We start from the raw sequence: 57,671 nt of genomic DNA on the forward strand, positions 1-57,671 counted from the left end.
GTGGCAGCGCGTTATCGACATTAACCTCACTGGCGTGTGGAATTCCTGTAAAGCCGAAGCCGAGCTGATGCTGGAATCCGGTGGTGGCTCGATTATTAACATCGCATCCATGTCCGGGATTATTGTTAACCGAGGCCTTGAACAAGCCCATTACAATAGCGCTAAAGCGGGGGTGATTCATCTGTCGAAAAGCCTGGCGATGGAGTGGATTGGAAAAGGAATACGCGTGAACTCCATCAGCCCGGGATATACCGCCACGCCGATGAATACTCGACCGGAAATGGTTCATCAGACGCGGGAGTTTGAAAGCCAGACGCCAATTCAGCGCATGGCAAAAGTGGAAGAGATGGCGGGCCCGGCACTCTTTCTGGCCAGCGATGCCGCTTCATTTTGCACCGGTGTAGACCTGGTTGTAGATGGCGGATTTATCTGTTGGTAAACAGCAATACGCCCGCAGCCATTGTTAGCTGCGGGCGTTAATTTATTCGCGGCTACAGGCAGCCAGCGTTTTTCGTTGCCGCCCGTGTTCATCAAAGTTCTCTGCGGCCAACCAGCGCTGTAACACGGCGTCACACTGGGGCCATTCGCTATCAATCATTGATAACCAGTCGCTGTCGCGATTACGCCCCTTGCGCACAATCTTCTGGCGAAAGCGACCTTCGAAGATAAACCCAAGGCGTTCCGCTGCCCGTCGAGAAGCGGTGTTCAGAGAATCGCATTTCCACTCCACGCGACGATAGCCCAACGCAAATGCCTGGCGCAGCAGCAGCCAGATGCTTTCGGTGCCAAGAACCGTATTTTTCATACGCGGTGACCAGGTCACATGACCAATTTCGACCGAACCGTGCTCTCGTTCAATCGCCATAAAACACACCAGTCCGACAGCTCGTCCTGAACGCTGTTCAATGACGGCATAGGGAACCAGAGATGCATCAGTAACTTTCCCCTGCACCCAGCAAGCTGCGGCCTCAACGCTTGTGGGGCGAGAGCTTGCAAGCCAGGTCCAGTCGCGATCGTCCAGCGCCTGCGCGTAGGCATCAAACAGATCGGCAGCATGGCTGTCGGCATCCAGGGGAACCAGTCGACAATATTGCCCTATCAGCGTTTCCCGTGGCAGTACGGCAGCGCCATTCCAGTCCGGCACGACATCGCCGACGGTCTGCCCATAAAGATTTATTTCCGGCACGATTCAACCCCAGTAGCGAAGTAAAAAATAGTTATAACACCGGCCATTACACCTTCAAAGCGTCGCAAGGGTGATTTTGACGACGAAGAGAAAATCAGCAGTCCTTCTATACTGATTAAAAATCAACGCGGAAGAGAGCCTTATGCCACTACCCGATTTTCATGTTTCCGACCCTTTTACGTTAGGCATTGAACTGGAAATGCAGGTGGTCAATCCGCCAGGTTACGACCTGAGTCAGGACTCCTCCCGGCTGATTGATGCCGTCACACCGCAGCTCTCCGCCGGAGAAGTGAAGCACGATATCACCGAAAGTATGCTGGAGATGGCGACCGGAGTTTGCCGAAATATCGACCATGCTGATGCTGAATTGTCCGCTATGCAGCAGATAATTATGCGAGTTGCTGCAGAGCATCACCTCGCCATTTGTGGCGGTGGCACACATCCATTTCAAAAATGGCAACGTCAGGAAGTCTGCGATGACGAACGCTATCGGCGCAACCTGGAAAATTTTGGCTATCTTATCCAGCATGCGACGGTATTCGGCCAACATGTGCATATCGGCTGCGCAAACGGCGATGATTCCATTTACCTGCTACACGGCCTGTCGCGATTTGTCCCCCATTTTATTGCGCTCTCGGCCGCCTCACCTTATATGCAGACGTCCGACACACGGTTTGCCTGCGCGCGCCTGAATATTTTCTCCGGATTTCCCGATAATGGCCCGATGCCATGGGTGAATAACTGGCAGGAATTCGAGGGGCTATTCCGTCGACTGGCTTACACCAGCATGATTAATAGCATTAAAGATTTACACTGGGATATCCGCCCCAGCCCGCACTTTGGCACGGTAGAGGTTCGGGTAATGGATACGCCGCTGACCCTTGATCATGCGGTCAATATGGCAGGACTTATTCAGGCTACCGCCCACTGGTTACTCACCAAACGCCCGTTCAAACACCATGAGCGTGATTACCTGTTGTATAAATTCAATCGTTTTCAGGCCTGTCGCTTTGGTATGGCGGGAATCGTCACCGACGTCAATACCGGCGACGGCTGCCGCCTGTCAGAAGACACATTGCGATTACTGGAGAATATCGCTACCTCTGCGGGTAAAGTGGGCGCAACCAGCGCGATTGAAGCTATACATCTGCAGGTTAAAAATGGTCATGATGAAGCACAAAACATGCGTGACTTTGTCGCCGAAGGCGGGTCACTGAGTGGCCTGGTGAAAAAGCATTGTGAGATTTGGGCGGGGTTGTAAGCGTGGGTATTTGCGTTGCCCGCTGAGATCCCGGACAATAGCTTTTTAACTCAAGTTTAACAATGTCATGAAACACCCGCTTGAATCACTGATGACTGTCGCAGGGATCCTGCTACTGGCTTTTTTGTCTTGCCTGCTGCTGCCCGCCCCCTCGCTTGGCCTGGTGCTGGCGCAAAAACTCGTCGCCATTTTTCATCTGATGGATCTCAATCAGTTTTATACTTTGCTGTTTTGCCTGTGGTTTTTACTGCTAGGCGTGATTGAATATTTGGTGCTGCGCTTCATCTGGCGGCGCTGGTTCTCGCTGGCGGATTAGGCCCGCGAGAACCCCTCTGCTGTTAATGCGTTCGGCTATGATTTTCTTTGCGATAAGCTCCCGGCGGCTGGCTGAACGTACGGGTGAAAATACGCGTAAAGGTCTGCTGCGAATCGAATCCGTATTTCAAACAGATGTCGTACACTTTCTGGTCGGTATCGCGTAGATCGCGCGCCGCCAGCAGCAGCTTGCGCTCGCGGATGTAACGCCCAAGACTTTCGCCTTTGTACTGCATAAAAAGACGCTGCAGGTGCCATTTGGAATATCCCGCATGGCGTGCAATATCATCAATGCGCAATGGCTGATTCAAATTATCATCAATCCATTCAACAATCGTATCAATTACCTGAGCAGAAATCGTCATCATGCTCTCCCCTGTATTCATTGAGTCACCTGTTGCCACCAGGCCGTAAACGGTTGGTCCGGTTCGGACAGTATTACCGGTTCACCCAGCATTGGCGTCAGCAGTCGGTAATCCTGATGACGGCTGGCAAGCGCCAGTCGTTTGTATGGATCATCCCAGGTATGTTTCGCCAGAACGAAACGGCCGGCATGCCCTGGCAACACAGCCTTCGCATGTAGATCTGCCGCAGCCTGCGCCGTCTCTTCCGGCATCATGTGAATAAACTTCCAATCCTGGTCATACTGACCGTTCTCCATAATCGCCAAATCGACAGAGCCAAACTGCTCGCCGATGGCTTTAAAATGCGGTCCATAGCCGGAATCGCCGCTGTAATAAACGTTCTGCTCCGGCGTTTCGAACATGAAGCTCGCCCATAGCGTTTGGTTGCGTTTGATACCGCGTCCCGAGAAATGACGAGCAGGCAGCACATGAACGATCAGCGAATCCGTCACTCTGACGGACTGATTCCAGTCCCGTTCTTCGATTATCTCGCTGCGCATCCCCCAATAACGCAGATGCGATCCCACGCCAAGCGGCGTAATCACCCGCTTAATTTTCGGCATTAACGCCTTAAGGGTGGCAAGATCCAGATGGTCATAGTGATCGTGCGAGATAATGAGCAGGTCTATCTCCGGCATCGTCTGTGCGGTCCACGGATAATCACCGGCAAAGGCCTTGTTCAGGAACGAGAACGGTGCGGCATAATTGCTGAACACCGGATCAATCAGGATTCGTTGACCTGCCAGCTGTAAATACCACGAAGAATGGCCCAGCCAGACCAGGGTATCCTGCTGCGGCGAAAGCCCGGCGAGATCGGTCGCGACCATAGGTAACGGTTGTGCTGGTCGTGCATTTTCACGCTTAGCGACCAGAAACTCCCACCAGGCCGCCAGCATGCCTTTGTTGCCGGTATAGCCCGGTGTCGGCACCTGGTTATGAAACTGTCCATCACGATAGTGCGGTGACTGTTCAACCTGACTCAGTTGTGCCCCTTGCGGTGCCTGACCAAACCCGGCATTGAGTACAAACGGTAAACTTGCAGCTGCGGCAATAAGCATAATAACAACCACACAAACTGTGAGACGCTTCATATCCTGACCTTAAACGCGCCCCCTTTCCGCTGGTTTGCGCGACTTACTCTTGATTATGAGTGAGTAAGCACTCATTATAGAAATCGAAAGTTCTCCGTCAAGATGATTTTCAATCTTTGACATTCGCCGTTGCGGCGCAGCAAACGCCGTGATTCAATCATGTTTTTTACAGAATTAAGGGTAAAGTGTAGTGGCTCGTCCGAAGAGTGAAGACAAAAAACTGGCATTACTGGAAGCTGCAACCACAGCATTTGCACAATCAGGTGTTGCGGCTTCGACCGCCGTGATAGCCCGTAATGCAGGGGTTGCGGAGGGAACGTTGTTTCGCTATTTCGCGACCAAAGATGATTTGATCAACGAGCTTTACCTCTTTTTGAAGCAAGACCTTTGTCAGTCGATGATGGCAAATCTCGATCGCTCAGTGACCGATGCCAAAACCATGACTCACTACATCTGGAACAGCTACATTAGCTGGGGCCTGAACCACACCTGCGGGCATCGCACGATTCGTCAGTTGGCGGTCAGCGAGAAAATAAGTAAAGAAACCGAACAACAGGCTGACGATATGTTCCCGGAACTGCGCGATCTTTGTCATCGTTCCGTACGACCCGAGTTTATGTCTGACGAATATCGCGCCTTTGGCGACGCGCTGTTTCTTTCTCTGGCAGAAACCACCATGGAGTTCGCCGCCCGCGACGCTGCCCGCGCAAATGACTATATTTCGATGGGATTTGAAGCCATGTGGCGCGCACTGACCCGCGAGGAACAATAATGGACGGCCAGACCCTACCTGCCTGTGCGAAACGCCTTGCGCTTGAACTGCCTTTTACCGAACACTGCTGGCCGTTTGGCCCGGAATACGATGTCTTCAAGGTTGGCGGTAAAATTTTTATGCTGGTCACGGAGCTTCGCGGACGGCCGCTTATTAACCTGAAATCCGATCCGCAAAAATCACTGTTAAACCAGCAGATCTACCCCAGCATTAAGCCCGGCTATCACATGAATAAAAAGCACTGGATCTCGGTCTATCCTGGTGACGATATTACCGAGTCATTACTGGCAGAGCTGGTGAATGATTCCTGGCACCGCGTCGTCGACGGCTTGCCGAAGCGGGATCAAAAACGCCTGCGTCCAGGTTGATTTATCGCTAACCCCGATAAGTGTTTTTGCATTTTCCTGTCTTATCTTTTCCCTGCTAACCCTGTACCCTGCTGAAACAAAACGCACCCGCAGGGTATGGAAAATCACCAGGAGTAGTTATGGATATTGTTTCTGTCGCCTTAAAACGTTACTCCACTAAGGCATTCGATCCGAATAAAAAACTGACCGCTGAGCAGGCCGAAAAATTAAAAACGCTGCTGCAGTTTAGCCCGTCCAGCACCAACTCTCAGCCATGGCACTTTATTGTCGCCAGCACTGACGAAGGTAAGGCGCGTGTGGCTAAATCCGCAGCCGGCGGCTTTGTATTCAACGAACGTAAAATGCTGGATGCTTCCCACGTCGTGGTGTTCTGCGCCAAAACGGCGATGGACGATGCGTGGCTGGAACGCGTGGTGGATCAAGAAGAAAGCGATGGTCGTTTCGCCACACCTGAAGCGAAAGCCGCAAACCACAAAGGCCGCACTTTCTTTGCCGACATGCATCGCAAAGAACTGAAAGATGACAACCACTGGATGGCAAAACAGGTGTACCTGAACGTCGGTAACTTCCTGCTGGGCGTTGCGGCGATGGGTCTGGATGCTGTGCCGATCGAAGGCTTTGATTCAGCAGTCATGGATGCAGAATTTGGCCTGAAAGAAAAAGGTTTCACCAGCGTAGTGGTGGTTCCTGTGGGTCATCACAGCGTAGAAGATTTCAACGCCGCGCTGCCGAAATCTCGTCTGCCGCTGGAAACGACGCTGACGGAAGTCTAATCCTCCGCATTTGCATAAGCTCTGCACAGCGGTCATCATAGACCGCTGTTTATTAAGGAGACATTATGCAGGAATTGATATCTCAGGTAGAAGAACTCGGCATTGAAATAAATCACACCACCTCGCTGGTGATGATTTTTGGCATTATTTTTATCACCGCCATTATTGTTCACGTTATTTTACACTGGGTGGTACTACGCGCATTTGAAAAGCGCGCCAACGCCAGCTCCCGCCTGTGGCTACAAATCATCACGCAGAACAAGTTATTTCACCGGCTGGCATTCACCCTGCAGGGTATCATTGTCAATATACAGGCCGCACTCTGGCTACAGAAAGGCAGCGAAGCCGCAGAAATATTAGTAACCTGCGCACAGCTGTGGATCATGATGTACGCCCTGCTGTCACTGTTTTCTCTGCTGGACGTTATTCTCAATCTGTCACAAAAACTCCCTGCTGCGTCGCAACTGCCGCTAAAAGGCATATTCCAGGGCATCAAGCTAATCAGCGCAATCCTCGTCGGAATATTGATGATTTCCCTGCTGATTGGCCAGTCACCGGCAATACTGATAAGCGGTTTGGGTGCAATGGCCGCCGTGTTAATGCTGGTATTTAAAGATCCAATTCTCGGACTGGTGGCCGGAATACAGCTCTCCGCCAACGATATGTTAAAGCTTGGCGACTGGCTGGAAATGCCGAAATACGGCGCAGACGGTGCTGTTATCGATATTGGCTTAACCACCGTTAAAGTGCGCAACTGGGATAACACCATCACCACGATCCCAACCTGGTCACTGGTATCAGACTCTTTTAAAAACTGGAGCGGAATGTCGGCTTCGGGTGGTCGGCGAATTAAACGCAGCATCAGCATTGATGCCACCAGTATCCATTTTCTTGATGAGGATGAGCGTCAGCGGTTGCATAAAGCCCACCTGCTGAAACCGTATTTAACCACACGTCACCAGGAAATCAGCGAGTGGAATCAGCAATTAGATGCGCCTGAATCGGTATTGAATCACCGCCGGATGACCAATATTGGCACCTTTCGCGCTTATCTGAACGAGTATTTGCGTCATCATCCGCGTATTCGCAAAGATATGACATTAATGGTGCGCCAGCTTGCGCCAGACGATCATGGTTTACCGATTGAAATTTATGCCTTTACCAATACGGTGGTCTGGCTGGAATATGAAAGTATTCAGGCTGATATCTTCGACCATATATTTGCCGTAGTCGAAGAGTTTGGCTTGCGCATTCATCAGTCGCCTACCGGAAACGATATTCGTGCGCTGTCTGGCGCGTTTCAGCGATAAAGCTCAGGTACTGGCGCGTGAAATATAGCGCCAGTCCATCATCACCCTTTCCGTCTGCGCGTCAGGATTTTCTATTTTATTCAGCAACAATCCTACCGCTTTGCGGCCTATATCCCGTGAGGGCTGCTCAATGGTCGAAAGCTGTGGAGAAACCATTTCTGCCAGTTCCGTACCGTCGAAACCAACAACGGCGATATCCTGCGGGATCTGTAATCCGGCATCGAAAATAGCGCGCATCGCACCAGCGGCTAGCGTGTCCGATACGGCAAACACCGCGTCGGGTTTCACCTCTGCGGCAAGTAGTGTTTTCATCGCCGCAATTCCTGCACTGGAACTTAATTCACTGGCATATTCCACAGCCTGATATTCAAGCGACAATGCATGCAGCGCCGCTTTATAGCCGCGTTCGCGCAAACGAGCATATTTATAACTCAGGTCATGATTGATTAAGGCAATTCGTCGGTAGCCCTTATCCACCAGGTGAGATATCACCGACTGTGCGGCGTCAACATCGTTAATCCCCACGCAGGAAACCGCGCCTTTGTCAGCATATTCCGCGCACTGAACCCAGGGCGCATCGCCAATCAGCGTAGTCAGTTCCGGTAATTTTGAGAATGCATCCATGGTGATAATGCCATCGACGATTTTCCCCGACAGGAGCTTCAACGCCGATTTTGAGCGGGCTGTATCCGAGCCGGAGTTACACAGCAAAATGCGATAGCCATTCTTCTCCGCCTCCTCTTCAATGCCTTTAACAACCTCTGCACAAAAAGGGTTGGCAATGTTGGAAACCATCACCAAAATCATCGAACTACGTGCCGTACGCAGCTGACGCGCCAGCAGGTTGGGCTGATAATTGCTTTCTTTAATAGCCTGTAGCACGCGCTCGCGATTTTTGGCTTTGACGGTATCACTGTGATTCAGCACACGCGATACCGTCGCCACCGACACACCGGCAAGCTGGGCGATTTTTTGAATAGACATAACGACGACACATCCTGCGGTTTACGCTTTGCGTTGAGGCTACCATAAAATCGCCGACTGGCGAACCGGATGCGTGTTTAGCGCTGTACTGATATCCAACGCTGCTGCTGATGGCTTTTTATAATTGCATCAATGATATACATCACATCCGCACCATCAGAAAAAGACGCAAATCGACGCTCTGCCGTCGCGGGCATTTTGCCTGCCAACACAGCCTGATAAAACTGCTGCATCATATTCTTGAACGCATCCGGCCAGCCCTCAATATGCCCGCCCGGAAAGTGCGCACTGGCAGCTACATCAGCATTCATCAATCCAGGGTCGTCCGTCAGGATCTGGTTCGCCTGCTGACGGTGCCCGACCCAAAGCTGTTGCGGCGTTTCCTGATCCCATTGCAGTGAACAGTGGCTACCGTTAATGTCAAAGCTCAGGTGATTCTTGCGCCCTGCACTCACCTGCGAAACGCTAAAGCAGCCTTTGCTGCCATCATCAAAACGTACTAGCACCGATCCACGATCTTCCGTCGTAACCGCTTTATCCTCAAATTGCACATCAGCCGTTTGCTGGCCAAACGTATCGTTACTGGCAATGCTGGCTTTACGTACCGGCCAGACGATAGCCAAATCGGCCATCACCTCGACAATACGTTTTCCAGTCACGAATTGCACCGTATCACACCAGTGCGAACCGATATCCGCTACCGCCCGCGAATCCCCACCCTGTGCGGCATCGACCCGCCAGTTGTAGTCAGTCTCCAGCAGCATCCAGTCCTGCAAATAGCTCCCCTGAACGGCAAACAGACGGCCCACGCTGCCGCTTCTGACCATACTGGCCGCCTGCTGCACCATTGCAAACTGGCGATAGACAAAGCTCACGCCGTGCACCACTCCCGCCTGCTGTGCCAGCGTTTCCAGTTCACGAGCCTCATCCGGCGTCATACACAGCGGCTTTTCTGAAAACACGTGCAGGCCCGCGCGTAAAATCTGCCGATTGATGTCGGCATGCAGATGATTCGGCGTACAGTTATGCACTACCCGCAGTCCGGGATGCGCCAGCAGCGCCTCAACGCTGCCGTACGCATGAGGAATATGAAGAGCATCTGCGCGTTCCTGGGCAACCGCCAGCGAGCTATCACAGAGCGCCACCACGTTCACACCGCCGAGTCGACGCAATGCCTCAATATGTGCAGGCCCAATAAATCCGCTGCCAATAATGCCAACCTGTATCATTTGCGTACCTCATCGCCAGCGGCGAAATCATCAAATGCGCGTGCAGAAACCGGAATAATATGGCGGCGTATAAAATCGCTCCCTTCACTCGCCCCGGTTTGCGCGTCTTTCAGGCAACACTCCCATTCCAGCACCGCCCAGCCAGGGAAATCATATTGTGTGAGCTTGCTGAAGATCGTTTTAAAATCAACCTGCCCGTCCCCAAGGGAACGGAAACGCCCGGCGCGATCGAGCCACGGCTGATAACCGCCATAGACACCGCTGCGGCTACTGGCGTGGTACTCAGCGTCCTTGACGTGGAAAGCTTTAATACGCGAGTGGTAGACATCGATAAACCCAAGGTAATCCATCTGCTGCAATAACAGATGGCTCGGGTCATAGAGAATGTTGCAGCGAGGATGATTATCAACCAGTGCCAGAAAACGCTCGAACGTCACGCCATCGTGCAGATCTTCGCCGGGATGGATCTCGAAGCAAACATCCACTCCATGATGATCAAAGCGATCGAGAATCGGTCTCCAGCGACGCGCCAGCTCCAGAAAAGCCTCTTCAAAGCGCTGACGATTATGCGGTGGCCACGGGTAAAAGAAAGGCCATGCGAGCGAACCTGAAAACGTGGCATGTGCCGTCAGCCCCAGTCTTTGTGAAGCCGCAGCGGCCTGGTGTAAGGTTTCGATGGCCCACGCCTGTCTGGCCTGCGGATTAGCGCGTACAGACGGCGGAGCAAATCCGTCAAAAGCGTCATCATAAGCCGGATGGACGGCAACCAGTTGACCTTCAAGATGGGTAGATAATTCGCTAATCACTAACCCATGCCCGGCCAGCATTCCGCGAATATCATCACAATAGGCCTGACTTACAGCAGCTTGTTCGACATCAAACAGCGACTTGTGATTACACGGGATTTGTAATGCCTTATAGCCCAGCTCCGCCGCCCATTTTGCCACGCCCTCCAGGGTGTTAAATGGCGAGCGATCCCCGATAAATTGCGCCAGAAAAATGCCAGGTCCCTTGATGGTTTTCATAACCCCTCCTGAAAATTACGCCTGCTCTTTGTCGTCATACTTGAAAGAGAAAAGGAAAATCACGGCAATCACTGCGGCAGCGACTGCCGGGATCCACCAAAATGTGGTCCACGCCTGAGGCACGGTTTGCCCCGCCACCAGCCGGTTGTACAGTGCGCCTGAAATTTGCGAACCCAGCAACATACCGATCCCATAGGTAAACATAACGATCATGCTTTGCGCCTGACCTTTTACTTTTTCCCCGGCGATACGATCGGTGTAAATAAAGCCGACTACGAAGAAGAAGTCGTAGCACACGCCGTGCAGCAGAATGCCGAGATACAGCAGGAATCGGCCCTCTTCGCTGATGCCGAGGGCAAAGAAGGCATAACGCACGAACCAGGCGCACATCCCGATTAACAGCATGTATTTCACGCCCAAACGTCTGAACAGGAACGGGATCACCAGCATGAAGAATATTTCAGACATCTGACCAAACGACATCGCCGTACTGACGTCGCCGACGCCCGCATCAGCAAGAAACGACGCGGTATACGCGTAATAGGTTCCCAACGGTACAGAGATAAGCGTCGCGCAGAGCGAGAAGACAAAAAAGTGACGGACCTTGAGTAAGGCAAAAGCATCCGCACAAAACAGATCACGAACTTTCACCGGCAGTCCTTTCGCCGGTGCAGGCGTGTTGGGCAGCGTCAGGCTGTAGAGCGCCAGAATCACAGAGATAATCGCCGCCAGCGTAAAGATGCCGGTGGTGTCCGAAATTCCGGTTACACCGATAAAGATCCCCGCGACAATCCAGCCAATGGTGCCAAACACCCGTACCACAGGGAAGGTTTTGTCCTTATCCGACAGGCTATGAAAAGCAATATTGTTGGTAAGCGCCAGCGTTGGCATGTAGCACAACGAGTAGCCAAACAGCAGACCAATCAACAGTGCACCGTTTTGCGCCATCAATGCCTGCGGAACAAACCACAGGATTGCCGCGCCAGCAAGGTGCATCACCGCCATCACCTTTTGCGAGGCAAAAAAGCGGTCTACCAGCATCCCTAAGACGAATGGCGACAGAATAGAGGCAATGGGCCCGGCTGAAAACGCATCGCCAATCAACAGCGACATGTTGTGCTGGCTCATCACCAGCCCCAGCGTGACGGACCAACTTCCCCAGATAAAGAACTGTAAGAACATCATTAGCGACAGCCGGGGCACCAGCAGCCGGTACTGTACGCTCTGTTTTCCACTACTTTCGGTTGTTGACACCATTTTTTGCCCCACCCTTAAAAAGTAATCGATTACAAAATAGATTCAATAGAAAAGTAATCGATTACAAAATAAAGATCCTGTCAGCAGCAACAAAATTGCGAGAACGGTCACGATAAACGTTGAGTGAGGATCCGATCCCATCCTGACGATGGGATCGGTAATAACAAGATCGGTAGAAACTTAGCGGGACTTACGACGCAGCAGTTTGAAGGCAACAAACAGGAACAGGATCCACACTGGCAGCAGGATAGCTGACAGGCGCATCTCATCCATCGTACACATCAGCACCAGAATCATGCCAAGGAAAGCAATACACAGGTAGTTCCCTGCCGGATATAGCAGCGCTTTAAACTGCGTGTCACGTCCCTTACGACGCATCGCCGCGCGGAAACGCAGATGTGCCAGGCAGATCATAATCCAGTTCAGCAGCAGCGTCGCCACCACCAGCGCCATCAGTAGGCTAAAGGCCTTTTGCGGCAGCACATAGTTGATGAGTACCACCAGCGACGTAATCGCACCGGAAAGGATCAGTGAGTTCACCGGTACGCCGCGACGGCTGACGCGGGTTAAGAACTTCGGCGCGTTCCCCTGAACCGAGAGACCAAATAGCATACGGCTGTTAGAGTAGACGCCGCTGTTATACACCGACAGCGAAGCCACCAGGATGACAAAGTTCAGCGCAGAAGCCACCACGTTGCTGTCAAGATTATGGAAAATCATCACGAACGGGCTGCTATTGGATTTCACTTCCACCCACGGGTACAGCGCCAACAGCACCACCAGAGAACCGATGTAAAACAGCAGAATACGGTACACCACCTGGTTTACCGCTTTCGGAATGCTTTTTTGCGGATCCTGCGCTTCTGCGGCAGTAATTCCGATAAGCTCCAGCCCGCCAAAGGAGAACATAATCACCGCCAGCGACAGAATTAATCCGTTCCAGCCGGTAGCAAAAAAGCCGTTGTAACGCCACAGGTTATCGATGCTTGCATGTTCCCCGCCGTTACCGGAAAACAGCATCCACACACCAAAACCAATCATGCCGATAATAGCCAGCACTTTAATCAGCGCGAACCAGAATTCCGTTTCGCCATACAGGCGTACGTTGACCAGATTGACGGCGTTGATGATCACGAAGAATGCCGCGGCCCAAATCCAGGTCGGGACATCGGGCAGCCAGTACTGCATATAGATCCCGGCCGCTGTCAGTTCCGCCATGCCGACCAGCACAAACATCACCCAGTAGTTCCAGCCGGAGAGAAAACCCGCGAACGGTCCCCAGTATTTATAGGCAAAATGGGCAAAGGATCCGGAAACGGGTTCTTCCACTACCATTTCGCCCAGTTGACGCATAATCAAAAAAGCGATGATCCCGGCAACACCGTAACCCAGTAACACCGCAGGTCCCGCCATCTGAATCGCCGGGCCAATGCCCAAAAACAGGCCGGTACCAATTGCACCGCCCAGTGCAATTAACTGAATATGGCGGTTTTGCAACCCCCGCTGAAGCGTCGGCTCATTCGTTGACGCGGCATCAGACACGCTGGTGTCAGATGCAGTTGACGCGTTTTTCACGCCCTTCCCCTGTGTCGTTTTTATTGAAGGGGCTTCTTTTAACATTTCAACCTGGTTGTCGCAAGGCGCAATAATCGATTGGATGCGCCGGGCTTCCTTGCCCAACGCACCGAGGCTCGGGAGAAAAATCAGAAGTCGTAACTGACGGAAACCTTCAGCGTGCGCGGCTCACCCTGGAACAGATAAGTCCCGGTATCATCAATACCTGACCAATAATTCTCGTTGGTGACGTTATCAACCCCTGCACGCAAAATCATCTGATTCTGGTTTTGATTGAGTGACATACGGTAACGCACACCTAAATCCAGTGTGGTAAAACTGTCGAGTTTCTTGGTATTTGCCGCGTTGGCATATTGAGCACCAGAATGGTTCAGCCGCGCCGTCGCGGTGAGTCCTTCAACAGGTTTAATATCATATTCAGCACCCAGCACCGCATAGAAGTCCGGTACGCCGATTGCCGTCTTACCGTCGTTGACACCGTTTTGATTTTTACTGAGCGTCGCATCCAGCCACGTTGCACTGGCATTCAGCCGCAGTCCTAACATCGGCTCACCAAAAACATTCAGCTCCACACCACGGTTACGCTGCTCGCCGTTGATTGCGTAATACCGGGTCTGGCTATCCAACTGTGCGACCGGCATTTTGATTTCAAACAGCGCCAGTGAACCGCCTACACGTCCAAAGTCTGTTTTGACCCCAACCTCATTCTGTTTTGCATGGATTATTCCGGTGCTTTGACCGTAGTTCACTGCACTGCTTGGCGCGGTGCTGCCTGGCTGTAACGATTCGGTATGGTTCGCGTATAGGGAGAGTTCCTGCCACGGCTTGTATACAACACCGTACGTCGGCATCCAGCGGCTGTCGTCAAAACTGTTCTTAACGTTTTCAGCGCCAGTTTCTTTGTTGTAATCACGCACCACGACCTTTTGGTGGCGCGCGCCGACGGTAAACAGAAGCTGATCATCAAGCACACCCAACGTATCGCTGAGTAACCGCCCCTGACTACGCGTACGTCCACTGGTTAGTGGATCGCTATAGTTGCCTCCCGTCGCCGTCACCGCCGGTTTTGGTACATTCTGTGTATCGTAGATATTGACGTCCGGGCGCGCGGCACGTGACCCCATGCGCCAGGCGATTTTGTCTTCTTTAGTGACGGCGGAATAACCTACATTAACCTTATGCGACACAAAACCCGTATCAAAATTCCCGCGCAGTCCTGCCATCCCGCTGAACGCATCAATAATACGATTGGTATCAAGGCGTCCGGCTTTCGCATCACCGGCCTGGTTGTATATTTCCGGAGCACTGTACAAGCCAATCTCATGCGCGTGCTGCGCACCTAAACCGGCATAAGCGGTCCAGTTCTCGGTCAGATCATATTCCGTGCGCGCCATCCCGAACTCATTCTCAATATCGCTATAACCCCATCTCTGGCTATAGTTGTGCGTATTTTTCGGCAGATCGGGGACAAATGGCACATAGTAAATATTGATCCCCATGTTGCCACCGTGAAACGTCTTTTTCTGATACCCAACGTCTAATGAACTGCGGAAACGGTCGCCACGGTAATCCAGTCCCAGTGATGCCAGCGTGGTACGACGTTTATCGTCGTCAACCGCCCCCTCCCCTTCACGATGCAACAGATTCACACGAGCACCGAACTGGTTATTGTCACCAAAACGGCGTCCGGCATCGAGCGACGTTCCCACCTGTGAGTCACTGGTGTAATCCATACCGAGGCGTGTGATCGGCGTATCGTCTGCATGCTTGGGTTCAAGATTAATCATTCCGCCAACGCCGCTACCGGCAGCGCCATTGAGTAATCCATTCGCGCCTTTAAAGATTTCAACACGATCGATCATCTGCGTATCCACCACCTGACGCGGCAGCACACCAGATAATCCACCAAAGGTCATATCATCGCCGTCAAGTTTCAGACCGCGAATACGGTATGTCTCTGCATAGTTACCGTAGCCTTGTACCGCCTGCACGCTCGCGTCATTGGCGACAACATCGGCAACGGTCTTAGCTTGCTGATCTTCGACCAGTTTTGAGGTGTAGCTTATAACGTTAAATGGTACATCCATGGCATTTTGCTGACCAAGCATCCCCAGCCTGCCGCCATTAGCAACCTGACCGTCGAGAAAAGCGGGCAGTAACGTATCTCCACCGGGTTTAAAATCACTTCTCTCTGCGGCCTGCACCACAATGGTCTCTTCCGCTTCCGTGGGGGTCTCAGCAGCATTCACCGTGCCGGAAAGCGCGCCAATAGTTGCGGCCAGCACAGTTTTTCTCATTAAGAGTGCGTATGTTTTAGTGTTGTCCATAGCCATGCCATTAAAAGTCTGACGACGTTGCCGGAGAGCCCCCGGCAACATGTTGTTATTATTTATTCAGATCGATACGCACCACGTTATCTGGCGCAGAGGTGGAGTGGTCTTTATTAAATTTCTGTTTCACGGTGACAAACAGGGTTTGCCCATCCGCCGAGAGCAGCAGGCTGTTAGGGTTAGGCGGTAAGTCCCAGCTTTTCTTCACGCTGTAATCGGTCGCATTCAGGCTGAGTAATTTCCCTGAATCACGCTGGGTAATATAGATTTCGTTGCGTTTTGCGTTGAATTTCACCGCCAGCGAATCACCCACATCCAATTTTTTCAGCAGCTTACCGGTATGGATATCCAGCACCAGGGTGGTCTTCGCTTTCGAGTTGTCGGTGACAAACAGGCGGCCAGTTTGTGCGTCCTCTGCCATATTCAGCAACAGCGCAGGTTGTTCCCCCAGCGGTTGCCAGCGTTTTTCTACGCGCTGATTACGCGGGTTGATAACAAGAATTTCACCGCCGCCGTTAGCTGCATAAATTCGCTGCGTCACCTCGGAATAATGCAGTCCGGTCATCCATTTGCCTGTATTTTTAATGCGGGTTTTTAGCTTCAGGGTTTCAGCGTCAACCACCCAAATCACCGCCGGATCCGCCACGGCACCAATATAGAGCAAACCGTTATGCAGCAGTACCTGGCGCGCACCATACGGGAAACCTTCTGGGTTACGTTCCGGGAACAGTACGCGATTTTTCACTTTGCCGTCAGCGGTATTCAGCGCGCTCAGGCCACCATCCAGTGAGTTGGTGACATACACTGTTTTACCGTCAGGCGAGATAGCCATACCAAAGTTTTTCATATCGGTATGACTCAAGCCGAGCGTTTTAAGCATTTTTGGATCCAGCTTGTAAACCACGCCGCCCTGCACATCTTTAAATCCTTCGGCGCTGGCAACGTACAACGCATCCCCTGCCGGGCTAAGCGCCATTTCATATAACCCATCCGCCAGCGCGCGTTGTTGCACATCACTGACGGCAGGTTGCGCTGTTTTTTCCGTAACGCTGGCGTTGCTGGCTGGCGTGGTATGCGCCGCACAACCGCTTAACGCCGCAGCAATCAGCAATGCCAGCGCGGATGTTGTTTTTTTCATTGTCGGGATCCTTACCAGAAGTAATACAGGGAGTTAATAACAAAAGAGAATGAGAACTATACGCATTATCTTTACTGAATCAAGAATTATTACCCGAGAGTAAAAAACATGAAACAGAGGTTTGAATATGCAGACAGGTGCGCGCGACTTCCGGTTTTTCATAATTACAGTGAATTATTCTGGACGAAAAGGCATCGCAGGCCACAGAATGCGCTTTACTGTTTTTCTAACATTTTCAAACGGGTGAACCTGTTGTACTTCAGCCACTCGTTTTTTAGCCAGGCCAGGCAATGACTGTCATGAATAAGATCATCAAACGACTGGAAATCGTCAAAAGCGCTATTGAACTGGAAGATGAGGAGATTATTTTCCAGCAGGTGGCGCATCTTAAAAATGAGCCTTTGTCAGTCGTACCTGGCACCATTGTGCAGGCGATCGAAGAACGACGCTTTAGTGATGCCCTGCGTGAAATATCGGCCTGGCTGCAATCTCAACGAGCAGTCTCTACGTGGCAGGATCCAGCCATTGCCGCCAGTAAGCTGGAACTCAAAGCGCTCGAAACACAGCTGCGTGACCTGATCGATAAGCGCAACACGCGCATTCAAATCCTCGATGATTTCAACGATCTGTATCACCTTCGTCTTGGACCGCTGATGAGCCGCATTCTCGAACTGCGTAAACAGCTCGCCGCCAGCGCCCAGCGCAAACAGGAAGCGGAGCGAAAACGCCGGGAAAAAGACTATCAATCCTGTCAGCACTATATTTCCCAGGCTGTTGATCAACTGGCAAGGCTCAAGCAGCACTGGATACACCAAAATTCAGATTCGCGCGAATCGGTGGAAACACGCCAACGTATTCAGCAGCAAACTGAACTGATTACCGCCCTTCTGGCGGAGATTCGTGAGCTGGAAAACGACTTTTCCCGCCAGGACGACAGCGCAACCCGTCGGGCACAGGAAGAGGCCAGCCATGAATATGATGAATATCAGGAGCAGCAGCAGGATGCACAGCATCGTTTTAGCCGTGACCAGCGGCTTTCCTCTGATGAACGTAATGAGTTAAAACGCCTGTGGCGTCAGGCCAGCCGTCTTTGCCACCCGGACGTGGTAGCTGATGATCTGAAAGAGAAGGCGCATCAGATGATGGTGCAGCTTAACCTGGCGCGCCAAAATGCCGATCTTGCCACCGTCCGGGCGCTACTGACTCAATTGCAAAGCGGCCTCGAACCGATGATGGCGAGTGACCGATTGAACGATTTGCAGCATTTACGCAGCAAAATACAGCAGCTCAGAGAACAAATTAACGCGCTGCTCAAAGAGATTACCGAACTGGAAGCCGAGAACGCCTGGCGGCTTGCCACCTCCGTGACAGATAAAGAAGCCTACTTCTCCGATCAACAACGGGCGCTTACGGAAATCCGCAATACGCTGGAACAGCAGGTGCATCAGGTAGAACAGGAACTGTTGGCGGGCTAAGCCCTATCAGCAATAGCAATCAGAAAAAATAACCTCTTCAAGTGAGCTTTTAAAATTAAGCACAAAAAGACAAAAATAGGATAATTCCCTAAAAAAATCACAACACTAAGAATTATCAACCTGAATACTCGAATTTCAGGTCGATAACTGCAAATTTAGCGATACTTCTCTCTTCCTCTCGACGTCCCTTCTCTTTGTCCTGGTCTTGATTAAGAATTCTCCTACTCACCAGTCATCCCATTAAGAAAAACGGGTATCCATCTGAAATATAATGTTTTTCATGTAAATCCCCACCCCAATGGATAGGAATACCCTGCCTTTATAGAAATCACTCAATCATTATTCACGCGATTCATAAGCGAAATCTATCAATCATTTACGCAGAGCTGAAATAAACGATTTATCTTAAATTTTAACAAAGTGTAATATCTACTTTAAGAATAGTTAATGATTCTAATAAATACAGAAAATATCTGTTTTATCTGAAATTAATAAGGATACGTTCACAGCACAGAACGTTATACGAGATTTAATTAACATTTCACGCGTCGCAAGAAACTCTTTTTTAACCTACAAAAAGAGGCGGCTGCTTGCACCAAAATTTCAAGGAGATCGTTATGTCAAAGGCTATTTTTTTGGGTGAGTCATTTACCCTTGGCTAGGCATGCGAGAAATCCTACGTGGCTCATCATTATATATTGATATCGCGTATTACTCCTCCCAGACGCTCTCTGCTGTCAAAATGCTTCCTTATGAAACGGATTGCATCATCATTAATCCTGACAAATCAAATTTTTTAAAATATGCCAGGATTATCCGCAACATGGCTTTACGACCTGTCACCAAAATTATTGTTTTGGCAGATGAAGCTACTTTTACTCTTTTTCAAACCGTTTGTGGGAAGAACATGCTGTTTCTTGATCAAGATGCCAGTCTTGATCGGCTACACCATACCGTTACACGTATCACAAAGAACAATAACCAACACAATATCAAAGCATTACAAAATAAGATCACAGCAAACGAATTCAACGTAATGATGATGCTTGCCCGAGGATGGTCACTGACACAAATCGCCGGGGCATCACAAAAAAGTGAAAAAACCATCGGGGCGTACAAAAGCAATATTGCCAGAAAACTCGGCAAAAATAACACCCGGCTCAAGTACACCATTTCCCACTATAGCCAGCCGTAACTGACTTATTTAAGGACAATTATCACGGTTATTATTTAAAAAGGTTTTCTTTCGACTCGCTTTTTAATTCCGCATCGCACGGAAGGAAACCCTATTCCCAAAAATCTATTACCGGGTAGCACATCCGCGTGCCAACCATAGCCAACAACTCAATGTATTAACACATGCATAACAGGAATGTAGACGAGGGTTATATATGAACAAAGTTTACAGCATTATTTGGAACGCGGCGCTCGGTATCTGGGTAGTCGTTTCTGAATTAACAAAAGGAAAGAAAAAAAGCAGCTCGCGTAAAACGGTTGCAGTATTGGCAGCAACGGCATTACTCAGCACCTCTCCGCTTGTTATGGCGGATGAAACTGGCGATCATGATATTTCCGTTGATTATAACAATATTGTTATTCAACCGGGCACGAACGACGACATCCACAATGATGGCTTCCTCTACAAGAACGCCACTAACGGTGCAGTGTTAAACGTCACTGGCGCATTGCCGAAAATTGAACAAGGCCAAACCGGGCTGGTCGAATCAGCCACTATTGAGCAGTTGCTAGAGCAAAAGAAGATTACGCTCACGGCGAACATTGGGGGCGTTAGCACCCCGATTACCGAAGTTGAAGAACTGAAAAAGTATTACTTCAACCAGCCATCAACGACACCTTCGCAAGATAAAGAAATTCCTATCATCGATCCTGCATTAGAAACCCCTGCGGCTATGCAGGTCTACAACACCGATGAACTGGTTCGCTATCTGACCGAAACTCCGTTAGATGGCATAACGTTAAATACCTATGACTCAACCCTTTCTAAAATCTACAACAACTTTGGCATTGCGCAGGCCAGCGACGGTTCGACGGCCAATCTGAACATTGGTAACGATCAGAAAAATGCCCGCGATGCAGAAAACACCATCAAACTCCTTGCCAAAAATAGCGCCTTGCTTGAAGCCAGCGGTACAGGCAGCAAGGTTAACTGGATTTCCGATAACTACATCTCTTTTGGCGCCGCCCCCGTCGTCCCGAACGAAACCTTTAACGGTTCTCAGACAATGGACCAGTTCGGCAAAGTATTGACTATCGATACCTACGGATTCGATAGCAACGGTGATGCAGTGAAAACCGGCACTCAGGAGTTTGATATCACCAATACTCAGGAACTGGGCGATCTTAACGACTGGCTGCTGGGCGAAAGTGATGCAACGGTTTTAAATTCGCAGGGGCAAAAGGTCAGTCAACTTCAGCTGATGCTGGATGCCAATCGCGGCACGATGTCGCTCAAAGACGTTGAAGATTGGTATGCGGATCTGATTAGCAGCGTTTTGCAATCCGATACCGTAACCGGCTCGGTTGATTGGCAATACCAGGTCTGGAAGGATGGTAAAAGCCATACCAATAACGCCACGATCGGTAATACCGAGCTGCACGCCGTTTACGCGCATGGCGCGGGTGCGACCGGCACTGTGACCAAAGATTCTGTGCTGGCGGTAGATGGCAGCATTAATGGCGTGATGAAAGGCGCAGATGGCGCTGTCATTACGAACCAGGGTTCCCTCAACGCACTGCGTACTTCCACAGGCCACAGTCTGGCGATTGGTATGCTGGCGGAAAACGCTACGGCAACCAACACCGGCACCATCAACTCCGGTTTGTTCATCGATAAAGATGGACGACAGTCTGTAAATAGCTACGGCGCTATCGGTATGCAGGGCAAAGGGACCAGTACTGTCACCAACGATGGCATCATAAACCAGGCTGTCACAACAGGTAACTATGGTACCGCCTCTGCGGCCAACCCCTGGGATACCAATACCACGGTAACAACGCCAATTACGCTGGCCATTGGGATGCTGTTGTCAGGAGACTCAACCGGGGTTAACAACAAAACGATCAATGTGGTGGACGGTAACGCCAACGGCGCCTCCTTCGGGAAAGGTACCGCTTATGGCGTTGAAGTGGCTGAAAATGCCAATTTCACTAACAGTACTGACGCCACGATTTATCTCGGTCGTGATGGTTCTAACACCGCACAGGATGTCGAATTGACTGGCGGCGCTAACCTCAGCGCAGGTATCCATGTGCGCGGCGCAGGGACTGTGACTAACGAAGGGAAAATTACCCTCGGAACCGGCGTACGTAACGCAGCCGGCTTACTGGTCGCTGGTGCGAGCGGGAATGTTATCAACTCCGGCGAAATCTCAGTTAATGGTGCGACATCCGGACTGTCAAACTACGGGATGTCGGTGCATAACAGCGGCGCAAATGCTGGTCAAACTATTCGTAATGACGGCCAGATTAATGTTAACGGCAAAAGTAATATTGGCATTCATGTTCGTGCAGACAGCTCGGATGCCAAAGTCACCACCAGCCAGGCCGGTCAAATTACAGTGAACGGTGAAGGTAGTACCAACGAGCGTAACTACGCTATTTGGGTTGAAGGCTCCGCTGGAAAGCAGGCGATTGCGGATATCTCTTCCGGTATTACGCTGAAGGGCACCGGGGACATCGGGGTGCACGTTCGTGGCAGTGCGACGGCGAATATCAATAACGACAGTAGCCCTGTATTTAACAGCACCGACCAGATAGGCTACTTTTTATACGGCTCCAATGCTGTCGCTAACATTGGCAAGACGGAGATGAATGATAATGGTCAGGTTAATACCACTATCTTCCGTGTTGCTGAGGGTGCCAAATTTGCCGGTAACAGTAAGGACCCCGTGAGCGGAGCTTACTCCGATCTAAAACTATCACTCAGCGGTAACAACTCTGTTGGTGTACTGGGTACAGGGAAAGGTACTGACGTTGTCACCGGTGAAGCGACATTCAACATTGGGGGGATGGGCGCAACTGCCATTGTGATTGAAGGCGGTGCAAGCGGTAATATTAGCGATAAAACCATCATCAATTTGACCGGTGTAGGAACCACTGCCGGGATTGTTGACGGCAAGGGGCATAATTTAAACGGCTCCGAACAGGGTAAAACGGTGGAGACAACCCTCACCTCTGATGCCAGCATTACCTCTGAAACCAGCGGCAACAAGGTTATCGCCTATGTGGCGAGGAATCTGGGTAACCTGATCCTCAACACCAAATCGGTTATCGATCTGGACAGCGTAAACAGCATCGGCGTTGATGTGCAAGAAGGCGGGAGCTTAACTAACAACTCTTCCAGAGCCCTGCATGTCAGCAACGGTATTGGCGTACTGGCTTCAGGTGCCAGCGCCCAGATAAAAAGACTGGGCCAGGTAGCCGTTGATGATGGAACCGCAGGGGTTCTGCTGACCAATGGTGCAAGCCTGAGTATTACCGGTACTACCGGCGATGCCATCACGACCAATGGTACGGCCGATGGTATTCGTCTCGATACGGGAGCCGGTAAGCTGTCTGCAAAAGGTGTGACTATCAGCGCGAAAGGGACTGGTGCTGGCATTCAAAACGATGCCAACAACACCGATATCACGCTCAACGACGTGACCATCAATGCCAACGATGGCCCAGGGATCCGCACCAGCGTGGCGCTGAATATGAAAGATGGGCTGAACAATATCCTCAACGTCAACGGGAAAGGTACCGGATTCGCTTTTGAGCAACGCGATGGCGGTTCGGTGACGGGCGATCTGACCATCGGCAAAGGCTATACCATTGAGGTACTAAACAGCGAAGGCAGCGGTATCCGCGCAAATACCAGCGGTCGTATCACCACCAATGCCGACATCAACGTGCATAGCAGCGCAGGCGGTTCGGCGATCATCGCGAAGAACGTCAGCGCGGTCACCAACACCGGCAAGATTATCTCTGCCAGCACCACCTCGCCGGTGATTGACGCCAGCGGCGACCGCAGTAAAACCGTTACCAACAGGGGAACCCTGCAGGCTACCAACGACACGGCCGTGGCCATTCAGTCCGGTAAAGGCAATGACACCATTGATATTAGCGGCGGTGTGACCAGCGGCGTAATCAATACCGGCGAAGGCCGGGACACCTTTATCTGGAGTAGCGGCACCTATGCTGGCGAAGTGAATTTCGCCGGTACTGGCGGTAACAATAAAGCTAACATCGGCAATGTGACGCTGGATAAAACACGCCATATCACTACTGAAGCTGGTAGCGGCAACGCCCTCACCTTCACAGATACGAAAGGTGCGAAGATTGGTACGCTGGTGAGCGACAATCTGACCACTGGTACAAACATCGGCACCGGTTGGGATTCGCTGACCATCAGCGGCTCAAACGCAGATGTCCGCGTCGTAGAAAACCTGACGCTGGCAAGCAAAACCATTGCCGTAAACAATGGCGCAACCCTGAGCACCGGCGACCACGTCGAGCCGACCAGTACTGCCGCAAGCATTGGCGATTACAATGTTACGACCCAGGGCGCAGACAGCAAGGTTATCTTCGATACCCAGGGTGATGCTTCAGCGGCGCAAATTTATCGCGGTATCATCAGCGGTGACGGGAAGTTCGAACGTGCGGCGGGCGGTACCACGATCTTCACCGCTAACAATACCTACACCGGCTCTACCACTATCGCTCAAACCGGTACGCTGCAGTTGGGCGACGGCGGAAATACAGGCGAAGTCAGCGCCGTGTCAGACATTATCGACAACGGTATATTGGCGATTAATCGCGCCAACACCGTGCTGCTCAACGGCGTGATCTCCGGTATCGGCGCGCTACAGCAAATCGGCGGCGGCATTACCCGTCTGAACGGTAACAACATCTACACCGGCGACACCACCGTTACCAACGGCACGCTGCTGGTGAATGGCGATCAAAGCGCGGCGCGCGGTGCCACCACCGTTAGCGGCACGTCCACACTTGGCGGTAATGGCACTATCGGCGGCAACGTGCTGATGAACGATGCCACGACCCTCAGCGCCGGTGACAGTGGTGCGGGTACGTTATCCATTAACGGTAATCTGCAGCTTGGTAGCAAAACGACTTCCGCTTTCGAACTGGGTCAGGCCTATATGCCAGGCGGCGCGCTAAACGATCTGATTAACGTCGCAGGCGATCTGCAACTGGACGGGACTCTGGATGTCACCACTTCACAGGGCGGTAACTTCGGACCGGGTGTGTACCGTATCTATAACTACGGCGGCACGCTGGATAACCAGACGCTGGAATTAGGCGCAATACCGGACAGCCAGGATAAGAGCAATATTTTTGTCCAGACCTCTATCGACAAACAGGTCAACCTGGTGAACGCCAACGGCGTTACCCTGCAGTTCTGGGACGGCGCAACCGTCAATCAGAGCCACGGCGCGTCGGGCATTGAAGGCGACAACAAAATTGACGGTGGCGATGGCAAATGGATGGCAATCGGCAGCCAGGGTGATAACAACTGGACCTCCGCAACCGGTGAAGGTAACGCCCCTTGGGCACAGAAGTCCTTCGCCGTCTTCACCACCAAAGGCGGTACAGTTACCGTGGACAACGCCGCGGGAGAAGTTAACTTCTCCGGGGCACAGTTTGATGCCGATGGCTATGTCGTTAAAGGCGATGCGCTTAACGCGTATGCCACCACGGAAAACGCGAGCCACGCAGGCCAGACGCCGGGAACTGGCGAACTGCTGCTGCGCGTTGGCGCCGGTGGCGCGGGGCAAAACTATACCGCGACCATTGAGTCTGTTATCCGCGAAGCCAGTACTGCTGACAAGCTGACGCTGGTGAAAACCGACCTTGGCCGTCTGATCCTCAGCGGCGATAACGAGTATCGCGGCGGCACACGCATTGATGGCGGCACGTTGCAGATCTCCTCCGACAGCAATCTCGGCCAGAGCGGAACTGACCTGGCAATCAATAACGGTTCAACGCTGCAACTGGGCGCGGACCTGACCAGCAATCGCACCATCGAGCTGGGAGCGAATGAGAACGCAGCGGTGTTCGATCTCAATTCGCACCACTTCACGCCAACAGGTGAGATTACTGGCGACGGTAAACTGAAAGTCACCAGCAGCTCTAGCGATGCGGGCAGCACCTTGTCGCTCGACCGCGCAAACAGCTACAAAGGCGACACAGAAATTGCCGGTACCGGAAACGCCAACAATGTGACGGTCAACGTCAGCAAAACCGGAGCCTTTGGCAGTAACGAAAGCAGCACCGTGAACGTCAATAAGGGCGCGACGCTCAATGTCAGCGGGACAGATACCAGCCTGAAATCCCTGACTATGAACATCGCCGACAGCCTGTTAACGCTGGCAGATAACGTCACCGCAGCGAGCGCAATGCTGAACCTGACGGGTACGGCGAAAGCGGTGTTAACCAACAACACCACCGCGGGCAACGCGACGGTTAACGTGTCAAAAGACAGTACTCTGGCGCTGGAAGAAGACGCCAGCGGCGGCAATGCCACCGTGAACAACAGCGGACTGATGACCTTCGCTGACCAGGCGATGGCAGAAAATACCGTCGTTAAAAACCTGGCGGGCGGTAAGGTCGATATCAGCGCAGTCGACAGCGCAACATCGATCGGCTCGTTGTCCGGCGCAGGTAATGTCGAACTGGGCAATAAAGAGCTGTCGCTGGGTAATCTGCATCTTGATGACACCATCAGCGGCATTATCAGCGGCAACGACGGTAGCCTGGTGAAAATCGGTGACGGTACGTTAACGCTGACCGGCGACAATACTTACACCGGCACCACGGACGTCAATGAAGGCGTGCTGCTGGTCAACGGTAATCAGTCTGCGGCTACCGGCCAGGTGACAGTGAAATCCGGGGCAACGCTCGGCGGTAACGGGATTATTGGCGGCGCGGTTGATGTGCTGGACGACGCGCATATTACTGCGGGTGCGGCCATCAACAGCGTGGGTAAACTGACTACCGGTTCGCTGACGCTCAATGATAACGCACAGCTGGATTATCAGTTTGGTCAGGCTTACACCCCGGGCGGTGCCTTCAACGACTTGATTGACGTAAACGGCGATCTGACGCTTGACGGTAAGCTCAACATTGAAACCTCACCAGGCGGCAGCTTTGATGTCGGCGTCTATCGCGTCATCAACTACACCGGCACATTGATCAACAATGTGATGGATATTGCTAACGCGCCGGAAGCGGCTGACAGCCTGTACGTGCAGACATCGGTGAAAAATCAGGTCAACCTGGTCAACCACGCAGGACTAACGCTGCGCTTCTGGGACGGCACCGGTGGTGAAAATGGCGAGCTGAAAAACAACGGCGTCATCAACGGCGGCGACGGTATCTGGCAATCCAGCAAGGGTAACGACAACTGGACTACCGATGAATCAACGCCGGAAGGCGCGCTGAACGCACCGTTTACCGATGCCGCGTTTGCCGTCTTCCAGGGTGAAGCAGGCAACGTGACCGTCGATAACAGCAAAGGCGACGTCATCATCAGCGGCGCGCAGTTCGCCACCGATGGTTATCGCGTGGGCGGCGAAGCCATTACCACCGATACGGCCAACACCCTGATTCGCGTTGGCGATGGCACAGTAGACGGCGCCAACTACACCGCGACTATCGACAGCGTTATCCGTGGTACCGGTGGCCTGAATAAAGGCGATCTCGGTACCCTCATCCTCACAGGCGACAACACCTACAGCGGTGGAACGACCATCACCTCCGGGACGCTGCAGGTAGCGGGCGATACCAACCTGGGTACGGCAGATACGGGAATTACCTTTAATGGCGGTACGCTGAAGTATGGCGAAGCGTTTGATACTGCCCGTCAGGTGACGCTGGAATCCGGCGGCGGGACATTCGACACCAACGGGCATGACGTTTCTCTGCTGACTGAAGTCGAAGGTAACGGTCAACTGACCAAAACCGGTAAAGGCTCCCTCACCCTGACGCTGGATAACACCTACACCGGTGGCACCACCATCGAACAAGGCGTTTTACAGCTGGGTAACGGCGGTGATATCGGCAGCATTCAGGGGGATGTCGTTGATAACGGCGTACTCAACGTCAATCGTGGCGATACCCTGGCGCTGACCGGCAATATCAGTGGTAAAGGCCAGTTGCATCAAACCGGTAGCGGCATTACCGAGCTGCAAGGCGAAAACAGCTACAGCGGCGCGACGTTGATCGCCAACGGCGTGTTGCAAGCGGGTAATGCCAACACCCTGAGTAGCGCATCGCACCACTATGTGGTCGCAGACACCACGTTGAACACTCAGGGTTACAACCAAACGGTAGCGGGCCTGAGCAACGGTGGCGATGTCTCGCTCATCGGTCAGCAGACTGGCACAACCTTAACCGTCAAAGGGGATTACACCGGCGAAAAAGGGACTATCAACATGGCGGCTATCCAGAATGGTAGCGGCTCAGGCATTGCCGACCGACTGATTATCGATGGCGGTAAAGCCAGCGGTAGCACGCTGCTGGATGTCGATGGTTCTGGTCTCGGTGCGCCGACCATTGGGGATGGTATCGAAGTGGTGACAGCGCTCAATGGCGCAACCACCACCGCACAAACGTCGCGGGATGCCTTCCATCTTGCCGCCGATCGTATGGCTGCAGGTGCGTTTGAGTACCAACTGCATGCGGGTAATGCTCAGGGCCAGGGTGAGAACTGGTATCTGAGAAGTGAATACCGTCCAGAAACCATGCTGTATTCTGGCCTCGCCAGCGTCGTACGTCAGGGTGATCTTAGCCTGTTGGGTAACATGCACCAACGTATGGGTGACGAGGTTAAACCGGGCATTGATGAAGACAATCGCGCGTGGGCAAGAATGATTGGCTACTCCGGTAAAACCAAACTGGATGACGCGGCCGGTACACAAACCAGCTCCCATACCATGGGCATTCAGGTCGGCGTTGATATGTATGCTAACGAAAGCTGGAAAGCCGGGATGTATACCAGCATCCTTGATATCGACAGCAACGTGAAAGGCACGAAGACAGGCAGCGATGGCAAAGGCGGTAACATCGACGACAACGCATTTTACGTCGGCGGCTATGCTACCTGGTTCTCGGGTGACGGTATGTATGTTGATAACGTCCTGCAGTACGGTAACCATAAATCCCGCCTGGAGGCGACCGGTAACAACGGCTCGTATACGGTCAGAGGCAACACGCTGACGGCGTCGACAGAGGTAGGTAAATCGTTCCGTTTAGGTGCCAGCGCATGGAGTCTGGAACCTCAGGCTCAGTTGATCTACCAGTACAGCGACTTTGATAACAGCACGCTGGATGGTGTGACCCCAACGAAAGTGAAAATGGATACTGCGGATTCCTTTACCGCGCGTCTGGGCGTGCGTCTGGTCGCTGACTATGACACCAACCATGGCAAATTCCAGCCGTATGGCAGGGTAAACGTCTGGCAGGGTCTGGGTTCAAAAGACAAAACGCACTTTACCAATGCGGTAGCCACCACCACGCTGGAATCTTCACAGCAGTACTCCAGCACTGAAGTTGCAGCCGGCCTGTCATGGTCCATCGACAGAAACCTGCAGGTCTACGGTGAGCTGGGTACGCAATTCAGCAACGGCGGCAGTAAATCGCAGGTAGAAGCGCCGGTCAATGCCTCTATCGGGTTTAAGAAATCGTTCTAAGCTGACATAAACTCACCAGCCCTCTGTTCTGCAGGGGGCTTTTTTTTGCAGTTCAAAGCCGCCTGATGCGCTACGCTTATCAGGCCTACAGACTTAACAGCAACTCGGAACAATCAAGGGGTTGGGAAACGTGAAAAGGAGGGATTAACGATTATATTGTGCTAAGAGTGAAGGGATCTCTTCTGCCAGCACCGGGGGAGAAATGAAAAAGCCTTGAATTTTGTCACAACCAATCTGCATCAACCGCTCCAGCTGGGACTGGGTTTCCACCCCTTCGGCAAGAACTTCAATGCCAAAATTATGCGCCAGTGAAATAATACCCTCAACAATCTTTGTTGATCGGGTGTCGGGCTCAATACCGGTGACAAATTCCTTATCAATTTTTAAGGTGTCAAAAGGATATTTCAACAGGTAATTAAGATTAGCATGGCCAGTTCCAAAATCATCAAGTGCAAGCTTGACCCCTATCGCCTTTAATTCCGTCATATTTTTAGCCGCAATCTGACTGTCGCACAGCGGTGACGTTTCCGTGACCTCTATTTGGCATCGATGGACCGGCAATCCGGAAGTGGCAAGATTTTGTCTGACGCGTTGGGGTAGCAGAGGATCGCAGAATTCAAGCGCGGAAATATTGACGGATAATACAATGGGGTCAGGCCAGGAAGTTGCAACATCCCACGGCGAGTGAGTAACCATATCTTCAATGGAAATAATATTGCCGCTATCTTCCAGTAAAGTAATAAAAACATCGGGAGAGATCATTCCCATCTGAGGACTATTCCAACGCATTAATGCTTCAAATCCGCTTATACGCTGGGCATGCAAATTGAAAATAGGCTGATAAACCATATAAAGTTGACTGGTATTCAAAGCCTTTTCAAGCGCAGTTAGCACCTCATTGGAATTAAACATTCCCCTCTCCCTCTACAAATCATAAAATTAAAAACCAGTCAAAATCACTCCCGAATTGTATCTACTATTAGGTGTATTACATCAGAAAAGAATGGTCAGGTTAGGGTAAAAAAGACATACGATGGGTAAATCTGACAATTAACTTATTTAAATCAGAGGTATTGGTCAGGCCAAGCTTGGCGACGACTCTCATCTTATGTGCCTGAATCGTTTTATAGTTCAGGCTAACTAACTCAGAAATTTCTTTGGCTGTATAACCACTTACCAGTAAGTTCAGGATCTGCTGTTCTCTTTCGGTTAATCTCTTCTGCGAACGATACAGTCGGGGGTTCCATTTCCCGACTGATAATGTTGCCAATTGACCAAAATCACGCAGTGAAGATTTTTCAGTCAAAACTATTGTTTTTTCGACATATAATAACTCTACGCATAATTTCGCCACCAAACTATCAGCAACAATCACCACGACGTTATTATAAAATTTGAATCGGTTTTTATTCAAAAACTGAACAATGTCTGAACACGCTTGTTCATTATCAATGATATTAAAAACCATGGTTTGATGCTGGCATAATGATGACTGATGCAACATATCCTCAAACTGGAATGTTTGTATCGGTACATGTTTGCTGGTCAGGTAGGCAAACATACCATTGCCCACAAAATTATCACTGCCACACATCAACATCCTGTTCACCGTTCCTTATAAGCTTCTAATCTTGTTACTCATTAAAAATTTAATAATGATTTTCTCGACTTCAGTCTCTTCACGACGATTTTTAAAGTCGAACTCACATGAAATCTGATGACAGGAATACAACTGATTATCCTCATCAAATTCATTGATCGGGACGACATCGATCACTTTTAAGTCCAGTTGTAAACTTCCAAAGGTATCGAAATCCAGAGATGCACTTTTAATCACCGCATCTTTATAAAGAAAACGGGCGTTTACATCTTTAACGATTAACGCACAACCACCCTGCGAGATATTTTTAATCTTGAGAGAGTAGTTTTCTCCGTTTTTGTAACGACCAAAACAGAAAAAGTCATAACCCTTCAGGAATGAAAAACGCTGATTTTGTCTCTGCTGGGCAAAGAAAATCATATCCGGGATGAAGTAGGATAATCCTGCTTCCGCACCTGCTGACGAGGTTTGTTCGAACCTGGCACTAAATTTTACAATCCCGCTTTCACTGTGCAGGATAAAGTATTGGACCTTTTCAGGAACAATGTCTCCGTGTCCGGAGATGACAAACCGTTCGAAATCAATCTTCTCTAACTGCGTGATAACGCTACTGTCTCCACACAGGATTTCCAGTTTCGTTTTCTTATGAAGCTCTTCACGAAGGATAGCGATGATTTCAAACTTGTCTTCCTTTGCTAAGCCAAAGCTCATTCTAAAACCCTTATTTCCATATTTAAGATATGTCCCGCCTTTGGTTACTCACAAAACGCGAGATCAGCATCCACCCCTGGTGCTTAATTACCATAGTGGATTCCATGTCAAACAGTTGGTTAAAAATTAAGTTTTTAACTATCTTTAGTCAGTTATTGATACGTAAAAACATTTAATCAGGATTAATTCTAGCTTAAGACATGCCTAAAACCACGCGAACTTGTTGATTAACTATAACAAAAATGAATAACAAGCTTTTTTGAGGTATGATTTTGAGATAACAAATAGCAAGAATTGTACAGAAAAAAATAGAGAAAAATGGAGCTTTTATGGCCGGAAGACTACGCAGTATGCGGGTTGCCGCGCTTTCACAGGAAGGAGGAAAAATGCTTACAGCACTATATCATTAATCAGGGAAATAGAACTGATTAGTTATTCTTCTAAACTGAATAATCTTATATTTACAATAAATTTCCCTTAAGGCAGAAAAAAAGCCAGCATCCTGCTGGCCCGGTAAGTACCGAATCGAACTATAGTGGCTTACTATCTTACAGAGGGCACAACGTTAAAAATTCAATACTGCTGCTTAATTATTGATCGGGATGAATCTGCGATGATCATCACTGCTCCCGCCAACATTAACGTGTCTTTCAACACCAACCGTCCGGCGCCTGACAAGTACGGAAATCCGTGGTGTAAATCACCCAGTGGCATTACCCATGCTTCTGGCGTGGTTATTAAAAATGATAAGGTAACAATTGGTGTGGCAAATGCCAGAACGCCGCCAATTAATCCCAACCAACGGCTAACAGGATTAGCCAGCACCAGCAAAGCGATAAGAACTTCGACTACGCCCAGGCCATTTGAGAACGTATACGTGTTATTCGCCGTCTGCCATTCACGAGCCTGCGGTTTGAATTCACCTTCGTGGGTTAAATGTTGTTTGTATTCTTCTGGATGCTCATAAAAAAATGACATTACCGGACTATTGGCGACAAACGGCGTAATGCTGTCGGCTTCGTAAGGTACAAATTTTAATAAACCAATCCAGATAAAAACAATCGCGATACTCAGGCGAATCAAGGTTAATCCAACCCTATCGCCTTTGCCCAATATACGAAGATACTTTTCCATCCCGGCTCTCCTCACTTGTACAAAATTGCCGTTGCGTGAGTGCTGCTATCAATGCGCATTGAGGTAATTTTCCAGGAAGTCGCATTCTTTTCCTGCGCCAGTTTCGCAATGGCATCTTCCACCACGGAAGGAGAGCCAGACACGGCTGATACGCTAATGTGGGCAACCTCTGTTTGCGCTAACGCGGAAAATGTCACCGGAGCAGTCAGTAACGCAGTCATTAGTAACGTAGTTTTAAGCATGTTCATTTCTATTTCCATTAACGAGTTATTTCAGTGGGAATATAATAAGACATGCCACCTTATTTTATTTCATCCGTAACGCCAGAATAACTGTCAATTAGTATCAGGAATATAAAAAACAAATAAAAAAAAGCCCCACACGGGTGGGGCAAATATGCAGACTACGCTATTATTATTTTATGAGAGAAAAGAGATCGTTTAATGATTCGCTCATACTTGGATGGGTAAATATTTGGTCACGCAATGTGGTATAAGGTAACCCTGCATCCATAACCGTCTTGATGATATTAATCATTTCATGAGAATCTACACACAACAGCGATACGCCTAATATTTGTTTCGTTTCACTATCCACCACCGCTTTAAGAACACCACGCGTATCATTCATCACCCGCGCTCGCGGGATAGCCGCTACCGGCAACGTCACGACTTGCACCGCCGCACCGCTGGCGCGAGCCTGTTCTTCAGTCATTCCGACGCGGGAAAGCGGCGGCGTCATAAAGACGGAATACGGTACGTTTTGGCGATCGCCCGTGTTACGTAACCCCTCGCCTAGCAGGTTGTCACGCACAATACGGAAGTCATCCAGCGAGATATAGGTAAATTGTAATCCACCAGTGACATCGCCCATTGCCCAAATATTATCTGCCGATGTACGCAAATATTTATTCACAACAATGGCACCACGATCGTTTACATCCACACCCGCTTTCTGCAATTGCAGGTTTTCTGTCGCCGGTTTGCGACCTGATGCTACCAACAGCGCATCCACCGTCTGGGCCCCCTCCGGCATGTGCAGCTGTACTGCACCATCATGAGAGGAGACCGACTGCACGTTGGCATTGAGGATCAGCTCGACGCCTTTGTCGCGTAAAATGTTGGCGATAGCGTCAGCAATATCCCGGTCCTCACGAGGCAAAAACTGCGGAGCTGCTTCATAAATAGTGACTTTGCTACCAAAGTTGGCAAACATCGATGCGAATTCAACGCCGATATACCCACCGCCCAAAATGCCCAGACGCTCTGGACGTTGCGTCAAATTCAACAGCCCGGTGCTGTCAAATACGCCAGGTGTCGTGGTTAATCCCTCAACGTTTGGAATCGTTGACTGGGCGCCAGTATTAATAAAGATTTTCTCGCCGCTCAGCTCAATCTCGCCTGTTGACTGCACGACTCGCACAGTATGGTTATCAACGAATTCAGCACGACCTTCAATCACATCCACGTTTTCCAGATCGGCAAGATTATGGAAATTTTTATCGCGCAGAAAACTGACAACAGAGGCCTTGCGTTGCATTGCTTCGGTAAAGTCATGCTGAAGTTCAGCATCATGTACCAGGGTTTTGGTTGGGATACAGCCGATGTTGATGCATGTCCCGCCATACATGGTGTTTGACTGTTCAATAATCGCTACCCGCCAACCCGTTTTGGCCAGTGTTGCCGCCAGCGTTTTACCCGCTTTGCCAAATCCAATAATAATCGCCTGATACTGATTCATGCTGTCTCTCCGCCAAGTCACTGTTCGTTTGATGAACTGAAATATAGCTCTAACTCTGCCTGAACAATGTATCCACAACTCGCCGATAACTGTCAGATCGTCTAAAATAGCCTTAAAGATGACTAACATTTCGAGAATGAATCATTACACTAACACTTTGAAGGTATTAATATAATAATGAAATAAAGAGATAATAGCGTTTCAATAAACGACAACAAAAAAATGTCCAGGAGTCTCCATGGATGCCCTTAGCCGATTACTGATGCTTAACGACCCACAAGGCTCAATTGACCAAAACTGCCTACTGAGCAGGGACTGGCAACTGCCGCACGCAGCAGGTGAATTGTCCATTATCCGCTGGCATACGGTCACACAAGGTGCAGCCCAACTGGACATGCCCGATGGGACATCTTTTACTCTGCGGCCCGGTACTATCGTGATCCTGCCACAAAACTCCGCACATCGGCTCTGCCAGTCTGGCGATGAACAAACACACATTGTTTGTGGCAGCCTTCGATTGCACGCTTCCTCACGCTATTTTTTAACTGCGTTACCGGAAGTATTGGTTCTGGCACCTGATGAAAATAGCCCTGTCAGCCATTGGCTCAAGGCCATGATTGCTTTGATGCAACAGGAATCCATGAGTACTCTGCCAGGTTCCAGTGTAGTCTGCAGTCAACAATGCGCCACACTGTTCGCCTTAGCCGTTCGCGAATGGTTAACCAAGGCGACCCCCGTTCAAAACGTGTTGAATCTACTGCTTCATCCCAAACTAGGGGCTGTCGTCTTCATGATGCTGGAGTCCCCGGCGTTTGCCTGGACCGTGGAAGAACTGGCGAAACGTGCGCATATGTCGCGGGCCAGCTTCGCGCAGCTATTTCGTGAAGTCTCAAACTCCACGCCGCTCGCAGTATTAACCACTTTACGCCTGCAATTCGCTGCCCAGATGCTGTCGCGTGGGTCGCAGCCATTGGTTGTGGTGGCCGAGTCGGTGGGCTACGCCAGCGAATCGTCATTCCATAAAGTCTTTTTACGAGAATTTGGCTGTACGCCGGGCGAGTACCGCAAACGCGTGAAGGCACTGGAGGTATAACGCAGCGCCTGCTTCGGCGACCAAACCGACGCAGGCGAGCGTTTCAAAGCATTACTTTTGGCTACGGTGTCTGTGCAGCCACATCAGCTTATACGCAGCCGGAATAATGAATAGCGACAGCAATGGCGCGGTGATCATGCCGCCAATCATCGGCGCGGCGATGCGGCTCATGACTTCTGAGCCTGCTCCCGTCCCCCACAAGATAGGTAACAGACCCGCGATAATCACCGCCACGGTCATCGCTTTTGGCCGCACGCGCAGCACGGCACCGTGATATAACGCTTCATCCAGCTTGTCCGCCGTAAAGGTTTGCGGATTTTCCAGCGCGGGTTCGGCTTCAATAGCGTGGCGCAAGTACATCAGCATCACCACGCCAAACTCCGCAGCAACACCTGCCAGGGCGATAAATCCGGTCCCTATTGCGACCGACATATGGAAACCCATCCAGTAAAGGAACCAGATGCCGCCCACCAGCGCAAAAGGCACACTGGTGATAATCAGCAGCGCTTCGCCAAAGCGACGGAAGGCCAGATAAAGCAAGACGAAGATAATCATCAGCGTCATTGGCACCATCAACTTGAGCTTATGGCTGGCGCGCTCAAGCAGCTCGAATTGCCCCGAAAACGCCACGCTGGTCCCCGGCTTTAACTGGACCTTTTCAGCAATAGCCTTTTTCAGATCGTTCACCACTGAGACCATGTCACGATCTCGGGCGTCGATGTAAATCCAACTGGTTGGTCGCGCATCTTCGGTTTTCAGCATCGAAGGCCCCGAAACCACCGTCACATCGGCGACATCCGCCAGCGTAATTTGCTGTTTCATGGGCGTCAGAATCGGCAGATTACGCAATGCTTCCGGGCTATCACGATAGCTCTGCGCATAGCGCAGGTTGATAGGATAGCGTGCAATCCCTTCCACCGTTTCGCCCACCATTGCCCCTCCTACCGCTGAAGTGACAAACAGCTGCACTGCACCTACGGTCATGCCGTACCGGGCCGCTTTTTCACGATTGATATCTACGTTGAGATAGCGTCCGCCCACCAGACGCTCGGCCAGCGCCGAAGAGACACCCGGCACGGTTCTGGCCACCTCTTCAATTTGCTCCGCCGTGGCGTCGATATCTGCCAGAACATTACCCGACACCTTAATGCCAATTGGGCTTTTGATCCCCGTAGAGAGCATGTCGATACGGTTACGAATCGGCGGAACCCACAGATTCGCCAGCCCCGGCAAGCGTACGGTTTTGTCCAGCTCGGCGATGATTTTGTCCATCGTCATCCCCGGACGCCACTGGTCCTGCGGCTTCAGTTGGATCGTCGTTTCAACCATTTCCAGCGGCGCGGAGTCTGTTGCGGTTTCTGCCTTACCGGTTTTACCAAACACGCGCGCCACCTCCGGAACGGTCATGATCAGCTTGTCGGTTTTCTGCAGCATGTCCGCTGCCTGCGCCGCTGAGATCCCCGGCAATGTCGAAGGCATATACAGCAGGTCGCCTTCGTTAATCTGCGGCAGGAATTCACCACCGACTTTATTCAGCGGGTAGATAACCGTCAGTATTGAAAGCACCGCCACCAGAATAGTGGTCTTGGGCCAGTGCAACACCTTCAACAACAGCGGATGGTAAATACGGATCAGAAAACGGTTAAGCGGGTTGCTGCTTTCTGCCGGTATTTTTCCGCGGATCCAGAATCCCATCAGGATCGGAATAACCACAATGGCCAGAAACGCCGCGCCTGCCATAGCATACGTTTTGGTGAACGCCAGCGGACCGAACAGTCGCCCCTCTTGCCCCTCAAGCGTGAAAATAGGGATAAACGACAGGGTGATAATCAGCAGGCTGATAAACAATGCCGGGCCGACTTCTACCGAGGCGTCAGTAATGACCTTCCAGCGCGTTGCGTTATCCAGCTTTTCATTCGGATGCTGATGCCCCCACTCTTCCAGCCGCTTATGGGCGTTTTCAATCATCACGATTGCGGCATCAACCATCGCCCCGACGGCAATGGCAATTCCCCCTAGCGACATGATGTTGGCGTTCAACCCCTGGAAATGCATCACGATAAACGCGATACACAGCCCCAGCGGCAGGGAAATAATCGCCACCAGCGCCGAACGCAGATGCCACAGGAACAACGCACACACCAGCGCTACGACGATAAACTCTTCCAGCAGCTTGTAGCTGAGGTTATCAATGGCGCGATCGATGAGCTGACTGCGATCGTATGTTGTAACTACCTCTACGCCTTCCGGCAGGCTGCTTTTCAGCGTATCGAGCTTGGCTTTAACGGCAGAGATCACCTCACGCGCATTTTTACCGGAACGCAGGATAACCACCCCGCCCGCGACTTCGCCTTCGCCATTCAGTTCGGCGATCCCACGGCGCATTTCCGGCCCAATCTGTACGCGCGCCACATCGCGCAGGTAAACAGGTACACCGTCGGCCCCTGTTTTCAGAACGATGTTATTGAAATCATCGAGCGTTTGCAGATATCCACTGGCGCGAACCATATATTCCGCTTCAGCCATCTCAACAGATGAGCCGCCCGCTTCCTGATTCGACGTATCCAGCGCCGATTTCACGTCCGCCAGGCTGATGCCATATTGCGTCAGCTTCATCGGATCGATAACGACCTGATACTGTTTAACCACGCCGCCTACCGAAGCGACCTCCGCCACGTTAGGAATCGTTTTTAACTCATACTTTAAAAACCAGTCCTGAAGAGAGCGTAATTCCGCCAGATCATGTTTCCCACTGCGATCCACCAGCGCGTACTCAAATATCCAGCCGACGCCCGTGGCGTCCGGTCCCATTTCCGCGCTAACACCAGCCGGTAATTTTCCCTGAACCTGGTTGAGATACTCCAGTACGCGCGAGCGCGCCCAGTAAGGATCGGTACCATCTTCGAAAATGACGTACACGTAGGAATCACCAAACTGCGAGAAACCGCGCACGGTTTTCGCGCCGGGTACCGACAGCATGGTGGTGGTCAGCGGGTAGGTCACCTGATTTTCAACAAGTTGCGGCGCCTGACCCGGATAGCTGGTTTTGACGATCACCTGAACATCAGAGAGATCGGGCAGCGCATCAACCGGCGTATTGATGATGGTCCAGGTTCCCCAGACGCTAAGAAACAGCGCCCCCATCATCACCAGAAAACGGTTTGCCACCGAACGACGGATAATCCATTCAATCATTTATCATGTCCTCAGTGTGAATGGGTCGCCTGGGCTGGCATGGCGGCTGCGTCTTGCGTCTTACTGTACTGGGCGCGCATACGGTCCAGTGCGCCAGAGATATTCGCTTCGGAATCAATCAGGAACAGGCCACTGGACACCACTTTTTCGCCTTCGGTCAGGCCGGAGCGGATAGCCGTCAGCCCCTGAGATTCATGGAATACCGCAACCTGTTTCGGCACAAATCGGCCTTGGTTATCAACGGTGATTACCCGCTGCTCGGTACCCGTATCAATCAGCGCTTTAGACGGGATCAGCAGCATTGGCTCGCTTTGTGTTTTCAGTTGCAGGTAAGCATTCATCCCGGGCTTGAGCGCCTCGTCGGGGTTATCGACCTGTAAACGGAGCTGGAGCGTACGCGTGGTAGCATCAACGCTTGGTAAGATACTCCACTTGCTGATGGTGAAAGGCTTATCCGGCCAGGCGGGCACGGTGATGGTAAATTGCGAGGCATCTTTAATCAGCCAGGCGATAGATTCCGGGACCGACGCGCTAACCCATACCGGGTCCATACCCTGAATTTTCGCGACCACATTGTCTTTGGAAATGTTCATACCGGTACGCAAATCGAATGCGGTGATCACCCCATCGATAGGCGCTTTCAGAGTAAAGCGGGTCTGAATTTTACGCGTCGATTTTAAGCGCTGAATATCCGCTTCAGGCATTCCAGCCAGACGTAATCTCTCCAGAATCCCTTCCACCTGCGTCGCGCTGCCGCCCGTTTCCCGCAGCAATAAATATTCGCTCTGCGCCTCAACCCAATCAGGAATAGTCAGGTCGATCAGCGGCGAACCCTGCTTAATTTTGTCCCCCACGGTCAGCGGGTAAACCTTCTCGATAAAGCCCGCAGAGCGTGCCTGGACAATAACAAACTGGTATTCGTTATAACTAACGTTGGCCGGGAAAGTTTGCGCGTAGTGCAGTGGTCCACGACGCACTGGCTCTGTTTTCAGCCCCAGGTTCTGGGTCTGTGTAGGATCGATGCGTACGCCTGGTGATGATGCGTTCGCGGTCTCTTCATCGGCATATTTCGGGATCAGATCCATATCCATAAACGGTGATTTACCCGGTTTATCAAAGCGCGTGTTCGGATACATGGGGTCATACCAGAACAACACTTTTCTGGCTTCTTTTTGCTGAACTGGTCCGGCTACAGACGATATTTTTGCCGATGAATAATAAGTATAAACACCGACAGAAATAATCCCGCCGGCAATCATGCTACCGAGAATAAGCGCGGTATTTTTAATATTTAAAGACGCCATAGTGATTTCCATTGCGCGATAGTCTCGCCCGCGTTCGCAAAAACCCGGGCAAGAATAAAAGAGACCAGCGAGAACGTTATTTACTGATGTGAATATCGCGTAATACAGAGAGATTTCCCTGCTGAACAAACGTAAACGCGACCTTATCGCCAGGCTTAATATCATCAGCCTTCGTATCAGCAACCAGCGTAAAGCGCATCGTCATGGCCGGCCAGTTCACCGCTGGAATAGGGTCATGTTTGATCGTGATTTTTTTACTCTCCATATCAACAGCTTCAATCACCCCGGTAGCACTAATGAGTTGTTCCTGTTGAGCCGCTGGCTGCATATTCATCATCTCGCCATGCTGATTTTCATTGGCCTGGGCGTTAAACATAACCACAGAGAAAAGGCTAAACAGTACGGCTTTGGCGGTAGTATTCATACATCATGCTCCTGAAAAGTTAATATTAAGGATTACTCCACCCAACCGCCGCCTAAGGCAGCAAACAGTTTAATTTCATTAACCTGTTGGGCGTAATTAAGATCGAGCAGCGATTGCCGCGTAGCGAATAAAGAACGTTCTGCGTCTAATACTTCGATATAGCTAACTGCACCATTCTGATAAAGCGCTCTGGCGCGCTGTAGTGTGATTTGCAATGAATCCAGGTAACGCTGCTGCCCGCTAATTTGATCGGCAATGCTTTGGCGCAACACCAGTGCATCCGCCACTTCTTTAAACGCGTTCTGAATTTTTTTTTCGTAATTCACTACCGACTGTTGCTGGCGAATTTCTGCCAGGTCGAGATTGGACTGATTACGTCCGGCGTTGAAGATTGGAAGCTCTATTTTGGGGACAAAATTCCACATGCCACTGGAGGCATTAAATAAATTGGAAAGATCGCTACTGCTACTGGACACGGAACTGGTCAACGTTATCGACGGAAAAAATGCCGCCCGCGCAGCACCGATATTGGCATTTGCCGCCAATAATCCGTGCTCAGCTTCCATAATATCCGGGCGCTGCAACAGTATTTGCGATGAAAGTGATGGCGGCAGCGTTACCGGTTTAAGATCCCCACGGCTGCGCGCCTGGTCATCGGGTAATTTCCCGTATGTACCCAGCAACAGTTGCAGCGCGTTATTGGCCTGTGCCAACTCACCTTTACGCTTGGCAATTTCGCTACGCGTACTTTCAATCACACCACGCGCTTGTTCCAACGCCAGTACGTTGGTGCTACCGGTTATCAGTTGCTTCTCTACAAAAGCGTAAGAGCGCTGATAGTTTTGCAGCGTTTCTTCGGCAACTTGCAACTGCGCGTAAGCCTGGCGCTGGTTGAAATAACTTTGCGACACGTTGGAAATTAATAAGATATGCACCGCCCGACGCGCCTCTTCGCTGGCGAAGAAGTTCTGCCGTTCGGCTTCACTCATATTTTTAAGTCGCCCAAAGAAATCCAGGTCGAAACTAAGATTGAGTCCAGCTTCGAATTCACGATCGGTGCTGCTATCACCTTTTAATTTACCGCTGTAGGTACCGCTGGAGCCTGCCGTGATTTGCGGATAACGGTCAGCGTCCGTGACGCCATACTGCGCTCGCGCTTCCTGAACCTTCAGCGTCGCCATGCGTAAATCGCGGTTATTGATCAGCGCCTCACCAATCAACGCCTTCACCTGGTCGTCAACAAAAAAGGTTCGCCACCCCGTGTCCTGGTATTCGCCAGGAGCCGACACCAGGGAATTCTGGCTTAAAGAAAATTGCTGTGGCACCGGCAAAGCCGGGCGCTGATAGTCCGGCGCCAATGAACAACCAGCGAGCACGAATATAGCGCTGAGAGTAAGAAGCTTAAATTTGCTCATAGTTCTTCTCGTCCTGACCGGACTGATGTCCCTAAAATAAGTAGGAATTTATAGTCTTGTACTTTAACGAAGTGACTCTGTTTAACCGGTGACAGGAAAATGACAAAACTGTCATTTTCCTAATAACAGATTGCTATCCGATCCCGCTTCCCTAGAATTGAAAGTCCGCACAACCAGTGCGAGAAGGAGAATGCGATGAAGGTTTTGATAGTCGAAGATGAGAAAAAAACCGGTGAATACCTGACAAAAGGCCTGACGGAAGCGGGTTTTGTCGTGGATTTAGCGGATAACGGCCTGAACGGGTATCACCTGGCGATGACCGGCGATTACGACCTGCTCATACTCGACATCATGCTGCCGGATGTAAACGGCTGGGATATCGTGCGGATGCTGCGTTCCGCCAACAAAGGAATGCCCATTCTTCTCCTCACCGCACTGGGTACCATTGAGCATCGGGTTAAAGGTCTGGAATTGGGTGCTGATGATTACCTGGTTAAACCGTTTGCCTTCGCCGAACTGCTGGCACGGGTCAGAACGCTGCTGCGCCGGGGCGCTGCGGTGATTGTCGAAAGCCAATTTCAGGTCGCGGATTTAATGGTCGATCTGGTCAGCAGGAAAGTCACCCGCAGCGGTACGCGCATCACCCTGACCAGCAAAGAGTTTACGCTGCTTGAGTTTTTCCTGCGCCATCAGGGGGAAGTTTTACCCCGCTCACTGATCGCCTCCCAGGTCTGGGATATGAATTTTGACAGCGATACTAATGCCATCGACGTCGCCGTTAAGCGTCTGCGCGCCAAAATTGATAACGATTTTGAGCCGAAACTGATTCAGACCGTGCGCGGTGTGGGATATATGCTTGAGGTTCCTGATGACCAGTAAACGATGGCGGCGCCCTTTTTCACTGGCGACACGACTGACCTTTTTTATCAGCCTGGCGACAATTGCTTCATTTTTCGCCTTTGCATGGATAATGATCCACTCCGTGAAAGTCCACTTCGCCGAGCAGGACATCAACGATTTACAAGAGATTAGCGCCACGCTGGAGAGGATTATTAACCAACCCAACGAGCCAGAATCACGCCGCCTGGAAACGCTAAAAAATGTGGTGGCGGGTTACTCGAACGTCATTATTTCTCTGGAAGATAGCAACCAGAAGGCCATTTTTCATTCGCCCAATGCGCCGGATCTCCGGCAATTTATCGCCAGCGCAAGGCCGGATAAAAATGCCCATGCCAGTGACGTTTTTATTATCTCAGGCCCCACGCTGCAAACCTCCAAACATATCCACGGACAGAAAACATCGTCTAACTGGCGAATGATTCGCCTGCCGGTAGGACAGCTTGCCGATGGAAAACCAGCGTATACCTTGTATCTGGCATTATCGATCGACTTTCATCTGCACTATATTAACGATCTGAAAAACAAGCTGATTATGACAGCATCGCTGATTAGCATGATGATTGTTTTTATCGTGCTTTTCGCCGTATACAAAGGCCATGAACCGATCCGTAATGTCAGTCGTCGCATCCAAAATATCACCTCGAAAGATCTCGATGTACGCCTCGATCCGCAAGCTGTTCCTATTGAACTGGAACAGCTGGTGAGTTCGTTTAATCACATGATCGAACGCATCGAGGACGTATTTAAACGCCAGTCGAACTTCTCGGCGGATATTGCTCATGAGATCCGCACGCCAATAACTAATCTCGTCACCCAAACGGAAATTGCGCTCAGCCAGACCCGCAGCCAAAAAGAACTCGAAGATGTGCTGTATTCTAATCTCGAAGAGTTTGGCCGTATGTCGAAGATGGTGAGTGATATGCTGTTTCTGGCGCAGGCGGATAACAATCAGCTGATCCCAGAAAAAAAAGCGCTCAATCTGGCTGATGAGGTCGGTAAAGTATTTGACTTTTTCGAAGCCTGGGCTGAAGAGCGTGAGGTTGGTTTACGTTTTGAAGGGCGCGCATGCTGGGTTTCAGGCGACCCATTAATGTTACGCCGGGCAATGAGTAATCTGCTGTCAAATGCCATGCGCTATACGCCAAAAGGCGAGTCGGTAACCGTGCGGGTGAAAGAGGCGGATGGCCAGGTGCAGATAGTCGTTGAGAATCCCGGAAACCCCATTCCCCCGCAACATCTTCCGCGACTCTTTGACCGCTTTTATCGAGTGGACCCTTCACGACAACGTAAGGGTGAAGGCAGCGGCATTGGTCTGGCGATTGTGAAATCGATTGTGACTGCCCATCAAGGAAAAGTCTCGGTGACTTCCGACCCTCATGCCACTCGCTTTATTCTGACGCTGCCCAAGCACGCGATTTAATTTATGGTGATGACGCTTATACCCGTCATCACCTGTTGTCTGACACAACCGTCATAATCCTGTCACGCCACTGACAGCCCCTATTAATTATACTTTCTTCCGTAAACCCAAACAGGAGAAATATGATGAATAAGATGTCCTCTTTTTTAGCTATCGCGTTTTTTATTTCAGCTGGCGTTAATGCGGCAGAAACACCCAAAATGCATCAGCAGGCCGCAATGGCTCATGAAATGATGAATAACAGCGACGCTCCTGCACATCAACAAATGGCACAAGCACACGCCGCGCAGGCAAATAATTCATCGTCAACATCAACCAATGCGCAATCATTTTCACAAATGAATGAACATGAAAAAGCGATGGTTGTTCACCAATCGGTAAACAACGGCCATTCATTTGCTCATGAGGTACAGGCCGAGCAGCACCGCGCGCAGATTTCAACTCAGGGGTAAAGACGAACTATATTGACAACGACATCCATAAATACGCGAAGTTTGAATATTGTGGACTATTCTCCCACGCGGGCCTGTTTATATACAAGCCCGCGACCCACTTCATCGTTAATGTCAATATTAATAATTCATTAAATCCTTCTTCTAAAAGTAAATACATCTTAGCTCTCTACCCGGATTGTATAAAATAAGTAAATAAACAGCTTATTATGTTGCGTATTACAGCATTGTTCACCCCACCCTAATTATAAATTAGGATTCCCCCTGGTATGCTTCATTAATATTTAATGGGAGACTGCCGTCGTCGTAAACATGACAATCCAAAAGTTCGCATTCCTATAAATAAATTTAATGATGATAGTGAGTAAAAAAATGAATAAACGTCTGTTAACCCTCCTGGTCCTTGGTCTGACAACTGCCACAACAGCATGTGCAATTACCCCGGCAATGCAGAAAAAGTATGAACGTTCAGGTTGTACGCAGATGAGTGAACTCAATGGCTGCGATGTGAATAAATCCTATCAGTGGAACCGCGATCATGGCTTTATTGAGAACAGCAACGGCCAGCAGAATCGTCATCATCATGGTGAAAAACAGCAAAATACCACTAACACGGATAACCACGATAATGCCGGTATTGATGGCAAATTCAGCGGAAATTACGTAGCCAAATTTGCCAATGGTCAACGCAGCGTTGATATTCACGTCGAAGATTCCGGCGTTTACGTCAATGGTAATGAAGTGCGTGACGTAAATACCTATAAGGATACGATGACCTTCCGTGTCGGCTATGCCACTTACACGATTAAAACAAATGGTCACGGTAGCTGGAATGACAGCGATGCAGGAAACGCTGGCAAAATTGTGCGTGAATAACAGATACCGCTAAAGAGCGCTGCGATCACAGCGCTCTCAAAAGCGATGCATTACAGTATGCCGTTTTAATACTGGAGTCAGACATGGCTTTGACCCTCACGGTGCTGCTTGAAAACCGACATGCTGCTGGCGCTGGAAAAACATTACTGGCCAAGCCTGGATTAAGTCTGTTAGTTCAGGATGAAACAACCACAATATTGTTTGATACTGGGCCGGATGACAGCTTCATGCATAACGCTACGCAAATGGGCGTAGACCTGACCCAATTAACCGCCGTAGTACTTTCGCACGGTCATTATGATCACTGCGGCGGCGTGCCGTGGCTTGCGGATAACAGCCGTATCATTTGCCATCCTCAACTGGCCTGCGAGCGTTACGCATCGATAACGGTTGCGGGAACACCACGAAAAATTAAAAAACTCTCGCGAGATAACAACTACTCTCGATTCATCATGGAATACACCCGCGAGCCGCTGGCTATCAGCGATCGCTTTTTGTGGTCCGGAGAAATTAGCGTCCGCACACCACAGTCCTATGGCGTGATTAGCGAGAAAACACTCCAGCCAGATTACATCAGTGACGAAGGCGTATTGATCTATAAATCTGCACGCGGGTTAGTCATCATTACCGGTTGCGGGCATCGGGGAATAGAAAACATCGTACGCCATTGCCAGAAAATCACCGGGGTTAACAAAATTTATGCCCTCGTCGGTGGGTTTCATTTACGTGCAGCCTCCCCCGCTAAGCTATGGCGGACCCGACAATTTATTCAGCAACAACACCCCGAAAAACTGCTCGGCTGTCATTGCACCGGTTCGTGGGGGCGATTGTGGCTACCGCGAACTGACGCCCCGGCAACGGGAGATGTGATTGAGCTGGCTGAGTAACAACAGTAAAACGTTGCCCAAACAGCATAAAAAAACGGGAGCCTTACGGCCCCCGTTTATCAGTCATCATTACATGGTGACAATTGCTGGTTCATCAAAGACGGTGAGTTTTGGCGCTTCACCGGTGTATTTTTCTGCATATACCAGGCTGGTATTCCCGGCACAACCATTCGCCAGTCTTGAAGTCGGGATATCCGCCGTCAGCACGTTCGCGCCGCCATTTTTACAGATACCGTTTTCAATATCCGGCCATGCACCTTCATGAATACAGATGATGCCCGGTTTGATGCCGTCGCTGACATGCGCCCCAACCAGAACCTGTCCGCGAGCATTCCATACGCGGACCAGATCGCCCTCGGCAATCCCTCTGGCTTTTGCGTCATCCGGATGAATCGTCACCGGTTCACGATTGGCAATCGCGTATTCTTTACGCAGCGACGCGTAGTTCAGCTGGCTATGCAGACGATGTGCCGGGTGCGCCGTCAGTAGCTGCAGCTGATCTTTATCCGCAGTTCCTTTCCATTCATCCGGTTCAATCCAGGACGCATGCGGCGGACAGTCTTTATACTGATAGCCTTCAATCGTTTTCGAGTAGATTTCTATCTTGCCGCTCGGCGTTCCGAGTGCGTTCATCACCGGATCGCTGCGGAAATCCGCGTAGCGCACATATTTGTTATTCTTTTCATTCTCACGCATTTCGATCAGTTTATTCTGCTGCCAGAACGCGTTGAACTGAGGCATGGCGACACGCTGGGCGCGGGCGGCTTTTTGCGCGACGTCATAGAACTGCTTCAGCCACGCCATTTCGTCTTTGCCTTCGGTGTAGACAGCTTTCCCCCCCGGCTTGAGCATCTCAGCCAGATCGGCAAAGACGTCAAAATCACTACGCGCTTCAAACTGCGGCTCAATGACCTGCTTCATCGGTACCAGATGCTGGTTACTGTAATCACCGGTCATAGTCAGATCGTTACGCTCAAACGAGGTGGTGATTGGCAGAACGATATCGGCGTGTTTGGCCGCAGCGGTCCAGTAGCATTCAGAGATGACAACCAGTTCAGGCTTCTGCCAGGCTTTGATTAAGCGGTTGGTATCCTGATGATGGGTAAAGTTAGCGCCGCCCGCCCACCAGATCATTTTGATATCCGGGAAGGTTTGCTCTTTACCGTTATGTTGATATTTGCCGCCTGGGTTTTCCAGCGCCTCGACAATTCGCGCTACCGGCAGGCTGGTCACCGCATCGGAAACCGCCCAGTCATTACCTGCCGATGACCCACCCTCAATTTTGGCGGAGATCGCCGGTAAGACCCCACCGGTGCGCGTTGGGTTACCGCCGTTGGAATAGTGATAAGAGAACCCGAAGCCGCCGCCTTCGGTACCAATTTGCCCCAGCATCGCCGCCAGAGTCACCAGCATCCAGTGTTTTTGCTCACCGTATTGCTGGCGCTGAATCCCCCAACCTGCCATGAGCATGGTTTTGTTGCTGGAGAAAATTTCCGCCAGCTTTTCCAGTTGCTCAGCAGGCACGCCACACACGCCAGATGCCCACTCGGCGGTTTTCTCTACTTTATCGCTCTTGCCGAGCAGGTACTCTTCAAACTGCGGATATCCGGTGGTGTATTTTTCCAGGAAGGCTTTGTCGTGAAGGTTTTTCTTCACCAGCGTATGGGCGATCCCTAACATCATTGCCACATCGGTCCCCATATGTGGCGCAATCCAGGTCGCGTTATCACCAAAGAACTCAATGGTTTCAGAACGCATCGGATCGATGGCGATGACGCTTTTCCCTGATTTCTTCAGCAGATTAAAGTATTCAATCCCTTGTTCATCCGTGCTGCTCCAGGCAATCTTAAGGGTGTTGAGCGGATTCATCCCCCACAGCACCACGACCTGACTGTGCTCAAGCACCATCGGCCAGGTGGTTTGCTGCTCATAAACCTCAACCGATCCAACAACGTATGGCATGATCACCTGCGCGGCACCGGTTGAATAATCTCCGGTATGCCCAGCGTAGCCACCGGCCATGCTCATATAGCGTTGCAGTAAGGTTTGCGCCTTATGCAGAACGCCGCTGGATCGCCAGCCATAAGAACCGGCAAATATCGAAGCGGGACCATAGCTGCTGCGGATCCGGCTGTGCTGTTCATGAATGAGCTTCAGCGCTTGCTCCCAGCTAACCCGCACGAAAGGATCGTTACCGCGTTTGCCATCCGCTTTACCCGGGTTTTCCAGATAGCTTTTGCGCACCATCGGATACTTAACGCGGATATTGGTATGAACCTGATCTGGCGCGGTTTGCTGTAATGAGTTCGGCACCGTTTTCGGCAACGCACCTTTTGAGGAAACCACTTTTCCGTCTTTTACTTCCACGTATACCGCACCCCAACGTGCTGCCGTCAGGATTGCCCCGCCATTCTGGCCTTCGGCCCAGGCTGGCATTGGGATCACCGAAGAAATCGCCATTGTCCCGGTTGCCACGCCAGCCGTCTTAATAAAGTCACGTCTTGTGAGTTTCATGATTTCTCCTGATTGATCGCTTATTTATTCATGTCTTTAGCGTTGTACTGGAAGTAACGGCTCAGGATATCCAGTTCGGTTTCACTGATATTGGTGCGAGCCCCCATCCCTTTGGCTACTGAAGGCCAGGCGTTGAGCGTGAAATGATTCGCCGGAATTGGCGCATGACAGCCTGCGCAGTACACATTGTCGAGTTTGCGCGCGTAATCCCACATAGGTTCACGGCTGGCGAGAGCGGAACTACTCCATTCCCCTTGCAGCACGACATCTCGCCACGCATTGCCGTAATCATCCTTTTTCCAGTCGGAGAGGATCTTCAGCGACTGTTGACCTTTTTCACTCAGGCTGGCGAGAATCAAACGCTGCCCTGCTGCGTAGTAAATAACCTGTTCACTTCCTTGCATCTGGCTACCGCGAATCTCGACCAATCGCGTGTTGTCCGTTGTTTTCAGGACCTGCATTTTGGTTGCCGGGTAAACGGTTCCCAGATCGCCCAACGCGGTGTTGCTTACAGCATAAAGTTCAGTTGCTGAAGCTGGGGTGGAGGCTGACTGCGCTTCAAGCCCTTTAAGCGCGCTGTCATCCATTTTTATTTCAGGTGGGAAATGGGCGACGCCTTTATGGCAATCAATACAGGTTTGCTTTTCCGCGATGCCCATTTTGTGCATCTTCTGAGCATCCGCGCTTTGTGCGGCAAGATCCATGGCGTCCATACTGTGGCAGCTACGGCAAGTCGCAGAATCATTAGCCTTGAGCTGTGCCCAAACGGTTTGCGCCATCTCCAGACGGTGTTCTTCAAATTTTTCCGGAATATCGATTTTTTTGGTTATGAACTGATGATAAACATCTTTTGAGGCCCGCAGCTTAGCCACCAGAAAATCCAGACCGCCCTCCGGGATATGACAGTCCGCGCACTCTGCGCGAATGCCTTTCTGATTCTGGAAGTGAACCGAGCCTGTATATTCTTCGTAGGGCGCCTGCATCGTATGGCAAGACAAACAGAATTCTGTACTCGAGGTTTTATGTAATGTCCATTGCCCCGCCAAAACAATAACTGCACCAAGAACAATGCACAGCAGCATCGTCCATAGGATAGTTTTATTTATTTTTCTCATCTTTTATTTCCATCAGACGAATACCCTTTTAGAGGTAGACAATAAATATCCTAAAGCAGCTATTTATTGATATTCATCAAGCAAAGAGAGAAATAAGAATCAGCCAACGGGTAAGTTTGAAGGGGCTCGCATAATTAGTGAGAATGAAATGTAAATATCAAATTTCGTTTAAAATTAGAGTTTTATTCCACATGCAAGGTTTGATTATCCATTAACCACACAAACTTCAGAATAAAAATTTTATAAACAGTAAAAGTCGCTGAAATTAATCACATGCCAATACTCGTTATATAATTAAATATACAATGAAAGCATGTAAAAAAGAACCCTTTTCTATTTTGCGATTACACGTATTAATGAAGATACCTATCTTACTGTTTCGCTCACATATACATTACGGCCAGTCATACGACACACACATTTCATTGACGCGCACTGATGCACACATCCTTGATCTGGTCACTTATTATACAGAAACAAATTTCGCTACACTCTGGGATAGAGGTAAAACAAACAGGAGGTAGTGAATATGTATCGCTCAATTCTGGTGCCCATTGATATCTCTGAAGCCGATCTTACTCGTCATGTTGTGCCGCAGGTCCAGGCGCATGCCAAAACCGCGAAGGTCCACTTTTTAGCCGTTATTCCTACCGTTCCGTTCTATGCCTCTCTGGGGCTGGCCTACTCTACCGAATTTCCGGACAGAAGTGGTCTGCAGGCCAAGGCCAGCGAAAAACTCGAAGAGATTATTAAGCAGTTCAATATTCCTGCCGGCAGGACTCAGACCCACGTAGTTTACGGCCCACCGAAGGATCAGATCCTCAAGCTGGCGGAGGCGGTGGACGCCGAGCTTATTGTGATTGCCTCACATAAGCCCGGTTTTAGCACGTATTTGCTGGGGTCAACGGCGGCAGCCGTAGTCCGCCACGCGAAATGCCCGGTGCTGGTTGTGCGGTGATAGGGTTAAAACGGGAGCGAATGTGCTCCCGTTTTTCTGTGGCTCAGGCCATCACTCAGTTCTGATGATCCAGCCTGACAAATGCCAGCAGCAGCTGGCTCAACGCACCGTAGAAACCAAAGTCATCATATCTGCGGCATTTAGTGGTGAACTCCGGTAACCAGCGTAACAGCCCCGCCAGCGTTTCTCTGCGCAACGCATCAATACGCTGACGGCTAACCCCTGGCTCACCAAGAGAAAAATGCAGATGGCTCAGCAGTTCGATAAAAATCGCCAGATGATCGGCTGATTCGCTAAACGTATCGCTTACCTGCATGCCCGCATCAGATAACAGTTGTTTAATGATCCCGTAGTTTGGCCCTTCTTCAAGATGAGCCGACGCATAGGGTAACGCGGCGTGTTTATCCGACATCAGGAACAGGCCGCAAAAATCAGCCGCCAGTTCCAGGGTAGCGTCTTCACGTACCTTGAGCGCGGCAATTTTCGCTTCCAGCAAAAGAACATCCGCCTCAAGCAACGGTTCACCTTTGAGCACGGTAAACCACTCAGCCATTTCGCTGGACTGCAATTGCGCTAATCCCTCACCGTCGCGCTCCCGGGAAAACATTTGCGCCAACCATGCATAAACACAGGCCATCTGTTCTGTCGTCAGGGAGGTGTGTTTCATCATGACGTCACCTTCTCCACCGGGACATATTCACACTGCGCCACCATTTTTATCGGGCCGCTGAACGCCGTCACGTTATCCACCTTACCGGCATATTTCTCAATTTCCACCAGCGTAGTATGCGCACTGGTCGCCTGCGCCAGCTGAGACGTGCCGATATCCAGGGTTAACACGTTCGGATTGCCATATTTACACAGCGCTCCGATTTCTCCACCGTTATCAGGATCGTACCAGGCACCTTCATGGATGCGCGCCACGCCCGGCGAGTAGAGATCGGAGACAACCGCGCCGGCCAGCACTTGTCCACGCGCGTTAAATACACGAACTACATCGCCGTTGCGGATCCCCCTGGCGCTGGCATCCTGCGGATTAATAAACACCGGCTCTTTGCCACCTACCGCGTAATGCTTACGCAGCGCTTCGGACTCGCAGAGCTGTGAATGCAAACGGAAATCCGGGTGGACGGATTGCAGATGCAGCGGCCAACGTTGCGATCCAGGCCCACCGTGTGAACGTTCGATTTTCTCAAACCACATTGGATGCCCCTGGCAATCGTCATATTGCATATCGGCAATAGTTTTCGAATAGATCTCGATCAAACCGCTCGGCGTCCCCAGAGGTTCAAGGTCAGGATCTTCGCGGAAGGCCTGATGGCGGACAAACATCTGCGGATGTTCGAATTCAACGTACTCTTGCTGATTCCAGAAAACGTCGAAAGCCGGAAGATGAACACCGCGTCCCTTCCCTTGCTGGCTTCCTTCCTGCCAGATGCGCTTCAACCAGCCCATCTCATCCAGCCCTTCTGTGAACGCTTCTTCACGGTTAAAGCGGCGGCAAAGATCGCGGAAAATATCGAAATCATTACGCGCTTCAAACTGCGGCTGCACCAGCTGCTTCATAGCGATAATGCCGCGGTTGGAGTGGTTGCCATACTGGTCAAGATCGTTACGTTCAAACTGGGTCGTCGCCGGCAATACGATGTCAGCGAACCGACAGGTCGACGTCCACTGATTGTCGATGGCGATAACGGTTTCCAGCTTACGCCAGCCCTCAATAATACGGTTGATCTGCTGGTGACGATGGAACGGGTTGGTCCCGGCAAAAACGCACATCTTCAACGGTGGCAGCTTGACGGTTTTACCGTTCCAGTTAATGCTCTTGCCCGGCTCCAGAATCGCATCGATAAAACGCGCGATCGGGATGGTACTGCTGTAGCCCTTATAATCGGTGCTGTCATGTACCGGTGGAACGGTGGTGGAACCAGAAAATCCACTCAGGATAACGCCTTTACGCCCTGGGGTGCCCGCGCCGTTGTAGTGCCAGCCAAAGCCAAATCCCCCCCCGGGTAAGCCAATTTGCCCGAGCATTGAGGCCAGCACCACGATCATCCACGCCCACTGTTCCCCGTGCTGCATACGCTGCACGCACCAGCCGGCAATAATTTGCGTTCTGCCGCCCGCCATCTGCCGTGCCAGTTCACGGATTGTCTCAGCATCAATCCCGCAGATTTTTTCCGCCCACTGGGCATCTTTAGGCTGTCCGTCACTTTCTCCCAGCAGATAAGGCAGAAATTGCTCAAACCCAACGCAGTAGTTCTCGAGGAAATGCTTATCGTAGAGCTTCTCGGTATACAGCGTGTGTGCCAGCGCCAGCTGTAGCGGTACATCAGCCTGCGGATTCACGGCGATGTGCTTAACCTTGTCGCGGCCCAGGTAGTCATGAGTCGAGGTGACGACCGGGTCAACGCTGATGACCGAAATCTCGCCCCGTGCCACTTTTTCCTTCAGTTGCTCGTAGTATTCGTAGACATCATGATCCGGACACCACCAGTTCGCCTGCTGGTTTTTGATGAGATCAGAACCCCACAGCACAATGGTTTTGCTGTTTTCGAGTACCAGTGGCCAGGAGGTCTGCTGCTCATAGACCTCCATTGATCCCACCACACGCGGCAGAATGACCTGAGCGGCACCGGTGGAATAGTCGCCCCCCGTACTCACGCTGTTGCCATGCAGCGCAATGGCACGCGCCAGCATCCCGGAAGCATTGTGGAACATCCCGGTCGATTGCCAGCCGCTGGCCGTTAGCAGCGCGCTCGGACCATAAGTCTTCTGAATGCGCTCCAGCTCCTGATAGAAGAAATCCAGCGCTTCATCCCACGAAACGCGCACAAAGCGGTTATCTCCACGTTGCGAGGTATCGCTCTGATGGCGTTTACGCAACCAGTCCACGCGGACCATCGGGTAGCGAATACGCGCTCCACCGTGTACGTGATCCGGGAGTCCGGCGATCATTTTTGACGGGTATTTATCGCGCTCGAACGGCCTGGCTTCAATGAAACGACCGTCAACCACGGTGGCACGAATGGCACCCCAGTGAGAACCGGTCAGAATCCCCTCTTTGACGCCTGCCCCCTGCACCTCTGCGGCATTAGCGCTACGCGGCGTGAGCAGCGAAGGCCCTAACATGCCTGCTACGGTCAAGCCGCCCAGTTGCAGCAAAAAACGTCGGCGCGATGCCTGAAAGAGATCGTTATTTTTCATTGCTTTCTCCCTTATCGCCATGCGGCTTATCCGTAGTGTCAGAGGCATTCATTTGCAGATATTTCAGCAAGGTACGTTCTTCACGTTTATCCAGACTGGTAAATCCAATCATGCCGTTCAACGTGCCAATCCAACCGTTAGCATCAAAGTGTTCTTTCTCTGGTGCGCCGTGGCATTGGTTACAGGTTCCGTTATAGAGTGAGTCGGCATAAGCCCAGATCGGTTTGATGTCGTTGACCATATCGCCCTTCTGCATCCAGGCAGTGGCCTGCAATTTACTCCATGGCGTATTCGTTTCCGCAACGGTGGTTTGCTCCAGCGTCTTCACGTGCTGCTGGATGTCGCCACGAATGGAAGCCACAAAAATGCGCTTGCCCGGCAGTTGCGCCAACACGCGCTGACGCCCATTACTCTCGGTCCAGCCGACAATTTCAATTTGCAGCCAGTCACCATCACGCTTTAACACTTTCACTTCAGAAGCGGGCAGCAGTGAGCCTGCAGGTTCTTTATCACCTTTGGCGGCATAAATAGGTTTGATGTCCAGAGAGTAGAGCGTCTCGCCATCGTCGTTCGCCCTGGCGCGTAACTCATCAAACTGCTTGCGGAAACCGCTGCTCATATCGGGAAGCTGGTGTGCAATACCTTTATGGCAGTCGATACAGGATTGGTTGTCCTTGGCCGCAATCTTCATCTGGCGCGCAGCTTCAGGATGTTGTTTAGCGTGGTCCATCGCATCATAGTCATGACAAGAACGACAGGTCGCGGAGTTGTTCTCCTTCATTCGCGCCCATTCGCGCTCCGCCAGCTCAGCGCGTTTGGCTTCGAATTTCTCTGGAGTATCAATAGAGTGGGCAACAAAGGTTTGGTAAATATCGTTGCTGGCCTCCAGCTTACGTTTCACCATGCCTGGAATATCGGATGGAATGTGGCAGTCATGACATTCTGCGCGTACCCCGGAGGCATTCTGAAAATGTGCAGACTGTTTATATTCTTCGTAAACCGGCTGCATACTGTGGCAGCTCACGCAAAACTCGGTAGAACTGGTTAATTTAATACCAACGTGCGGCAAGACGATCAGCGCAATACCGACCACAATCCCGATAACGACCAGCGCCAACACTGACCAACGTGCGCTCGGTCTGAGCAGCGCCCTCCATAGTTTCCGCATAATAGCCCCTGTAATCTTATGGTTTAGTTACAGAGGATCTTATTTCTCAAATGTGAACAGTAACACTGGTCAGGATGAATGGCTTACGGCACAATGTGAACAGATATGAACAGAAAGAGAACGCCATCAGGATGCCGCATCACATTGTCATTGTTGAAGATGAACCGGTCACCCAAGCACGGTTACAGGCTTATTTTGAACAGGAAGGTTATCATGTCTCTGTCACCGCCAGCGGAGCTGGTCTGCGTGAAATCATGTCACAACATCCTGTCGATCTCATTCTGTTGGATATCAACCTCCCGGACGAAAATGGCTTAATGCTGACCCGCGCCCTGCGCGAACGCTCAACGGTGGGGATCATTCTGGTGACAGGTCGTAGCGATCAAATTGACCGGATCGTTGGCCTGGAAATGGGCGCTGATGATTATGTCACCAAGCCGCTGGAGCTACGTGAACTGGTGGTTCGGGTTAAAAATTTGCTCTGGCGTATCGATCTTGCCCGCCAGGCACAGCCGGAGACCAAAGATAACTGCTATCAGTTTGCCGGATACTGTCTGAATGTCTCCCGGCATACCCTGGAGCTGGGCGATGAGACGATCAAACTCACCCGCGCCGAGTATGAAATGCTGGTCGCCTTTGTCACCAATCCGGGGGAAATTCTCAGCCGCGAACGTTTACTGCGTATGCTTTCGGCACGACGGGTAGACAATCCAGACTTACGCACCGTGGATGTATTGATCCGCCGTTTGCGCCACAAGCTACGGGCTGATTTACTGGTGACACAGCACGGCGAAGGTTATTTTTTAGCGGCCGACGTGTACTGATACAGATAAATCGGACGGAACCCGCCAGGAGACAGCGAGCGTTGAACATGCTGGCTGTCGGCATTTTTCGGGGTGAGCACCAGGATCGGCGGACTGATATTTTCCGGTACCGGTTGCCCTTGTAGCACCCTGATCGCCTGTTGAATCGCCAGTTCACCTTGCCAGACCATCTGATCGCTAGCAGCCATAATGATTCTTTCGCGTTTAAGTCCGCGATATACCTGATGCGACAGGTAAAAAGAGACCACGGTTAGCGGCGTCCCCGGATTCCGCTTCTCTCCCATCGCTGCTTCCGCAGCAATTGCCGTACCGGCAACCACATCGACCTCCGGGTGACGCTCAAGCATCTCCTGTAACAGGTTGCGCTGAACTTCAATATCATTATCCCCCAACGCCACATCCACGATGTGCACCTGACTACCGGCAATCGCCTGACGGAATCCTGCCACCATTTCGCGGCTGCCTCCGGCGTCATCAGGTCCTGGCAATAGCAGAACCTTTAACGGTTTGCCACCGCTCCACTTGACCAGATAGCGACCCGGCTGATACCCCATCTGGAACCACGGAACGCCGACCCGTGCTTTCACCGTCGGATCGTGTATCGCATTCACTACCTCAATGACCGGCAACGCGCCTACCTGCGCGGAAAGATCCGGGAAGGTCGTCGTGCTACTACCCAGCAATATGGCATCTGCTCCCCATTGCTGGCACTGGGCGATTTGTGTTTTTTGCGTGGAGAACTGACGATACCCTCCCGCCTCTAACACCTTCAGACTTACTCCGTATTTTCTCGCCGCCTCAAGCATGCCGTAATTCACTGAAAGCCAATAGGAGTCTTTCAGGCTGGGATACAGCGCGCACAGTTTCCAGACTTTGTTTGCAGTAACGTCCGATTGCAGTTCCGGGACTGCCTGCTGCGTATCCTGCCAGCGCAGCAATGCGGCTCCAGCCGCATGACTCAAACCGGGAAAAATCGTGATTAACAGGAAAACCAATACGCGCATGATAGCCTCAACATTGATAAGGCTTTATCCTAGTTGCTTTCCTCTTTTGGACTCAACCTTTTTAAACTGTGGCGACCAGACAGTGAATTTATCTCTGACTAAACGACTGTGGATAGGCTTTGCGCTGATGGCGGCACTGACTCTCATCAGTACGCTGACAGGCTGGTATAACCTGCGTTTTGTCAGCAAGGTTGAGCAGGCCAATACCCAGGCGCTAATTCCAACCATGGATATGGCGCGCCAGCTCAGCGAAGCCAGCGCCTGGGAACTGTTTTCCGCACAAAATCTGACCACCGCAGACAATGAAAATATGTGGCTGGCTCAGGGGAGAATGTTAACCGCCCAGAGCCTGAAAATAACCACATTACTCAAAACCCTTCGTGAACAGGGCTTTGATACTTCTGCTATTGAACAGCAGGAGAAAGAAATCGCCCGATCGTTAAGCCACCAGGGGGAGATGGTTGGCGAACGCCTGAAATTACGCGCTCAACAGCAACAACTCAGCCAGCAAATTATTGAGGCCAC

General features: G+C 51.0%; 44 protein-coding genes and 1 pseudogene (2 of these 45 only partly in view). 19 read left to right on the forward strand and 26 right to left on the reverse strand.

Features of this window, described 5'->3' with window-relative positions; translation table 11 throughout:
- Positions 1–439: the 3' portion of an SDR family oxidoreductase gene (locus OGX94_RS24430; RefSeq protein ID WP_003831169.1), read on the forward strand. Its footprint begins 347 nt before the window's first position; only the last 439 of its 786 coding nucleotides appear in the window; the start codon falls outside the window, past its left edge; it ends in the stop codon at positions 437–439.
- 42 nt (positions 440–481) lie between these two features.
- On the opposite strand, the gene OGX94_RS24435 is transcribed toward OGX94_RS24430, so the two are convergent.
- Positions 482–1,186 (reverse strand): GNAT family N-acetyltransferase, encoded by a 705-nt coding sequence (locus tag OGX94_RS24435; protein ID WP_003831168.1) that lies wholly within the window; start codon positions 1,184–1,186, stop codon positions 482–484.
- A 142-nt stretch (positions 1,187–1,328) separates the two neighbouring features.
- Between OGX94_RS24435 and OGX94_RS24440 the strand changes: the two genes are divergently transcribed.
- Together OGX94_RS24440 and OGX94_RS24445 are read left to right on the forward strand one after the other, a co-directional pair.
- Entirely contained in the window at positions 1,329–2,447 is a 1,119-nt protein-coding gene (locus OGX94_RS24440; RefSeq protein WP_257661465.1) for a YbdK family carboxylate-amine ligase, read from the forward strand.
- Positions 2,448–2,514: 67 nt separating this feature from the next.
- Positions 2,515–2,763, forward strand: a complete 249-nt coding sequence (locus tag OGX94_RS24445; protein ID WP_008784044.1) for a DUF1158 domain-containing protein — start codon at positions 2,515–2,517, stop codon at positions 2,761–2,763.
- 22 nt (positions 2,764–2,785) lie between these two features.
- Here the strand turns inward: OGX94_RS24445 and OGX94_RS24450 are convergent, their stop codons facing one another.
- Complete coding sequence (locus OGX94_RS24450; RefSeq protein WP_003021996.1) at positions 2,786–3,127, reverse strand: RamA family antibiotic efflux transcriptional regulator; 342 nt, start codon at positions 3,125–3,127, stop codon at positions 2,786–2,788.
- Positions 3,128–3,144: 17 nt separating this feature from the next.
- Positions 3,145–4,257 carry an MBL fold metallo-hydrolase gene (locus OGX94_RS24455; RefSeq protein WP_003831165.1) on the reverse strand — a complete coding sequence of 371 codons (1,113 nt, stop codon included), beginning with the start codon at positions 4,255–4,257 and terminating at the stop codon, positions 3,145–3,147.
- Between the two features lie 190 nt (positions 4,258–4,447).
- Between OGX94_RS24455 and OGX94_RS24460 the strand changes: the two genes are divergently transcribed.
- From OGX94_RS24460 to OGX94_RS24475, 4 genes are all read left to right on the forward strand, one after another.
- A complete protein-coding gene (locus OGX94_RS24460) occupies positions 4,448–5,029 on the forward strand; it encodes a TetR/AcrR family transcriptional regulator (protein ID WP_003831164.1) in 582 nt (193 codons plus the stop codon).
- The gene (locus OGX94_RS24465; RefSeq protein WP_008784040.1) at positions 5,029–5,397 is read left to right on the forward strand and encodes an MmcQ/YjbR family DNA-binding protein; all 369 of its coding nucleotides are present in this window, start codon (positions 5,029–5,031) and stop codon (positions 5,395–5,397) included. The genes OGX94_RS24460 and OGX94_RS24465 overlap by 1 nt, the downstream gene beginning before the upstream one ends.
- Before the next feature lie 119 nt (positions 5,398–5,516).
- Positions 5,517–6,170: an oxygen-insensitive NAD(P)H nitroreductase gene (gene nfsB, locus OGX94_RS24470; RefSeq protein WP_003831162.1), complete on the forward strand. Its 654-nt coding sequence runs from the start codon at positions 5,517–5,519 to the stop codon at positions 6,168–6,170.
- Positions 6,171–6,235: 65 nt separating this feature from the next.
- Positions 6,236–7,480 carry a mechanosensitive ion channel family protein gene (locus OGX94_RS24475; protein WP_003831160.1) on the forward strand — a complete coding sequence of 415 codons (1,245 nt, stop codon included), beginning with the start codon at positions 6,236–6,238 and terminating at the stop codon, positions 7,478–7,480.
- A gap of 3 nt (positions 7,481–7,483) precedes the next feature.
- On the opposite strand, the gene OGX94_RS24480 is transcribed toward OGX94_RS24475, so the two are convergent.
- The 7 genes from OGX94_RS24480 to OGX94_RS24510 form a co-directional block, all read right to left on the reverse strand.
- Positions 7,484–8,464 carry a LacI family DNA-binding transcriptional regulator gene (locus tag OGX94_RS24480; protein WP_003831159.1) on the reverse strand — a complete coding sequence of 327 codons (981 nt, stop codon included), beginning with the start codon at positions 8,462–8,464 and terminating at the stop codon, positions 7,484–7,486.
- Between the two features lie 77 nt (positions 8,465–8,541).
- The gene (locus tag OGX94_RS24485; protein WP_257661464.1) at positions 8,542–9,693 is read right to left on the reverse strand and encodes a Gfo/Idh/MocA family protein; all 1,152 of its coding nucleotides are present in this window, start codon (positions 9,691–9,693) and stop codon (positions 8,542–8,544) included.
- Entirely contained in the window at positions 9,690–10,718 is a 1,029-nt protein-coding gene (locus OGX94_RS24490) for a sugar phosphate isomerase/epimerase family protein (protein ID WP_063940739.1), read from the reverse strand. The genes OGX94_RS24485 and OGX94_RS24490 overlap by 4 nt, the downstream gene beginning before the upstream one ends.
- 15 nt (positions 10,719–10,733) lie before the next feature.
- Positions 10,734–11,975, reverse strand: coding sequence for an MFS transporter (locus OGX94_RS24495; protein ID WP_257661463.1), 1,242 nt, complete (start codon positions 11,973–11,975; stop codon positions 10,734–10,736).
- A gap of 180 nt (positions 11,976–12,155) precedes the next feature.
- The gene (gene pheP / locus OGX94_RS24500; RefSeq protein WP_008784036.1) at positions 12,156–13,550 is read right to left on the reverse strand and encodes a phenylalanine transporter; all 1,395 of its coding nucleotides are present in this window, start codon (positions 13,548–13,550) and stop codon (positions 12,156–12,158) included.
- A 128-nt stretch (positions 13,551–13,678) separates the two neighbouring features.
- The gene (locus OGX94_RS24505; protein ID WP_257661462.1) at positions 13,679–15,877 is read right to left on the reverse strand and encodes a TonB-dependent receptor; all 2,199 of its coding nucleotides are present in this window, start codon (positions 15,875–15,877) and stop codon (positions 13,679–13,681) included.
- 58 nt (positions 15,878–15,935) lie between these two features.
- Positions 15,936–17,018, reverse strand: a complete 1,083-nt coding sequence (locus OGX94_RS24510; RefSeq protein ID WP_257661461.1) for a YncE family protein — start codon at positions 17,016–17,018, stop codon at positions 15,936–15,938.
- Between the two features lie 299 nt (positions 17,019–17,317).
- On the opposite strand from OGX94_RS24510, the gene OGX94_RS24515 reads away from it, so the two are divergent.
- The 3 genes and pseudogenes from OGX94_RS24515 (at position 17,318) to OGX94_RS24525 (ending at position 29,205) form a co-directional block, all read left to right on the forward strand.
- Positions 17,318–18,493: a coiled-coil domain-containing protein gene (locus tag OGX94_RS24515; RefSeq protein WP_257661460.1), complete on the forward strand. Its 1,176-nt coding sequence runs from the start codon at positions 17,318–17,320 to the stop codon at positions 18,491–18,493.
- 617 nt (positions 18,494–19,110) lie between these two features.
- Positions 19,111–19,688: pseudogene (locus tag OGX94_RS24895) on the forward strand (helix-turn-helix transcriptional regulator).
- A gap of 196 nt (positions 19,689–19,884) precedes the next feature.
- The gene (locus tag OGX94_RS24525) at positions 19,885–29,205 is read left to right on the forward strand and encodes an autotransporter outer membrane beta-barrel domain-containing protein (protein WP_257661458.1); all 9,321 of its coding nucleotides are present in this window, start codon (positions 19,885–19,887) and stop codon (positions 29,203–29,205) included.
- Between the two features lie 144 nt (positions 29,206–29,349).
- Here the strand turns inward: OGX94_RS24525 and OGX94_RS24530 are convergent, their stop codons facing one another.
- The 6 genes from OGX94_RS24530 to rclA form a co-directional block, all read right to left on the reverse strand.
- A complete protein-coding gene (locus OGX94_RS24530; RefSeq protein ID WP_003831149.1) occupies positions 29,350–30,117 on the reverse strand; it encodes a putative bifunctional diguanylate cyclase/phosphodiesterase in 768 nt (255 codons plus the stop codon).
- Between the two features lie 100 nt (positions 30,118–30,217).
- Entirely contained in the window at positions 30,218–30,799 is a 582-nt protein-coding gene (locus tag OGX94_RS24535) for a helix-turn-helix transcriptional regulator (protein WP_185879271.1), read from the reverse strand.
- 21 nt (positions 30,800–30,820) lie between these two features.
- Complete coding sequence (locus OGX94_RS24540) at positions 30,821–31,516, reverse strand: flagellar brake protein (protein WP_003831147.1); 696 nt, start codon at positions 31,514–31,516, stop codon at positions 30,821–30,823.
- 573 nt (positions 31,517–32,089) lie between these two features.
- Positions 32,090–32,650 carry a reactive chlorine resistance membrane protein RclC gene (gene rclC, locus OGX94_RS24545; RefSeq protein ID WP_003831145.1) on the reverse strand — a complete coding sequence of 187 codons (561 nt, stop codon included), beginning with the start codon at positions 32,648–32,650 and terminating at the stop codon, positions 32,090–32,092.
- Positions 32,651–32,661: 11 nt separating this feature from the next.
- Complete coding sequence (gene rclB, locus OGX94_RS24550) at positions 32,662–32,892, reverse strand: reactive chlorine resistance periplasmic protein RclB (protein WP_032934543.1); 231 nt, start codon at positions 32,890–32,892, stop codon at positions 32,662–32,664.
- A 172-nt stretch (positions 32,893–33,064) separates the two neighbouring features.
- Positions 33,065–34,390, reverse strand: a complete 1,326-nt coding sequence (rclA, locus tag OGX94_RS24555; protein ID WP_003831143.1) for a reactive chlorine resistance oxidoreductase RclA — start codon at positions 34,388–34,390, stop codon at positions 33,065–33,067.
- Positions 34,391–34,628: 238 nt separating this feature from the next.
- Between rclA and rclR the strand changes: the two genes are divergently transcribed.
- Positions 34,629–35,483: a reactive chlorine-specific transcriptional regulator RclR gene (rclR, locus tag OGX94_RS24560; RefSeq protein WP_048214745.1), complete on the forward strand. Its 855-nt coding sequence runs from the start codon at positions 34,629–34,631 to the stop codon at positions 35,481–35,483.
- A 51-nt stretch (positions 35,484–35,534) separates the two neighbouring features.
- Here rclR and OGX94_RS24565 read toward each other — a convergent pair whose 3' ends face one another.
- From OGX94_RS24565 to OGX94_RS24580, 4 genes are all read right to left on the reverse strand, one after another.
- Complete coding sequence (locus OGX94_RS24565; protein WP_286570105.1) at positions 35,535–38,678, reverse strand: CusA/CzcA family heavy metal efflux RND transporter; 3,144 nt, start codon at positions 38,676–38,678, stop codon at positions 35,535–35,537.
- 11 nt (positions 38,679–38,689) lie between these two features.
- The gene (locus OGX94_RS24570) at positions 38,690–39,982 is read right to left on the reverse strand and encodes an efflux RND transporter periplasmic adaptor subunit (protein WP_257661455.1); all 1,293 of its coding nucleotides are present in this window, start codon (positions 39,980–39,982) and stop codon (positions 38,690–38,692) included.
- 76 nt (positions 39,983–40,058) lie between these two features.
- Complete coding sequence (cusF, locus tag OGX94_RS24575; protein WP_008784023.1) at positions 40,059–40,406, reverse strand: cation efflux system protein CusF; 348 nt, start codon at positions 40,404–40,406, stop codon at positions 40,059–40,061.
- Between the two features lie 32 nt (positions 40,407–40,438).
- The gene (locus tag OGX94_RS24580; RefSeq protein ID WP_286570108.1) at positions 40,439–41,821 is read right to left on the reverse strand and encodes an efflux transporter outer membrane subunit; all 1,383 of its coding nucleotides are present in this window, start codon (positions 41,819–41,821) and stop codon (positions 40,439–40,441) included.
- Positions 41,822–42,016: 195 nt separating this feature from the next.
- Between OGX94_RS24580 and cusR the strand changes: the two genes are divergently transcribed.
- The 5 genes from cusR (at position 42,017) to OGX94_RS24605 (ending at position 46,356) form a co-directional block, all read left to right on the forward strand.
- Entirely contained in the window at positions 42,017–42,700 is a 684-nt protein-coding gene (gene cusR / locus OGX94_RS24585; protein WP_003831137.1) for a copper response regulator transcription factor CusR, read from the forward strand.
- Positions 42,690–44,141 carry a Cu(+)/Ag(+) sensor histidine kinase gene (locus OGX94_RS24590; protein ID WP_003831136.1) on the forward strand — a complete coding sequence of 484 codons (1,452 nt, stop codon included), beginning with the start codon at positions 42,690–42,692 and terminating at the stop codon, positions 44,139–44,141. The genes cusR and OGX94_RS24590 overlap by 11 nt, the downstream gene beginning before the upstream one ends.
- 125 nt (positions 44,142–44,266) lie before the next feature.
- Positions 44,267–44,593 (forward strand): PcoE/SilE family metal-binding protein, encoded by a 327-nt coding sequence (locus OGX94_RS24595; RefSeq protein ID WP_020996562.1) that lies wholly within the window; start codon positions 44,267–44,269, stop codon positions 44,591–44,593.
- A gap of 372 nt (positions 44,594–44,965) precedes the next feature.
- A complete protein-coding gene (locus tag OGX94_RS24600; RefSeq protein WP_008784020.1) occupies positions 44,966–45,469 on the forward strand; it encodes a hypothetical protein in 504 nt (167 codons plus the stop codon).
- A gap of 83 nt (positions 45,470–45,552) precedes the next feature.
- The gene (locus tag OGX94_RS24605) at positions 45,553–46,356 is read left to right on the forward strand and encodes an MBL fold metallo-hydrolase (RefSeq protein ID WP_257661453.1); all 804 of its coding nucleotides are present in this window, start codon (positions 45,553–45,555) and stop codon (positions 46,354–46,356) included.
- Positions 46,357–46,425: 69 nt separating this feature from the next.
- Here OGX94_RS24605 and OGX94_RS24610 read toward each other — a convergent pair whose 3' ends face one another.
- Positions 46,426–48,870 (reverse strand): trimethylamine-N-oxide reductase 2, encoded by a 2,445-nt coding sequence (locus OGX94_RS24610; RefSeq protein ID WP_257661452.1) that lies wholly within the window; start codon positions 48,868–48,870, stop codon positions 46,426–46,428.
- 20 nt (positions 48,871–48,890) lie between these two features.
- Positions 48,891–49,985 (reverse strand): NapC/NirT family cytochrome c, encoded by a 1,095-nt coding sequence (locus tag OGX94_RS24615; protein WP_257661451.1) that lies wholly within the window; start codon positions 49,983–49,985, stop codon positions 48,891–48,893.
- A gap of 529 nt (positions 49,986–50,514) precedes the next feature.
- On the opposite strand from OGX94_RS24615, the gene uspF reads away from it, so the two are divergent.
- Positions 50,515–50,943, forward strand: a complete 429-nt coding sequence (uspF, locus tag OGX94_RS24620; protein ID WP_003831130.1) for a universal stress protein UspF — start codon at positions 50,515–50,517, stop codon at positions 50,941–50,943.
- Positions 50,944–50,998: 55 nt separating this feature from the next.
- Here uspF and torD read toward each other — a convergent pair whose 3' ends face one another.
- Genes torD through torC form a run of 3 tightly spaced genes read right to left on the reverse strand, consistent with a single transcriptional unit; the run spans position 50,999 to position 55,318 of the window.
- Complete coding sequence (torD, locus tag OGX94_RS24625; RefSeq protein ID WP_003831129.1) at positions 50,999–51,613, reverse strand: molecular chaperone TorD; 615 nt, start codon at positions 51,611–51,613, stop codon at positions 50,999–51,001.
- Positions 51,610–54,150 carry a trimethylamine-N-oxide reductase TorA gene (torA, locus tag OGX94_RS24630; protein ID WP_257661450.1) on the reverse strand — a complete coding sequence of 847 codons (2,541 nt, stop codon included), beginning with the start codon at positions 54,148–54,150 and terminating at the stop codon, positions 51,610–51,612. The genes torD and torA overlap by 4 nt, the downstream gene beginning before the upstream one ends.
- Positions 54,140–55,318 carry a pentaheme c-type cytochrome TorC gene (gene torC / locus OGX94_RS24635; RefSeq protein WP_003831126.1) on the reverse strand — a complete coding sequence of 393 codons (1,179 nt, stop codon included), beginning with the start codon at positions 55,316–55,318 and terminating at the stop codon, positions 54,140–54,142. Before torC ends, torA begins: the two co-directional genes overlap by 11 nt.
- A gap of 131 nt (positions 55,319–55,449) precedes the next feature.
- Between torC and torR the strand changes: the two genes are divergently transcribed.
- Positions 55,450–56,142, forward strand: a complete 693-nt coding sequence (torR, locus tag OGX94_RS24640; protein WP_020996565.1) for a two-component system response regulator TorR — start codon at positions 55,450–55,452, stop codon at positions 56,140–56,142.
- Here the strand turns inward: torR and torT are convergent.
- Positions 56,115–57,146 carry a TMAO reductase system periplasmic protein TorT gene (gene torT / locus OGX94_RS24645; RefSeq protein WP_126955888.1) on the reverse strand — a complete coding sequence of 344 codons (1,032 nt, stop codon included), beginning with the start codon at positions 57,144–57,146 and terminating at the stop codon, positions 56,115–56,117. The genes torR and torT overlap by 28 nt on opposite strands.
- A gap of 82 nt (positions 57,147–57,228) precedes the next feature.
- Here torT and torS point away from each other — a divergent pair, with 82 nt between their 5' ends.
- Positions 57,229–57,671: the start of a TMAO reductase system sensor histidine kinase/response regulator TorS gene (gene torS / locus OGX94_RS24650; RefSeq protein WP_257661449.1), read on the forward strand. It continues 2,347 nt past the right edge of the window; the window shows 443 of its 2,790 coding nt (coding positions 1–443); its start codon is at positions 57,229–57,231; its stop codon lies beyond the right edge, outside the window.

The sequence above is a fragment of the Citrobacter sp. Cpo037 genome, assembly GCF_030332945.1.
Classification (GTDB): domain Bacteria; phylum Pseudomonadota; class Gammaproteobacteria; order Enterobacterales; family Enterobacteriaceae; genus Citrobacter; species Citrobacter portucalensis.

Coding starts and splice junctions, on each gene's coding strand:
- OGX94_RS24525 (WP_257661458.1), top strand. CDS start 19,885: ATGAACAAAGTTTACAGCATTATTTGGAACGCGGCGCTCGGTATCTGG.
- rclA (WP_003831143.1), bottom strand. CDS start 34,390: ATGAATCAGTATCAGGCGATTATTATTGGATTTGGCAAAGCGGGTAAA.
- torD (WP_003831129.1), bottom strand. CDS start 51,613: ATGATGAAACACACCTCCCTGACGACAGAACAGATGGCCTGTGTTTAT.
- OGX94_RS24510 (WP_257661461.1), bottom strand. CDS start 17,018: ATGAAAAAAACAACATCCGCGCTGGCATTGCTGATTGCTGCGGCGTTA.
- OGX94_RS24590 (WP_003831136.1), top strand. CDS start 42,690: ATGACCAGTAAACGATGGCGGCGCCCTTTTTCACTGGCGACACGACTG.
- OGX94_RS24480 (WP_003831159.1), bottom strand. CDS start 8,464: ATGTCTATTCAAAAAATCGCCCAGCTTGCCGGTGTGTCGGTGGCGACG.
- torC (WP_003831126.1), bottom strand. CDS start 55,318: ATGCGGAAACTATGGAGGGCGCTGCTCAGACCGAGCGCACGTTGGTCA.
- OGX94_RS24580 (WP_286570108.1), bottom strand. CDS start 41,821: ATGAGCAAATTTAAGCTTCTTACTCTCAGCGCTATATTCGTGCTCGCT.
- rclR (WP_048214745.1), top strand. CDS start 34,629: ATGGATGCCCTTAGCCGATTACTGATGCTTAACGACCCACAAGGCTCA.
- OGX94_RS24465 (WP_008784040.1), top strand. CDS start 5,029: ATGGACGGCCAGACCCTACCTGCCTGTGCGAAACGCCTTGCGCTTGAA.
- OGX94_RS24450 (WP_003021996.1), bottom strand. CDS start 3,127: ATGACGATTTCTGCTCAGGTAATTGATACGATTGTTGAATGGATTGAT.
- OGX94_RS24535 (WP_185879271.1), bottom strand. CDS start 30,799: ATGTGTGGCAGTGATAATTTTGTGGGCAATGGTATGTTTGCCTACCTG.
- OGX94_RS24610 (WP_257661452.1), bottom strand. CDS start 48,870: ATGAAACTCACAAGACGTGACTTTATTAAGACGGCTGGCGTGGCAACC.
- OGX94_RS24505 (WP_257661462.1), bottom strand. CDS start 15,877: ATGGACAACACTAAAACATACGCACTCTTAATGAGAAAAACTGTGCTG.
- cusR (WP_003831137.1), top strand. CDS start 42,017: ATGAAGGTTTTGATAGTCGAAGATGAGAAAAAAACCGGTGAATACCTG.
- OGX94_RS24440 (WP_257661465.1), top strand. CDS start 1,329: ATGCCACTACCCGATTTTCATGTTTCCGACCCTTTTACGTTAGGCATT.
- OGX94_RS24605 (WP_257661453.1), top strand. CDS start 45,553: ATGGCTTTGACCCTCACGGTGCTGCTTGAAAACCGACATGCTGCTGGC.
- uspF (WP_003831130.1), top strand. CDS start 50,515: ATGTATCGCTCAATTCTGGTGCCCATTGATATCTCTGAAGCCGATCTT.
- rclC (WP_003831145.1), bottom strand. CDS start 32,650: ATGGAAAAGTATCTTCGTATATTGGGCAAAGGCGATAGGGTTGGATTA.
- OGX94_RS24485 (WP_257661464.1), bottom strand. CDS start 9,693: ATGATACAGGTTGGCATTATTGGCAGCGGATTTATTGGGCCTGCACAT.
- OGX94_RS24595 (WP_020996562.1), top strand. CDS start 44,267: ATGAATAAGATGTCCTCTTTTTTAGCTATCGCGTTTTTTATTTCAGCT.
- cusF (WP_008784023.1), bottom strand. CDS start 40,406: ATGAATACTACCGCCAAAGCCGTACTGTTTAGCCTTTTCTCTGTGGTT.
- torT (WP_126955888.1), bottom strand. CDS start 57,146: ATGCGCGTATTGGTTTTCCTGTTAATCACGATTTTTCCCGGTTTGAGT.
- OGX94_RS24615 (WP_257661451.1), bottom strand. CDS start 49,985: ATGAGAAAAATAAATAAAACTATCCTATGGACGATGCTGCTGTGCATT.
- OGX94_RS24475 (WP_003831160.1), top strand. CDS start 6,236: ATGCAGGAATTGATATCTCAGGTAGAAGAACTCGGCATTGAAATAAAT.
- OGX94_RS24445 (WP_008784044.1), top strand. CDS start 2,515: ATGAAACACCCGCTTGAATCACTGATGACTGTCGCAGGGATCCTGCTA.
- OGX94_RS24540 (WP_003831147.1), bottom strand. CDS start 31,516: ATGAGCTTTGGCTTAGCAAAGGAAGACAAGTTTGAAATCATCGCTATC.
- OGX94_RS24600 (WP_008784020.1), top strand. CDS start 44,966: ATGAATAAACGTCTGTTAACCCTCCTGGTCCTTGGTCTGACAACTGCC.
- OGX94_RS24530 (WP_003831149.1), bottom strand. CDS start 30,117: ATGTTTAATTCCAATGAGGTGCTAACTGCGCTTGAAAAGGCTTTGAAT.
- OGX94_RS24495 (WP_257661463.1), bottom strand. CDS start 11,975: ATGGTGTCAACAACCGAAAGTAGTGGAAAACAGAGCGTACAGTACCGG.
- OGX94_RS24490 (WP_063940739.1), bottom strand. CDS start 10,718: ATGAAAACCATCAAGGGACCTGGCATTTTTCTGGCGCAATTTATCGGG.
- torR (WP_020996565.1), top strand. CDS start 55,450: ATGCCGCATCACATTGTCATTGTTGAAGATGAACCGGTCACCCAAGCA.
- rclB (WP_032934543.1), bottom strand. CDS start 32,892: ATGCTTAAAACTACGTTACTAATGACTGCGTTACTGACTGCTCCGGTG.
- OGX94_RS24515 (WP_257661460.1), top strand. CDS start 17,318: ATGAATAAGATCATCAAACGACTGGAAATCGTCAAAAGCGCTATTGAA.
- torA (WP_257661450.1), bottom strand. CDS start 54,150: ATGAAAAATAACGATCTCTTTCAGGCATCGCGCCGACGTTTTTTGCTG.
- nfsB (WP_003831162.1), top strand. CDS start 5,517: ATGGATATTGTTTCTGTCGCCTTAAAACGTTACTCCACTAAGGCATTC.
- OGX94_RS24565 (WP_286570105.1), bottom strand. CDS start 38,678: ATGATTGAATGGATTATCCGTCGTTCGGTGGCAAACCGTTTTCTGGTG.
- OGX94_RS24455 (WP_003831165.1), bottom strand. CDS start 4,257: ATGAAGCGTCTCACAGTTTGTGTGGTTGTTATTATGCTTATTGCCGCA.
- OGX94_RS24570 (WP_257661455.1), bottom strand. CDS start 39,982: ATGGCGTCTTTAAATATTAAAAATACCGCGCTTATTCTCGGTAGCATG.